Here is a 55,660-nt window from a genome sequence, read left to right as displayed (position 1 = left end):
AGGAACGTGCGGCGGGATACAGACAAGAAGATGATCCTCCCATCGGGAGCGCGGCCCGGCACGACAAGTGTCCCCTCGTCCGCAGGTGCTGACAACTGCCGCTCGAAGTCTCCTTTGTCCCGTAGCGCTGCGAGGTTAGTGCCAATATTCGCCAAAGATGAGCTATGTGGCAATTGCTCGTTTTCCGCCTTGGCGGGACCTCGCTTGACGGGGGCGAACCCCAGGTCCTCCGGGTCAAGGTGGGTGACCTCGGTCAACGCCAGCCGGTACGGCTCTCGCGGCCATGCGACCTCGCCCGCTTCCCAGCGGCGTAGGCGTTCCTCGTCGCAGGTCAGCTTGTATTTGATCCCGCTTTTGCTGAGATTGATCATTTTTGCCATTTCGGCCCGTGTCAAACGGGCCTTCTGGCGCCACTCGTGAAGGCGAACATTCATCCCCGTTCTGGGCATATCCGGCCTTCTTTCGAATGGGAGTGGCCAAAGGGGGTTACTGGGGGACCTGGAAAGGAGGTCCCCTCATTCTGCATTGCCGGTGGACTTGCCATCAATCAACAAGGTAAGTGCAGCGGACTTCCGCCGTAGGGAGTACCGGAAACGACTCGCGAGGAGATGGCGACGGTGACCCGGCCAGAGAAGAACTGCGAGACAGGCCCCTGCCCGGCGTGCCGGGGACGCGGTTACAAGCTCAAAGGCTCGTGCCGCGCCCTCCTGATCGGCACTGGCGGAGAGGGGGCGGAAGAGATCGAGGAGCGCAAGTGTCTCGACTGCCTCGGCGAAGGCCAGGCCGAAAGGAACGAGAGATGAATCCGATCATGCTGGCGGCCACGAACGGGCTCGGGCACCAGAGGGACGGGCGCGCCCTGGCCCAGTTGCGCGAGCGACTCACGAGTCTCGGCGTCGAGGCCGAGTTGCTGCCGGACAACAGTGCGCTCATCGTGCGCCGACCTGAGCCGGGGCTTCCGGTGTGGGTGTTCGTCGGGTACGGCGGTGCGTACTTCTCCTGGCAGAGCGCCGAGAGGCGGCATCCGGTCGGCGATGTGGAGGGGGCGGCAAGCGTCTTGGCGGAGTGCGCCGCCAAGTAAGAGGCCGGCGCGGCGAGGTGGCGCCAGTCCCCGTTCGGAGGGGTACGGGGCGGTCCTTCCCAGCCTCGTCGCGTCTCATCGCCCGGCAGGTGGCCGAGTCCATGCCCACGGAGGGTCGCCCCCGTTCCTCCGCGACTGCCTGCCGGGCCTTCTTCCCGCACGTCAGCGGAATGCTTGGACGGAGCGGGCTGATCCAGGTTACGCTCAAACTTGGTAAAACAACCTGTCGGGTGTTGGACGGTCAAAATGTCGCTTGAGTCCGTACCGCCGAAGTATGCGCAGCTTGTGCAGGCCCTTCAGCGGCGTATCGAGGCGGGAACGTACCCACCGGGCTCCCTCCTGCCCAGTGAACACCAACTCATCAAAGAGTTCAGTGTGTCCCGGCCTACCGTGGTCGCCGCGCTGCGGGTGCTGCGTGAGCAGGGCTGGATCGATTCCCAGCAGGGCAAGGGCCGTTTTGTACGTGGCCGTCCCGCGATGGCGTCGATGGAGTCCAACCGGCCCGGACAGGCGTACCTGACCGACCCGGAGACCGATACTCCCGGCGAGCTGGTGGAGGCGGGCGCGGTGACGCCGTCCAACCGGGTGGCGTCGCTGTTGGAGATGCCGCCCAAAGGCAGGGCGTTCCTGCGTCGGCGGCTGGTGGCCGGTGACGGTGAGCCGACTGAGCTGGTGTCGTTGTGGTTGCCCTTGGAGCTGTCGGAGGGCACCGATCTGACCAGTGGTGAGCCGTTGCGGGAGGGCGTCCGGGAGCATCTGACGTCGCGCAAGGGGGTGCGCTTCGATCACATCGTGGAGCAGATCACCGCGCGCATGCCCACCGCCCAGGAGGCCAAGCAGCTCGGCATGCCGAAGAACGTGCCGCTCCTGGCCGTGTTCGGGGCAGTGCGTGATGCGTCAGGGCACCCATTGGCCGTTGTGGAGGTGCTTCTCCCGGCCGACCGGCACGAGCTAGAAGACGCCTATCCGATCGCATAGAGCCATCTGAGCCTGGATGCGGTCTGCGGCTAGAAGCAGCGCCAATCTCCGTCCCAGTCATGAGAATCGTACGCTTCGACGATTACTTGGCGACCGCCGGCGGAGTCCTCGTCTGAAAAGTACAGAGTGATCATCGCTTCCTCCTCGGCTCCAGGGATCGACGCGCTGTCATAGTGGCGGCGGATCTCCTGCGGAGTAAGAGCAGTCTGCAACGTGATCCGAACCCGGTAGTCGCAGTAGCTTCCGCTCCCCATGGACAGGTTCTTGTCGAAGATCGCATCACCATCCATCGGGAAGAGGTTGCGGGTGCTCGGTGGGAGCGGGTAGTCGAGTACGCGCTCGTAAAAGGCATCAAGCCGAGCGTTGTCGCGCAGTTGGGGCTTCACGATCAGGAAGAACAGGCCAGCCAGCGCGGTGATCACGGCTGCGACCACACACCCCCACAAGATTCGCACCAGAACCTCCCATGATGTGGAGCCGTCGACCTGCACGCCTGTGTATCGCAACGGTGACACGGCTGTCATTCCAGCTTAGACACTTGACCTACCAAGCTACGCAGCGTTATCGTCCAACTACTTGATAGGTCGAGTGCCTGTCATCCAAGAGAGGAAAGCTGTTATGGCTCTGCAAGGTCCCATCCCCGTTACCTTCGCCATGGTCTTCCCGCACGGCTGCTACGTCGTCGGTCAGGTCGAGCCGGTCAAGGACTTCGACGCCTCGACCAACGGCCGCTTCGTGCAGTCCCGCGACAAGCAGACGAGTGAGCTGGTCTGGCAGGTCGCGGTCCTGGACGGTGACCCGGCCCTCAAGCCCGCGCAGAAGACGGTGGCGGTCAAGATCCTCGCGCCGGTCCAGCCGGTGCCGCCGTCCCCGATGCCGGGGCTTCCGTTCACGCCCGTCGAGTTCGACGGCATCTCGGTCACGCCGTACGTCAACGGCAACGGCCGCCTCGCCTACTCCATCAAGGTGCGGGAGATGCGCGCTCCCCACCAGACCACCGCCCCGGCCAAGGCCGGAAAGGACGCCGCCTGATGACCCGTCGCCGTACCCCGCGCAACAGCGTGATCCGGCTAACCACCGGCCACGCCGCCCGCACCCTCAACCACCCGTTCGCCCGCCGTGAGCCCGTCCTGGCGCTCGACTTCGGCGCCACCTCCGTCCTGGTCACCACCGGTGGCCCCGTGACGGTGGAGGACCTGGAGTTCGCCCGCCAGCTCGCCCGCGAGGCCCACCGCTTCGCCCGCTCCCTGGAGCGCAGCTTCTACGGCCTGCCCGACGGTCACGGGGTGGCGGCATGAGCGAGCACCGGCCCTACACCTACGTCACCCTGTCCATGCGCCCCGACGCCGACCCGCACGTCAGCATCTCCTTCCACACCCCGCGCCTGAAGGTCAGCGCCGGACTGCTGGTCAGCACTCCGCGCCCGTACCTGGAGTTCAGCTCCCAGGAGGCCGACGTGCACGTCTCCACCACCGGAGCCGGGCCGGTCACCGACGCGGACCTGGCCGTCGCCCGCGAGATCTTCAACGCCGCCGCTCGCTACCTGGCCGACTGCGAGTGCCTGCACGCCGAACAACCGGCCAAAGACGCCACCGACACGGCGGCCTGACGCATGAGGCGGGGCCGCTGGAAGCTGCAACTTCCGGCGGCCCCTCGGTTCTCCCACGACTCACTCCATCACGAGAGGTTCCCAGCTTATGTTCAAGCGGCTACCTGGCGACGAGGCGCGCAACCTCGTCTCCACCACGCCCGACACGGCCGTCGTCTTCCGCCCGGCCGTCGTCAAGACTCCCGCAATCCTCACCATCGTCATCCTGGCCTGGCGCATGCTCGCCGGGCTCGTCCGTACGATCTGGCGCCACCCCATCGCGGTCACCATCCCGGTCGCTCTCGGCGCTACTTGGTACGTCTATGGCTGGCCCATGGCCGCATCGCTGCTCGGCACGGTCATCCTGACCCTCGCCTCATGGGCGTACATCGACCGGGCGTCTTTCAACCGCCTGATCGGTTACCGGCTGCTGGCCTGGTGGCAGCTCACCCGGATCTACCGGCGACACTGGCAACCCGTCCTGATCGTCTCCGGTCTCGGCCGTCACATCCGGGGCCGTGACTATCTGCCCCGGCTCGGCAAGGTCACCTGCACATCCTGGGCCGACCAGGTCACCGTCCGCATGCTCAAAGGCCAACCGGTCAAGGACTGGACCGACCGCACCGACCACCTCGCCCAAGGCTTCGGCGCCGCATCCTGCCGGGTGACGCTGACCCAGGCCGGACACCTGACGCTGACCTTCCCGCGTAGCGATCCACTCTCTGAGCCCCTACCGGCCCTGCCCATCCCCATCGAACCGACCGTGGGACCGGTCGAGATCGGCACCCGAGAAGACGGGCGACCGTGGCGGCTCAAAGTGCACGGGACACACGTTCTCGTCGCGGGCGCGACCGGGGCCGGCAAGGGGTCGATCATCTGGTCCGTCATCCGCTCCCTACTTCCCGCCGCCAGTGGGGGTCTGGTCGAGTTGTGGGCGCTGGACCCGAAACTGATGGAGCTGTCCTACGGCCGCGCCCTGTTCGGCACGCGGTACGCGGCCACGCCTGAGGAGTGTGCCGACCTGTTGGACGAGGCCGTCGCCGTCATGCAGAAGCGAGCCGCCCGTTTCGCCGGGCTCCAGCGCTCCCACACGCCCACGGTCGATGATCCGTTCATCCTGGTCGTGGTCGACGAGGTGGCGTTCCTGACCGCCTATCAGTCCGATCGGCAGCTACGGCAACGCATCTCCTGCGCCCTCGCCACGCTCACCACCCAAGGCCGCGCGGTCGGCGTCGGCGTCCTGGCCGCACTCCAGGACCCGCGCAAAGAGGTCATGAACATCCGCAACCTGTTCCCCGACAAGATCGCCCTCCGCCTGGACGAGTCCGAACAGGTCGACATGGTCCTCGGCGACGGCGCACGCGACCGGGGAGCGCTGGCCGACCGCATCTCACCCGTCCCCCAACGAGGCGCGGGCGTCGGTTACGTCCGGCTGGAGGCAAGTCCCGAACCTATTCGGGTTCGCGCCGCCTACGTCTCCGACACCGACATTCACGCCATGGTCAACGCCTACACCCCGTACGGGAGCGCCGCATGAGGATCTGCGCCGACCTGGGGGTGAGTTCTGATGCGTGAGCTGCTGGAAGAGCTGCGCTGCGCCACCTGCCACACCGTGAACGCTCTCTGGCTCGACCCGGTCCGCGCCCTGGTCGAGTGCCGCGCCTGCGGCCAGATCGCGCTCATCGTCCTTGACGTCAACGAAGGGAGGTTCACATGACCCATGCGCACGACCGTGCACTTCCCCGGGCCGTCCGCCAAGCCATGCCGATGGCCCGGGACGTGCTCGAAGAGGTCGCCAAGCTCCACGGCGTCTGCATCCGGCCCATCCCGCTGCGGCGACTCGACACCGTCACCGGTACCTCCGAGATCATCGACGTGCCATGCGGTTCCACCCTGGACAGCAAGTGCCCTCCCTGCGCCAAGCGCAACCGGCAGCTCCGCATGGCCCAGTGCCGCGAGGGCTGGCACCTCGACACCGAACCGGCCATCACCCCGGACGAGGCCAGCGAGGAACAGCGCCGATTGGTCGAGTTCCGCGCCGACATGCAGGCCAAGCGTGATGCCGCCGAGCAGGCCGGCGACGGCGCCACTGACCTGGACGCCGTTCTCGCGAGCCTGGACGAGGAGATCAACGCGGCTGGGATGCGGGGCAGCGTCACCGGATCCGCGGTGCCCAAGCGCACCCGATCGACCCGGCGTCGGCAGGACGCTCCGGACCTGCCCAAGCGGAAGATGGCGGCCACCACTCTTGGACGCACCTTCACCGGCTCCGATGGCAAGGTCTATCGGCCGTCGCTGTTCGTCACGCTCACCCTGCCCAGCTATGGCAAGGTCCGTGACGGCGCACCCGTCGATCCGAACACCTATGACTACCGGCGCGCGGCTCGGGACGCGCTGCACTTCTCCAAGCTCGTCGATCGATTCGTGCAGAACCTGCGCCGGGTCGCGGGCTATGACGTGCAGTACTTCGCCGCACCACAGCGATCGGGCTGCGCTCATTTACCAGCACGCGACCAAGGACGCTGACCAGCGGATCGCGGATGCGCTCAGCGCTCGTGTGGAGGCCGAGAGAAAGAGGCTGGACCAGGATGGCTAATGGCCCGTTAATGGCCCGAACACCCCGTCACAAGATCAGTGGCGGGGTGTTCTACCTGGTGGAGCCTAGGAGATTCGAACTCCTGACTTCCTGCTTGCAAAGCAGGCGCTCTGCCAACTGAGCTAAGGCCCCTTCGAGACGAAGATAGCTTACCCGTCCTCCGCAGGCATCCGTGTCGTTCCTGTTCGCTCGCTGAGGATCAGCTCAGGGAGGTTGGCGATCGAGTCGATGATGTGGGTCGCGCCTCCCTGGAGGAGGCGCTCGCGGCTGTGCACGCCGGTCATCACCCCCGCGACGATCGCGGCGCCGGCGCTGCGGCCGCAGCGCATGTCGCTCTCGGCGTCGCCCACCACCGCCACCCGCCGGACATCGTCGATCGCGAGACGGAGCACGGCGTGCAGCACCATGTCGGGCCAGGGGCGGCCACGGCCGCCCGCGTCTTCGGGGCAGATGGCCAGGTCGATCTGGTCGTGCCAGGCGAGAACGCTGAGGACGCGGCTCAGGGTGGTGCGGCTGAAGCCGGTGATCAAGGCGAGGTGGATGCCGGAGCCGCGGAGTTTGTCGAAGACTTCGAGGACTCCGGGCATGGCTACGAGGCCCGTCCGCTCCAGCAGACCCTCGTAGGAGCGTTCGAAGGTCAGGTTGGCCGCCTGGGCCTGGGCTTCGTCCTCGGGGAAGATGCCGCGGAACACGTCGATGGTGGGGAGGCCCCGGGACCGGTGCACGTGAACCATGGCTCGTGCGTACGCTCCGGTCCCGGGAACTATGCCCTGGGTGGCGATCGCCTCGGCGAAAGCGCGCTCGACCATGGCGATGTCACCGACCGTCGTGCCTGCCAGGTCCAGGCACACCAGCTTGATGGGGACGACGTCACTCATCGCCTCGCCGGTCGGTTAGTTCTCGCTACCGGTTGCCTCGGTCCAGAGATCGAGCTCGGCGCGGTCGGCCTGTACCTTACGCCAGACCAGCAACCCCCCGAGGGCGACCAGCGCCAGAACGAGCAGCTTCTTCACGGTGTGACCCCACTTCTTCGACGGTCTCACCTGCCGGGGTGAGACCCAACGGTTGACAAGCAGCCTAGCAAGGGATGGCTGCGGTCCTGGTGTTTGCCAGAACCAGATGTACGGATTGTTCGAGAACGGGCCAACAGTCCCAGGTGGGACAGCATGTGCCCGGCCCATCTTGGATCATGCCGCATGTCGCGGCTGAGTGCGCGCGGGCGAAGGGTGTGGACATACCCCCTCCCGGTAAGTTATGTTCCCAGATGTACCCCCTAGGGGTATAAATCAGCGACGCACGACAGCGGCGGGCGAAGCAAAGGATTGATCCACACACCTCTTCCAGCCGTACAAGAAAGAGGGAGGGCGGCGTTTCCAGCCCTGGAAGAATACCCTAGGGGGGTACGGTGTTAGACTCGATAGAGCAAGAATACGGCCATCTGAAGGAGCCACCCATGAGCACCGCCACCTACACCGTCAAGGGCATGACCTGCGGCCACTGCGTGAGTTCGGTCAAGGAGGAGGTCACCGAGGTCTCGGGGGTCACGTCCGTTGAGGTGGACCTGGCGAGCGGCGCGCTGACCGTGGTGAGCGAGAGCCCTGTGGACCAGGAGCGGATCAGCGCCGCCGTGCAGGAAGCCGGCTATGAGTTGGTCGGCGTCTCATGAACACGGCCGCACGCCTCGGGCTGTACGGCGCCGGACTGGCAGTGATCTTCGCCGGGGCGCTGGGGGCCGGGAGCGCGTTGGGCCAGGTCGGACCCGCCGCGGGTCCGACCCGGCAGGCCACGGGTCCCGCTGGGCAGGCCACGGTACCGCCCGGGCAGGTCACGGCGGGCCCGAAGAGCCACGCCGACATGGCCGCGCCGGCGGACAAGGACTCCGCAACCGGCACCGCGCACGACACCACGGCCGGACACGCCGACGAGAACGGCGAGCGCGACGAGCAGGGCGAGCACGGCGGGCACGGCGGGCACGGCGAGGCGGCGCACAACGAGAGTGATACCCCCGGAGGGCTCCAGGTCTCCCAGAACGGCTACACGCTCACCCCCCTCACCAAGCCCGGCAAGGACTTCCGCTTCAACATCACCGGCCCCGACGGCAAGCCCGTCACCGAGTACGACGTGGCGCACGAGAAGAAGCTCCACTTCATCGTCGCCTCCCGCGACCTGACCAGCTTCCAGCACCTGCACCCGACGCTCGGCCAGAACGGCGTCTGGTCGGTCAAGCTGGAGCTGCCCGAGCCCGGCGCCTACCGAGCCTTCGCCGACTTCGCCCCCACGGGCGCCGACACGCTGACCCTGGGCGTGGACCTACAGGCCCCCGGCGACTACGAGCCGAAGGCGCTGCCGCAGGCCGGCCGCACCGCCAAGGTGGGCGACTACACAGTGACCCTCGACGGGGAGCTGGAGCCCGGCCACGCGAGCAAGCTCACCCTCAAGGTCACCAAGGACGGCAAGCCGGTCAAGGACCTGCAGCCCTACCTGGGCGCCTACGGCCACCTGGTGGCGCTGCGCGCGGGCGACCTGGCCTACCTGCACGTCCACCCGGACGGCGAGCCGGGCGACGGCAGGACCACGCCGGGCCCGGAGATCACGTTTTACGCCGAGGTGCCCAGTGTGGGCGACTACCGTCTGTTCCTGGACTTCCAGCACGGCGGCGACGTCCGTACGGCGAGCTTCACGGCAACGGCCGAGCAGGCACCGGCTCGCACGCACTGAAAAACCGGCCCACACCCACTGAGAACAAGCCCAGACAAACAAGTCCAGCGCGCAGGAAACGGACGAGGGAAAGGAGAGGTGATGTCTTCCCTCATCGAGGAAAAGGCCGTCGAGCTCACGATCGGTGGCATGACGTGCGCGTCCTGCGCCAACCGCATCGAGCGCAAGCTCAACAAGCTCGAAGGCGTGACCGCGACGGTCAACTACGCGACGGAGAAGGCGAAGGTCACCTTCCCCGACGACCTCGACCCACAGGAGCTGATCTCCGAGGTGGAGAAGGCCGGCTACTCGGCCACGCTGCCCGCCGACGATCCACAGCCTGTGGACAACCCCGACAACAGCCTGCGTGACCGGCTGATCACGGCGGTGGTGCTGAGCGTGCCCGTGGTCGCGATGGCGATGATCCCGGCGCTGCAGTTCACGTACTGGCAGTGGTTGTCGCTGACGCTGGCGGCGCCGGTCGTGGTGTACGCGGGCTGGCCGTTCCACAAGGCCGCCTGGACCAACCTGCGGCACGGCACGGCGACGATGGACACGCTGGTCTCGATGGGCACGCTGGCCGCGCTCGGCTGGTCGCTGTGGGCGCTCTTCTTCGGTACGGCCGGCATGCCGGGCATGACGCACCCGTTCGAGCTGACGATCCAGCGGACCGATGGCTCCGGCAACATCTATCTGGAGGCCGCGGCGGGGGTGACGGCGTTCATCCTGGCCGGGCGTTACTTCGAGTCGCGATCGAAGCGGCAGGCGGGGGCGGCGCTGCGGGCGCTGATGGAGCTGGGCGTCAAGGACGTCGAGCTGGCCGACGGCCGACGGGTCGCCGTCGACGCGCTCCAGGTGGACGACAGGTTCGTGGTACGGCCGGGCGAGAAGGTCGCCACCGACGGCGTGATCGAGGAGGGCACCTCCGCGATCGACGCCTCGATGCTCACCGGCGAGTCGATGCCGGTGGAGGTCGGGCCGGGTGAAGCCGTGGTGGGCGCGACCGTCAACGCGGGCGGACGGCTCATCGTGCGGGCCACCCGGGTCGGCGGCGACACCCAGCTCGCCCAGATGGCCAGGCTGGTGGAGGAGGCGCAGACGGGGAAGGCGGCCGTGCAGCGGCTGGCCGACCGGATCTCCGGCATCTTCGTGCCGATCGTGATCGGCCTGGCCATCGCCACGCTGGGCTTCTGGCTCGGCACCGGCAACGGCGCGGGCGCGGCCTTCACCGCCGCGGTCGCCGTGCTGATCATCGCCTGCCCGTGCGCGCTCGGCCTGGCGACGCCCACGGCGCTGCTGGTCGGCACCGGCAGGGGCGCCCAGCTCGGCATCCTGATCAAGGGACCGGAGGCGCTGGAGTCCACGCACAGGGTCGACACGATCGTGCTGGACAAGACCGGCACGGTCACCGAGGGCCGGATGACGCTCGTCGGCGTCCACCTGGCCGAGGGCGAGGACCGCGGTGAGGTGATCAGGCTGGCCGGCGCGCTGGAGCACGCCTCCGAGCACCCGATCGCCCGCGCCATCGCCAAGGCGGCCGGGTCCACGGCCACGGTCGAGGACTTCGCGAACGTCGAAGGGCTCGGCGTACAGGGCGTCGTCGACGGGCACGCGGTGCTGGTCGGCCGGCCGAAGCTGCTGCGGGAGTGGTCGCAGCACCTGCCGGCCGAGCTTGAGGACGCGTTGGCGCGGGAGCAGGCCGCCGGGCGTACCGCCGTCGCCGTGGGGTGGGACGGCAAGGCGCGCGCGGTGCTGGTCGTGGCCGACGTGGTCAAGGGCACCAGCAAGGAGGCGATCGAGCGGCTGCGCGCCCTCGGGCTCGCCCCGGTGCTGCTGACCGGCGACAACGAGGCGGTCGCCAGGACCGTGGCGGCCGAGGTCGGCATCGACGAGGTCATCGCCGAGGTGCTGCCCGCCGACAAGGTGGACGTGGTCAAGCGGCTGCAGGCCGAGGGCAGGGTGGTGGCCATGGTGGGCGACGGCGTCAACGACGCCGCCGCGCTGGCCCAGGCCGATCTGGGGCTCGCCATGGGCACCGGCACCGACGCGGCGATCCAGGCGTCCGACCTCACGCTGGTCCGTGGCGACCTGCGGGTGGCGGCCGACGCCCTGCGGCTGTCGCGCAGAACGCTGGCCACGATCAAGGGCAACCTGTTCTGGGCCTTCGCCTACAACGTGGCCGCCCTGCCGCTGGCCGCCGCGGGGCTGCTCAACCCGATGATCGCGGGCGCCGCGATGGCGTTCTCCAGCGTCTTCGTGGTGAGCAACAGCCTGCGGCTGCGCGCTTTCAAGTGACCGAGCTTCAAGTGACCGAGCTTCAAGTGACCCAGCACGGCCGGCGCGGGAAGGCGCCGGCCGTTCAGGCCTGGTAGGACTCCGGGGTCATCCTGGTCGACACGCCCATCCGGTTCCAGGCGTTGATGGTGGCCAGGGCGACCACCAGGGCGGCCAGTTCTTTCTCGGTGAAGTGCTCGGCGGCCTGCTGCCAGATCTCGTCGGTCACGTCGCCGGTGGACAGCCGGGTCGCGGCCTCGGTGAAGGCCAGGGCCGCGCGCTCCTGGGCGGTGAAGAAGGGGGCCTCCTGCCACACCGCCACGGCGTGCAGCCGCGCGTCGCTCTCCCCCGCCCGCTTGGCGTCGGAGCTGTGCGAGTCCACGCAGTAGACGCAGCCGTTGATCTGGCTGGCGCGCAGCCGTACCAGCTCCAGCAGGGGCTTGGGGAGGGTGCTCGCGCTCACGAATCGGTCGAGTCCGGCCATCGCCTTGTAGGCGTCGCCGGCGAGCTTGCCCAGGTTCATTCGTTCCGTCATGCCGCCCACGTTAGGCCGGAGCTTGTCCCGATATAAGCTCCAATTTCCGGCTAAATGATTGGGCCAAGATGGACGTACACGTGACCCTGTCGGGGCGGGGTGACCTGACGGCGCAGATCTACCGCCAGCTCCTGGAGGCGGTCCTGGACGGGCGGCTCAGGTCGGGCGAGCGGCTGCCGCCGACGCGGGAGCTGGCCCGGCGGCTGGCCGTCTCACGCAACACCGTCGCCGTCGCCTACGACCGGCTGGTCGCCGACGGCTTCCTGGTCGGCCGCGCGGGCGCGGGCACGTACGTGTCGGCCGAGCCGGTGCGCGGCAGAGCCGCCCCCAAGGGTGTCGTACGGCCCCGCGCCGTGTGGGAGTCCATCACCGGCGGCCCCTCCGGCCCGGCCCGCCCGGACGGGTCGACCATGCAGGCGTACGACTTCCGCGTCGGCGTGCCCGACGCGGAGCTGTTCCCGATGGAGAGCTGGCGGCGGCTGGTGAGCCGCGAGCTGCGGCGCGGCGTCGGGGGCTACGGCGACCCGTCGGGGCACGAGGGCCTGCGGGAGGCCATCGCCCGGCACATCGGGGTCAGCCGGTCCGTGCACGCCGGCGCCGGGGACGTGCTCATCACCAACGGCGCGCAGCAGGCGCTGGACCTGGTGGGCCGGGTGCTGATCGAGCCCGGCGCCTGCGTGGCCGTGGAGGAGCCCGGCTACCCGCCCGCGCGGCTGCTGTTCCGCTCGCTCGGCGCGCGGGTCGTGGGGGTGCCCGTGGACGGGGAGGGACTGGACGTCTCCGCCATTCCGGGTGCCGCGCGGCTGGTGTACGTCACGCCGTCGCACCAGTTCCCGCTGGGCACGCCCATGTCGCTGGCCCGCCGGGCGGCGCTGCTGGCGTGGGCCGAGCGGCGGAACGCGGTGGTGATCGAGGACGACTACGACAGCGAGTTCCGCTTCGGCGATCGCCCGCTGGAGCCGCTGCAGAGCCTGGACCGGGCCGGCCGGGTGATCTACGTGGGCTCCTTCTCCAAGACCCTGCTGCCCATGCTCCGGCTCGGCTTCCTGGTCGCGCCGGCCTCGCTCGGGCCCACGCTGACGGCCGCCAAGCGGATCTCCGACTGGCACGGCGAGCTGCCGACGCAGGCGGCGCTGGCCAGGTTCATCGACGAGGGCCTGCTGGCCAGGCACATCAGGAAGGCCACCCGGGTGTACGCCGCCCGGCACGCGCTGATCGCCGGCACCCTGTCCGGCGAGGACCGGCTGCGCCTGGTGCCCTCCGCGGCCGGCCTGCACCTGTGCGCCCGGCTCGCGCCCGGCGTCGCGGTACGGCAGCGGCCCGGCCTCGGCGTCGAGCGGCTCGACGCCTACTGCGGCGAAAGCCCGGCCCAGCGCGGCCTGGTCATCGGCTACGGCGCGATCGGGCAGAGCGCCATCCCCGGCGGCCTCGAACTGCTCAGAAAGTCACTGATAATGCCGGCGACCCCAGAACCGCCGGGCCCGCTCACCTGAGAACTGCGGGTCGTCCGGCGGCACCGGCTGGCGCACGATCACCACCGTGGCCCGCGCGTGCCGTGCGCAGTACATGGACGTCGAAGGCAGGAACAGGCGGCTGACCAGCCCACGCCGCCCCCGGCCGAGCACCAGCAGGTCGCCGTCGCGGGCCAGGTCGACCAGGTGATAGCCGGGATCGCCGACTCGCGCGACCGCGGCGGTGGTGAGGTCGTCGGGCACCCCGCCCGCCACGTCCTCGAACGCCCGCGCCACCACCTCGCCGCAGCGATCCTCCTCCCCCTGCCTGATGGCGTGCTGCACGGGCAGCGCCTCAGGGAAGGGGTGCACGGGCGCCCGGCTGACGTGCACCGCGACCAGCGCCATGCGGTGCAGCCGCGCCGCGCCGATGGCCCAGGCCAGCGCCCAGCGCGCGGCCGGGGACTCGTCCACTCCCACGATCAATCGCGCGCCACTGGGCAGGTCCTGATCCACCACACTCTCCTCGTAGAGGTACTTGACCATAGTGCGCTTCTTTGCTGCTTACCGGGAGGTGGCAATTTGCGAACTATGCCCAAGTCGTCCTCCCCTCACACCAGGCGAAGCAACCCGTCGTACAACCGCGCGCGCTCCGCCTCCGAGAGGATCCTGTACGGGCGGGCGGCGCGCTGGTTCGTCCTTGCCTCGATGCGTTCGCGTACCGGGCCGCGCTTCAGGGCGACGATGTCGGCCACCGACAGGCCCGCTTCCTGCCAGGCCGCGGCGTGCGCGTCCGCGCGGTGGTAGCGCAGGGCGGCGAGCCGGTTGAACAGCAGCACTCCCGGCGGGGCGTCCAGCGGCTCGTACGGCGGCACCACCACCGCGAACGCACCGCCCACCGCCTCCGCCGAGTGGCCGGAGGGGTGGACGGTCGTCGACAGGTCCTGCTGGGCCCGGGTGAGCACGCTGCGCGCGAGGGTGGCCAGTGCGGGGACGTCGTGGTCGGGCCAGATGCGCTCGACGGCGGCGGCGTGCAGGCCGTACAGGCTGTGGATGATCTCCAGGCCGTGAGCCGTCGCGTGCAGCAGGCCGTCGGGGTCCTCGGTCAGGGTGCCCTGCTCCAGGTGCTCCTGGATGATGCTCTCGCGTTCGTCGGCGGTGCCGTACCTGTAGACGGCGGCGAGCGCGGCGCGGGTGAGGGGGCGGAGTGGGAGGGTGAAACGGAGGTCGTTCAGGAAGCCGGGGGACGGGTCCGGGGCTCCGCTGAGCTCTCTGCCGACCGCGCGGGCGGCGGCGTGCACGTTGACGTGGACCGCACCGATGACCGGCGCGATCGCCCCCGCATATGTCGAGAGTTCCGCATATTTCGGCATTGCGTGTCATTATGCCGCCGGCCCTTGATGGCTCAGGGCCTTATGGAGCACTCCCTGGCCGACCGGCGGCAAAATGCTTCATGTGCTGGGCTTCATCGCACCGTGCAGGAACACCTCGACGAGGTCCGGCACGGGGAGGTCGCTCGGCGTGCCGCCTCGCCTCTGGGAATACTGCAGCGACAGGAAAATTGTCGCTATCTGGTCGGGAGGGAGGCGGAGCGACTCCGCGTCGGGCTCGATCAGGTCGGTCACTGCGTCCTTGATCAGCTGCATGGAGGCCTCCCGGCCGCCGGGCTGCGGGCGGTCCCGCTGCCGGCCCCGGCCGTGGCCGCCCGCGTGCAGGGCGCCTATCACGGTGCCGACCCGATCCAGGTGGGCGGAGAGTGCCTCGACGGTCTCGGCCAGCCTGCTCGCGAGTGGCTGGTCGAGGGGGATGGAGGCGATCTCCTTGACCACGTGGTCCGGCTGGATCGCCTCGGCCAGGCAGGCGTCCAACAGCTCCTCCTTGTCGTTGAACACGCGGAAGATGGTGGCCTCGCCGATGGCGGCGGCCCTGGCGATCTGGCTGGTCGTCACGGCCGTGCCGTGCTCGGCGACCAGGGGGAGGGCGGCAGCGACGATCATGGCTCGCCGCTCCTCGGGACTCATCCCCGGCGCTCTGCGCCGGGTCGGTTTGTCGCTCATACGCTCACGGTACGGAGTGAGTACTCACTCCGTCAATGGCCAGAGTGAATACTCACTCCGGTTCGTATGGGGGAAATAGCCGGGTTCGGAAGGGGGGCGGGGGTGGGGCGTGTCATGATGTCGGGATCGTGACGCCGAGCATGCCGTTTCGCCTTATTCGCACCATGGTGTTCGCCATGGTGTGCCTTGGGCTGGGTGTGGGGGCGCATGTCTTCGGCGGGGGGACGGTGTCCGGGGACGCCATGCTGGTGGCGTTCTGGCTGGCCGCCTGTGTCGCCTATCCGATGGCGGGGCGCGAGCGATCGCTGCACGCCATTCTGCCCCTGCTGGGCGGACTCCAACTCGCCCTGCACCTGCTGTTCTCGCTGTCGCACGCCGGCTCCCCCGCGCAGGCCGTCGCGCACGCCGTGCACGCCTCCGGGGGGCTGGTGCCGGGGTTCGGCATGCTGGTCGCGCACTCCTGGGCCACCGTGCTGACCGCGCTGTGGCTGGCGCGCGGCGAGGCCGTGCTCTGGACGCTGCTGCGCCGGCTGGCCGTACGGCTGCTCGCCGTGTTGCTGCCGCCGGTGCCCGAGACGCCTTTCTTCGCCGCGGCCGTGGTCGAGCCGCCAGTGCTGCGTTCGGCCGTGCTTCGGCACGTGCTCAGCAGGCGTGGACCTCCGATGGTCGTCGAAACCAGCTGATCCTTTTCGACGACCCCCGCCTGCGGCGATGCTCTGCCGTGGGCGCAGAAAGGCATGTTCATGTACATCCGTCCTGTGTGCCTGCTCGCCGCCGCCGTCGTGGCGCTGAGCGGGTGCGGCTCCACCGCCGGCACCGCCAAAACCACCGACACCGTTACCCAGAGCCGCTCGACCGTCGCCGCCGAGGCGCGGCCACCCGCCGGCGCCGCCGCCGGGCTGTCCATCACCGATCCCTGGGTGAAGACGGCCGAGAAGGGGATGACCGCCGCGTTCGGCACCCTGGTCAACAACACCGACGCCGAGGTGACGATCGTCGCCGGGGCGTCCCCGCTGTCGCCGATGATCGAGCTGCACGAGGTGGTGGACTCCGACGGCAAGATGATCATGCGGCCCAAGGAGGGCGGCTTCGTCATCCCCCCGCGCGGCACCCACGAGCTGCGGCCCGGCGGTGACCACATCATGCTGATGGGGGTCGCCGAGGAGGTGAAGCCGGGTGCGCGGATCCCGTTCACGCTGACGGTGAAGGACGGGCAGCCCTTCGAGTTCACCGCCGTGGGCAAGGACTTCGCCGGAGGCAAGGAGGACTACCAGCCTGGCATGGGACACAAGTGATGGCCGGTCGGATCAGCAGAAGAGGGCTGATCACCGGGGGCGCCGCCACCGCGGCGGGCGCGCTCGGCTCGGCTGCCGTCATCGGCGCGCTGGATACGCCCTCGGCCGTCGCCTCGGGCGAACCCGCCGGACCCGTCGTGGAGCCGTTCCACGGCGTGCATCAGGCGGGGGTGGCGACGGCTCCGCAGGCGCACGCGGTCTTCGTCGCCTTCGACCTGCTGCCGGGCACCGGGAGGGAGGCACTCGGCCGGTTGATGCCGCTGCTGACCGATGACGCGCGCCGCCTCACCCAGGGGCGGCCCGCGCTGGCCGACACCGAGCCGGAGCTGGCGACGGACCCGGCCCGGCTGACCGTGACGTTCGGCTTCGGGCCAGGGCTGTTCGCCGCGGCGAAGGTGGACTCGCCGGTCCAGGCGCTGCCCGCGTTCGAGACGGACAAGCTGCGCAGGGAGTGGAGCGGCGGGGACCTGCTGGTGCAGATCTGCGCCGACGACGCGCTCACCGTGGCGCACGCGCTGCGGATGATCGTCAAGGACGCGCGGTCCTTCGCCAAGGTGCGCTGGACCCAGCGGGGTTTCCGGCGCAGCGCGCACCTGGGTGTTCAGGGGCATACCCAGCGCAACCTGATGGGCCAGCTCGACGGCACGGTCAACCCGACCGACCTGGACCGCGCCGTCTGGATCGATCAGGGGGCCGACTGGCTGCGCGGCGGCACCACGCTGGTGTTGCGGCGCATCCGGATGGAGCTGGAGACGTGGGACGCGGCCGACCGGGTGGCCAGGGAGTTCACCATCGGGCGGCGGCTGGACACCGGCGCTCCCCTGACCGGCCGGGCCGAGCGTGACGAGCCGAATTTCGAGCGGGTCAACCGGCTCGGTTTCCCGGTCATCTCCGAGTACGCCCACATCAGGCGGGCCCGGACGGCCGATCCCGCCGCCCGGATCCTGCGGCGTCCGTACAACTATGACGAGGGCCTGTCCAAGGACGGGACCTCGGACTCGGGGCTGCTGTTCGCCTCCTATCAGGCGGACGTGGAGCGGCAGTTCGTCCCGGTTCAGCGCCGTCTGGCCGAGGGGGACCTGCTCAACGAGTGGGTGACGCCCATCGGCTCGGCGGTCTTCGCCATCCCGCCGGGCTGCACGCCCGAGGGGTGGATCGGCGACGGCCTGCTGGCCTGAGCCGGCCGTCCATGGGCCGCACCCGCGCCGTGCGGCTCATGGACGGGAACTCTCCTCGCGCTCAGAATCGAAGTCATGGCCGACGACACCTACGTAGGTTCCAGGACTCCCCGCCTCGAGGACGCCCGGCTCCTGGCCGGACGCGGACGGTACGTCGGCAACGTCCGGCTGCCCGGCATGGCGTACGCGGTCGTGGTGCGCAGCCCGATCGCGCACGGGCGGCTGGTGGCGTGCGGCGTCAAGGCGGCGCGGGCCGCCGACGGCGTGCTCGACGTCATCACCCCGGCGGACGCGGCCGGGATCCGGCTGCCCTGTGCCGGGCTGTCGCCGGGGCAGCGGCTGACGGCCTACCCGGTGCTGGAGGAGACGATCCGCTACGTGGGCCAGCCGGTCGCGGTCGTCGTGGCCGACACCCCGGAAGCCGCCGGGGACGCCGCCGAACTGGTCGACCTGGACTTCGACCAGTGGCCCGCCGTCGTCGGCGTGGCACGCGCGCTGGCGGACGACGCCTCGCTGCTCTACCCGGAGTGGGGCACCAACGTGGTCACCGACTTCCCCATGGGGGACGACTGCGAGGAGGCGATCGGGGCCGCCGAGCACGTGGTCGAGATGACGTTCACGCTCGGCCGCGTCTCGCCGTACCCGATGGAGCCGCGCGGGGTGGTCGCCTCCTACGACGGCGAGGAGCTGACGATCAGGATTTCCACGCAGGCCGCGCACAACGTGCGCGAGCACGCCGCGAACGCGCTGGGGCTCGGTCATGATCGAGTACGGGTGATCGGCGCGGACGTCGGCGGCGGGTTCGGGGCGAAGGAGCACCTGTATCCGGACGAACTGCTCGCCTGCCTGGCCGCGATGCGGCTGGGACGGCCGGTGAGCTGGACGGAGGCGCCGGGCGACCGGCTGGTGGCCACCCTGCCGTCGCGGGCCACCGTGCACCGGGGGCGGCTGGCGTTGGACGGGGACGGCCGGTTCGTGGCGGTGCACGCCGACATCGTGAGCGATCTCGGGGCACATCCCTCCAACGTGGGCGCGGGGCCGGCCGCGGTGACGGCCACGCTGCTGCCGGGGCCGTACCGGTTCGAGCAGGCGGGGGCCCGGGTGCGCGGGGTGGTCACCACGACCACGCCGACCGGCTCCTACCGCGGGTTCGGCCAGCCGGAGGCCGCGTGGACGCGGGAGCGGCTGGTCGACGAGGCGGCGCGACGGCTCGGGCTGGACCCGGTCGAGCTGCGGCTGCGCAACATGCTGCGGCCCGAGGACCTGCCCTGCGGGAACCGGATCTGGCAGACGTACGACTCGGGCGACTACCCGAGGGCGCTGCGCACGCTGCGGGAGATGGTGACGCCGCCGGGCGGGGACGACGGGCGCAGGAGGGGCGTGGGCTACTCCTGCCACGTGGAGGGCACCGGCATGGGACCCTCCATGGGCCTTAAGGCGGCCGGCATCCAGGAAGGCGGGTACGAGGCGGCGCTGCTGCGGATGAACTCCGACGGGTCGGTGGTGGTGTCCAGCGGCCTGTCCGGGATCGGGCAGGGCATCGAGACCGCGCTGGCGCAGATCGCCGCCGACCGGGTGGGGGTGCCGATGGACCGGATCCGGGTGGTGCTGGCGGACACCGCGTCGACGCCGTACTCGCCGGTCGGGTCCATCGCCAGCCGGGCCCTCGCGGTCGGCGGCCCGGCCCTCGCCGAGGCGGCCACCCGGCTGCACGACAAGATCATCGCGCTGGCGGCGCACCGGCTCGAAGCGGCTCCCGGTGACCTGGAGATCGTCGGGTCCGTCGTACAGGTCAAGGGGGATCCGCAGGCGTCGCTGCCGCTGCGGGAGATCGCCACGTCGGCGTGGCGCGGCTGGGACCTGCCGGACGGCTGCTCCCCCGGGCTGGAGGAACGGGCGACGTACGACCCGGCCGACTACACCTACGCCTACGGCGCGCACGCGGCGGCCGTCGCCGTCGACCCGGAGACCGGCGAGGTGGAGCTGGAGGGCTACTGGGTGGTCAACGACTGCGGTGTGCAGGTGAACCCGGACATCGTCGAAGGCCAGCTCCGGGGCGGGGTGGCCCAGGGCATCGGGATGGCGCTGACGGAGGAGGTCGGCTACGGCGAGGACGGGCAGCCGGTCGCCGACTACCTGCCGCCCACCGCGTACGAGGTGCCCGAGGTGCGGATCGTCTCGCTGGAGACGCCCTCGCCGATCACCCCGGGCGGCATGAAGGGCGTCGGCGAGGCCGGCACGATCAGCCCACCGGCCGCCATCGGCAACGCGGTCGCCGCCGCCCTTCCGGAGATCGCCGACCGCGTCACCGACACACCGATCACCCCGCAGACCATCTGGCGGCTGCTGTCCTCCTAAGGGGCTAGGTGGTGGCCAGGGCCTCGGTCGGGGAGAGGCGGGAGGCTCTGACGGCCGGGTAAAGGCCGGCGAGAGCGCCGATCAGGAGGGTCGCCGCCAGGCCGGCCGCCGTGGCTTCGGTGGGGATCACCGCCTGCCAGCCCTTGGCGTAGGCATAGGCGAGGGTGACGGCGGCGCCGATGAGCACGCCGCCCGCGCCGCCCATCGCCGACAGCAGCAGCGACTCGGCGAGGAACTGCGTGCGGATCTGACCCCGGGTGGCGCCGAGCGATCGGCGCAGGCCGATCTCCGAGCGCCGTTCCAGCACCGAGATGACCATGGTGTTGGCCACCCCGACGCCGCCCACGATCAGCGCGACCGCGCCGACGCCGAGCAGCAGCGCGGTGAACGCCTGGTCGGTGGCCTGCTTGGCGGCGAGCGCGTCCGAGGGGCGGGACACGTCGACCTCGTTGGGGGCCTCCGGGTTCGCGGTGCCGGGCAGCACGTCGCGGACGGCGTCCATCCGGCGCTCGTCGGCGCGGGTGAACAGGGTGGTGGGGTGGCCGTCGAAGTCCAGCAACCGCTCCGCCACCGGCCAGCCGACCATCGCCCCGGTATCGAGGTCGGTGGCCAGCGCCACCGGGGCGAGGATGCCGACGACGGTGAACCGCTCGCCGCCGATCACCACCTGGGTGTCGGGGCCCGCCGCCGGCACGCCGAGCCGTTCGGCGGCGGTCGAGCCGAGGACCACCGCCGGGTAGGTCTGGGTGGCCTCGGTCAGCCAGGTGCCGCTGCGCACGGTCGCGCCCACGGAGTCGAGCAGGTCGAGGCGGGCGGCGTAGGTGGAGATGCCGCCGGTCTGGGCCCGGGGGACCTGCTCGGAGCGGTAGACCTTGGCGTCCTTGAGGTACGCGGCGGCCGAGACGGACTCCACCGGGCCGATCCGCTCGATCATCGCCTCGGCGTCCACCGGCATCTTCGCCTCCTCGCCGGCGATCGTCTGACCGGCGGAGACGGTGAGCAGGTTGGTGCCCAGCGCGGACAGTTGCCGGTCGAGCTCGGCGCCCGAGGAGGAGGAGATGCCCACCACGCCGATCATCGCCGCGATGCCGATGGCGATGCCGAGCGCCGACAGGAAGGCGCGCATCGGGCGGGTACGCAGGCCCACGGCGCCCACCCGCAGCACGTCGCGGGCGCTCATCCGGGGCGGCGACAACCTGGGGCGGCCCTCATGGTCGACGGCCGCCATCATGCCGCCCCGGACCGGGCGCGCTCATGGGCAGAGGTCCGCCCCGACACCGCGACACCGCCGACCGCCGTGTCCGCTTTGCCGTCGACCGCCGTGTCCGCGACCTTTCCGCCCGTCGCCGTGTCCGCGACGATGCGCCCGTCGCGCATCGACACCTGCCTGGGCAGGCCGGCGGCGATCTCGCGGTCGTGCGTGATGATCAGCACGGTGGTGCCCGAGGCGTGCAGGTCGTACAGCAGCTCCATCACCCCCGCGCCCGAGACCGAGTCCAGGGCCCCGGTCGGCTCGTCGGCCAGCAGCAGCGGCGGGTCGCCGGACACCGCCCTGGCGATGGCGACGCGCTGCCGCTCGCCCCCGGACAGCTCGTGCGGCTCGTGGTCGATCCGGTGCCCGAGCCCGACCCGTTCCAGCGCGAGCCGGGCCCGGCGCCGCCGCTCGGCCAGGCCGAGGCCGGTGTACAGCAGGCCGTCGGCCACGTTGTCCAGCGCCGGGACGTTCGCGGCCAGGTGGAACTGCTGGAAGACGAACCCGATCCGGGTCCCCCGCAGCGCGGAGAGCTGGTTGTCCGACAGGGCCGAGATGTCGTAGCCGTCGATGCGCACGGTCCCCGACGTGGGGCGGTCCAGGGTGCCGATGGTGTTGAGCATCGTGGACTTGCCCGAGCCGGACGGGCCGACGATGGCGGCCAGCTCGCCCCGCGCGATCTCCAGCGTGACCGACGCCAGCGCGGTGACGCCGCCGGGGTAGGTCTTGCTCACCTGTGACAACGCGATCATGGTCATTTCACGGTCCCCACGGTCATGCCCTCGGCCAGGCCGTCGCCGCTGATCTCGACCCGGCCACCGGAGAACAGCCCGGCCTCCACCGCGACGTACCGGGTGGCGGCGCCCTCGACGACCTCGACGCCGAAGCCGCCCTCGCGCAGCGCCACGAGGGAGACGATCGGCACGGTCAGCACGTTCTCGCGCCTGGCCGCGGTGAAGGTCACGTCCACCGCGGCCTGGTCCAGGCCGGCGGTCGCCTTGCGCGCCTTGGCGCTGATGGCGACGAGCGCCTCGACCTTGGTGTCCGGCTCCTGGTCGCCCTCCCCCGGCTCGATGACCGTCGCCACTTCGGTGATCTTGCCGGTCACGTCCCTGCCGTCGGGCAGGGTGACGGACACCCGCGCCCCCGGCTTGGCCAGCCGCTGGTCCTCCGCGTCCAGCCGTACGGTGACGACCTTGGCGGTGCCGGTGTGGGAGAGCACCTTCTGGCCGGGCGCGGCGGGCTGACCGACCTGGGTGTCCAGGGTGTCCACGCGCACCTTGCCGTCGGCGAACACGACCCGGCCGAGCTCGACGACGCCGGTCTCCGGCAGCCCCCGGTCGTCCTGCCACTCCTTGACCGCCTCGGCCGTGGCCCAGGTGTACTCGTCGTCCACGGTGAAGCCGGTGTAGCCGAGCTTGCGGAGGTTGCGTTCCAGGGCGCGCACGTCCCGGCCCTCCGTGCCGGTCCTCAGGTCCCGGTACGCGGGCGTCCCGCCGTACATGAGCACCACCGGATCGTTGTCGATCTTGTAGAGCGGTTCGCCGCGGGTGATCTGGTCGCCGCTGTCCGGCAGCCAGGTGATGGTGCCGGGCTTGCGGCTGACCGCCGTGGTCGCGGGGCCGTAGCCGAGCTCTCCGTCCGCGTCCAGCGTGTCCTCCAGGGTCTCCTTGGCGATCCGCGTGGTGGCGGGGGGCAGTGCGGCGGCGGCGCTCGGCGGGGCGCCGCCCGTCAGCAGTCCCGTGTTGCCGGCCGCCACGAGTGCCGCACCGGCCACGACCACCACGGCGAGCAGCGCGACGATCCTCCCCCTGCGCTTACGGCGGCCGGAGACCTCGTCCAAGGAGGCCATCAAGACCCGCCGAGGTCGAACTGGCACTTCTTCTGGGCCGCCGGGAAGTCGGGATCGTCGGCGACCTTCTTGTCCAGGCGCATGGTGTTGCCCTCGGGGTCGGGGAACTCCGCCACGCCGTTGTCCCGCATGCACCTGGCGACGGTGCGCATCCGCTCGCCGTCGCGGGCGCCGCCAGGCCCGTCACCCCCCGACGGCTGCCACTCCTTGCACGCCTGCTGGGCCTTGTCCATGGTCGCCTCGGAGCCCGGGCCCATCGTCATCCTGATGCCCGCGCCGGCCTTCGGGTCGGGCACGTCGACGCCGTTCTCGCGCATGCACTGGGCCCACTTGAGGGTCCGCTCCTCCCTGCCTAGGCTCGGCGCGGCGGAGCTGCCGGAGGTCGGCGTCACATCGCCGGCCGACGCCACGTCGGTGCCTCCGGTCGCGCCCGAGCCGCATCCGGCCAGGGCCAGCGCCAGCAGAGCGGTCACGCCGAGGATTCGTCCTCGCATCGTCGTTCTCCTCGTCCAGCGGCCGGTTCTGCCCCGACCGTCCGGACAGATGCAAGCGAAGCGGCGGTTTCCCCGCCGTTTCCACACGTGCTAACAGCGAGCAAACAGGACGTACGCCACCATCGGCCCTAGATCAAGGAAGGGCGGGGGAATGCGGGTTCTGGTGGTCGAGGACGAGCCGGTGCTCGCCGACGCGATAGCCGAGTGGCTGCGCGAGGAGACGCACGCGGTGGACACCGCGAACGACGGCGGAGCGGCACTGGAACGGCTCTCGGTCAACGACTACGACGTGGTCATCCTGGACCGCGACCTGCCGATCGTGCACGGCGACGACGTCTGCCGGGAGCTGGTGGCGTCGGAGTCCACCGCGCGGGTGCTGATGCTCACCGCGGCCGGGGAGATCGGCGACCGGGTGACCGGGCTGTCGCTGGGCGCCGACGACTACCTCGCCAAGCCGTTCGCCTTCGCCGAGCTCGCCGCCCGCGTGCACGCCCTGGGCCGCCGCTGCCGGCCGGCCGCGCCGCCGGTGTTGCGGCGCGCCGGGCTCACGCTCGACCCGGCCCGCCGCGAGGTCTTCCGCGCAGAGCGGTACGTCCCGCTGTCGAAGAAGGAGTTCGCCGTGCTGGCCGAGCTGATGCGGGCGGAGGGGGCCGTGGTCTCCACCGAGCAACTGCTGGAGAAGGCGTGGGACGAGAACGCCGACCCCTTCACCGGCGTGGTCCGGCTCACCGTGCTCAAACTGCGCCGCAAGCTGGGCGATCCGCCGGTCGTGCTGACCGTGCCGGGGTCGGGGTACCGCATCCCATGAACGTCACCCTGCGGGCCCGGCTCACCCTGCTCTACGGCGCCCTGTTCCTCGTCGCGGGACTGGTGCTCATCGGCGTCTCCTACCTGCTCTTCAACCAGGAGCTCTCCCGGCTCTTCGACGACAAGTACGGCCCCAAACAGGTCTTCAAGCTGCACACCCAGGGCAACGTGCTCACCCTCGGCCAGGCGCAGCAGCTGATGGAGGACCAGCAGCGGCTGCTGGAGGAGCAGCAGCTGGATCTGCGCGCGGCGGCGGCCACCTCGCTGCTCGCCCAGGGGGCGGTCGCGGTGGTCGTGGTCGGCGGCGCGGCGATCGGCCTGGGCTGGATCATCTCCGGCCGGGTGCTCGCCCCCCTGCACAAGGTGACCGCCACGGCCCGGCGGATCGCCGCCGCGCCGATGGCCGAGCGCGGCCTGCACGAGCGGATCGCGCTGGCCGGGCGGCGGGACGAGGTCAAGGAGCTGGCGGACACCTTCGACACCATGGTCGAGCGGCTCGACCACTCCTTCGACGGGCAGCGCAGATTCGTCGCCAACGCCTCGCACGAACTGCGCACGCCGCTGACGCTCAACCGGGCGCTGGTCGAGCTGGCCATGCACCGGCGTACGGCCTCCCCGGACGTGAAAGAGCTCGGCGAGAGCCTGCTGGAGATCAACGCCAGGCACGAGCGGCTCATCTCCGGCCTGCTGCTCCTGGCCCGCGCCGAGCACGAGATCGCCGACCGGTCGCCGGTGGACCTGGCCGACGTGGTCTCCCATGTCGTCTCGCAGGTCGCGCCGGAGGCCGAGGCGGAGAAGGTCACCGTACGGGAGGAGGCGTTCCCCGCCCCCACCACCGGCGACGCGATGCTGCTCGAACGGCTGGTGCTGAACCTGGTCGAGAACGGCATCCGGCACAACCTCGGCGACGGCACCGGCTGGGTGCGCGTCACCTGCGGGACCGCGGGCGGGCAGGTCATGGTCACCGTCGCCAACACCGGCCCCGCCATCCCGCCGTACGACGTCCCTGAGTTGTTCAAGCCGTTCCGCCGGCTCAACGCCGACCGGCTGGTGACCGGCAGGAGCGCGGGGCTGGGGCTGTCCATCGTCCGCTCGGTGGCGCAGGCGCACGGCGGCGACGTGGTCGCCCGCCCGCGCGACGACGGCGGCCTGGAGGTGACGGCCTACCTGCCCCACGCCACGCCCTGGACCCGCTCCGATCCATGACGGGTGTCACGCGGCCGGCTGGGAGCGTTGCACCGGCCCGGCGACGGTGCGCTGTTCCTCCGGATGACCGGCGTACGACCTCAGGCCGGGAGTGCCGCCCGCACCGCCGCCAGGCAGCGCTCCACCGCCGCGCGGGGGTCCAGAGCGTAGTGGCCGTCGCCGAAGAGCTCGAAGGTCAGGTGACCGGCGTATCCCCTGCGGTCCAGCGCGGCAAGGTAGCCGGCCAACGGCAGCTCGCCGTCGCCCCAGGCCAGGTGCCCGGCGGGACGGCCGTCGATCAGATGCACGTGGCGGACGCGGTCGCCGAGCGCGTCGAAGTAGTCGTCCACGCCCTCGCCCGCCACGGCCATGCCCACGGTGTCGAGCACGGCGCCCAGGTTCGCCACGCCCACCTCGTCGATCATCGTCGCGAGCGTACGGGAGTCGTTCACCAGATTGGACTCCACGCGCTGCAGCGGTTCGAGCACGCAGGTGACGCCGAGGGTGTCCGCGTAGCCGGCGATCTCGCCGACGGCGTCCACCGAGCGGCGCCAGGCCGCCTCCACCGGCTCGCACTCGAACCCGCGGCCCGGGGTCAGCAGGAGCAGCTCCGCCCCCAGTTCCGCGCAGAGCTCGGCCGCGCGCCGGAACATGGCGATGCTGCCCGCGCGCAGCCAGGTGACGGGCGAGGCCACGTTCACCGGATACATCACCTGCTCGGGGGTGAGACAGCGCACCCGGAGGCCGCGTGACTCCATCCGGCGGCGGACGGCCCGCGCCTCGGCGTCGCTCACCTGCGGGATGTGGAAGTGCGGCGCGATGCCCCACAGCTCCACGTGTTCCCGGCCCAGGCCGGCCGCGTCGTCGAGGAAGCGCTCGAACGGAAGGTGCTGGTAGGCGAAGTTGGCGGCGGTGATCCGCTGAAGGTCCATGAGAACTCCTGTCATCCGCCGATTCCGTCGGCGGTGCTCATTTGCCGATTCCATCAGCGAGGCCCTTGACGATATAGCGCTGGCCGAAGACGAACAGCAGCACCACCGGCACGGCCGCGATCACCATCCCGGCGAAGACGACCGGGAACTCGGTGCCGTGCTTGCTCATCAGGCTCGTCAGGCCGACCGGAAGCGTCTGCACCCCGCTGCCGCTGGTGAACACCATCGCGAAGAGGTACTCGTTCCAGGTGAAGAGGATCTGCAGCAGCACCGTCGAGGTGATGATCGGCTTGCACATCGGCAGGATGATCCGCCAGAACGCCGTCCAGCGGCCGGCCCCGTCCACCTCCGCGGCCTCGTCCACCTCGCGCGGCAGGTCGATCATGTAGGCGCGGATGAGGAAGGTGGTGAACGGGATCCGGAACGCCGTATAGAGGATGAGCAGCGCCCAGAAGCTGTTGTACAGCCCCATGGCCTGGAACATCTTCACCAGCGGCACGAGCGCGACGGTGGGCGCCAGCATGAGCCCGCCGAGGATCAGCGCCGTGATCGCCTTGTTGAGCGGAATGTCCACCCTGGTGAGGCCGTAGGCGGCCCAGGCGCTGACGAACACGGTGGCCACGGTGGAGGTCGCCGTGACGAGCACACTGGTGGTGAGGTAGTCGCCGACTCCCCGGTTCCACGCCTTCCGATAGTTGTCGAAACTCCAGTCGACCGGCAGTGCGAAGGGGTCGCTGAAGAGCTCGGCGTTGGTCTTGAACCCGTTGAGCACCATCCACAGCAGTGGATAGACGACGACCACCACGAGCCCGAGGAGGAAGGCCCACATGAACACGCGCGCGATCACGCCCATGAAGCTCAGGCGACTCACCATTCCACCCTTCTCCTGCGGGTGACCCACAGCTGCGCCATGGCGACGCCGAGCGTGATCACGAACAGCACCGTCGCGATCGCGGCGGCGTAACCGAAGTCGTTGCGGACGAACCCGCTGCGGTACAGCCATGTCCCCAGCACCTGCGTGGAGTTGTTGGGCCCGCCGCCGGTCATCACCATGACCTCGTTGAACACCTGGAAAGAGCCCGAGACCGTGACGATCGCCATCAGCCCGGTCATCTCCCTCACCAGGGGGACCGTCACGTGCACGAACCGGCCGACCGGCCCGACGCCGTCGATGGCCGCCGCCCCGTAGATCTCCGAAGGGATGCGCTGGATCGCGACGGCGAACAGCAGCGTCGAGTAGCCGAAGCCCTGCCACTGGCTCATCGCGATGATCGCCGGCATCGCGGTGCCCTCCTGGCCGAGCCATGCCGCCGCGAACTGGCCGAGCCCCGCCGCTTCGAGCAGGTGGTTGATCGGGCCGAGGTTGGGCTCGTACAGGAAGTAGAACAGCAGTCCCGCGACGGTCAGCGAGATCGCCGAGGGGATGAAGTAGATCACCCGGAGGCTGCGCCGCCACCCTTCGCCACGGATGCTCTCGATCAGCGCGGCGAGCAGGAGCGCGCCGAACACTTGGAAGGCGATCGAGATCACCGCGTACAGCAGGTTGTTGCCGAGGGACGACCAGAAGACCGGGTCGTCGAGGAGCTTGGCGTAGTTGTCGAACCCGATGTACTCCTGGCTGCCGCTGTAGATGTCCCATTCGAGGGTGCTGAACCCGAAGTTCTGCACGAGCGGCAGGTAGACGAACACCCCGACGAGCGCGAGGGCGGGAACGACCCACGCGAGCCCGAGCGATCTCGCGACGATGGCGCGCACGGCTCGCCTCCTACTTGGCCGACGCGGACGCCCGGCGCACGCTTTCGAGCACCTTCTCGGGCGTCATGCCACCGGTGATGAGGGCCTCGCCGCCGGCCAGCCACGCGTCGGCGACTTCGGGCACTGTCACGGTGTCGAGCCAGATGGCCAGGTTGGAGGCCTTGTTGACGAGCTCGATGCCCTCGTACACGGCCTTGCTGGAGGTCTCGGGCGTGACGGCGCCGACGACCGTGCTGGGCTGGCCGTACGGGGGCGCGGAGAGCGTCTTGGCGTTCTCGGCGTTCGTGGCGAACTTCATGAAGTCGATGGCGAGCGCGGCCCGCGGCGACTTGGCGTTGACCAGGTAGCCCTCGGGCGATCCTTCGAGCGCCTTGGGGTCGCCGGCGGCGGCTGCGGGGACGGGCAGCGGGAAGATGCCGAAGTTCTCGGGAGTGAGCCCCTTGCCCGCGGTGGCGTTGTCGAACTCCAGGATCTCCTGGTAGTACATGGCCGCCTTGCCGCTCGAGAACGCCTCCTGCGCCGAGGTGTAGAGGACTCCGTTGGTGCCGGTGCCCGTGTCGGTGCACTCGGTGACCACGGTCTTGAACTGCTTGAGCGCGGTGAGGTATCCGGGGTCGTCGAGCTTGGCGGTCGCGGGGTCGAAGTCGGCCCGCAAGGTCGTGGCAGGCACGTTGTAGGCGAAGAGCTGCTGCAGGTAGTGCAGGGCGGGCCAGCCGTCCTTGTTGCCGAAGGCGATGGGCTCGTAGCCCGCCTCGCGCAGGGTGGGGCAGCTGCGGACGAGCTCGTCGAAGGTGGCGGGCACCTTGACGCCGGCCTTGGCGAACGCGGCCTTGTTGTAGCCCATGAACTTGCCGTTGTTGTAGAGCGGGATCCCGTAGTACTTGCCGTCGAAGGAGAAGGCGTCGAGCGATGCCTTGCCGAAGGTGCGGCCCCACTCGGTGTCCGGGCCGATCACCTTGCTGAGGTCGGCCGCGCGTCCGCCGCGGACGTAGTTCTCCGCCCAGTTGCCGGTCCAGGTGAAGTAGATGTCGGGCAGGGCGTTCGAGGCGGTCAGGGTCTTGAGCTTGTCCTTGATGCTCTGGTCGGTCTCCTGGATGAGCTCGATCCGCACCTCGGGGTGCGCCTTCCGGTATTCGGCGGCCAGGTTCTCGAAGTAGGGGTCGAGGGGCTCGCCCGCGAACTTGGTGAGGATGCTCAGCGTTCCGGAGAACTCGGGCTGGGCCGCGATGTCGGCCGCCGGGGCCGACGCCGTCCCGCCGCCGCAGCCGGCCAGGGCGAGCACCGAGGTCCCGGCGAGTGCCGCGAACGTCGTCAGTGCGCGAGAGCGCATGGGGGCTTCCTTTCTCACAGAGGAAAGGGGACCGCCGGTGCTGTGGCACCTCAGATCCGCCGTAGGGGTGTCTCTGGTGTGGGCCGACTGTACAGATGTTCTGATACCGGTACCACCCCCATGGTCAAGATCTTATTTTCTTGACCCTTCACCGGATCGGCAATCTTGCAGCTCAGAGCCGTTAGAAAGAGGTGCCGTGTTGACGCGGGCCTGCTGGCTGTGCCAGCGTGACCTCCGCGTGATACCGGTATCAGGTCGCGGAAGCGGCACCGGCCGCAAGCATTCGGTGAAAGGACGCGGACATGCTCGGATTCAACGAGCCGGAATTCCTCAAGCAGATGGCCAGCGCGGTGGCCCTGCGCCCGCAGATCGAGGAACTCGTCGATCGACTCGTGGGCGAGGGCTTCGACAACCTCCTGCTGGTGGGCGCCGGCGGCACTTACGCCCAGATGTGGCCGTACGAGCACCTCGCCCGGCGCGACTCGACCCTCGCCGTGCGGGCCGCCATCGCGGCGGAGCTGATCGCGTCGGGTGACGCGTCCCTCGGGGAGCGCACCGTGGTGGTCTTCACCTCCGTCTCGGGCACGACCGACGACAGCATCCGGGCCATCGAGTTCTGCAGGTCCAAGGGCGCCTACACGATCGGCTTCACCGGCTACCCCGACTCGCCGATCGCCCAGAAGGTCGACGTCGCACTCGTCTCCGAGCCGAAGACCTGGCCGTTCGACACGCAACTGCTGCTGTTCATGGGCAGGCTGCTGTCACGCAGGGGCGAGTGGGACGGCTACGAGGAGTTCGCCGCCGAGCTCACGGACCTCCCCCGCATCCTCGTCGAGGTGGCCGGGCAGGCCGAGCCGGTGGCCGCCGCCTTCGCAGAAGCGCACCGGGACACCGACTACCACTTCCTCATCGGCGGCGGGAACCTGTGGGGGTTCACCTACCTCTACTCGATGTGCATCCTCGAGGAGATGCAGTGGCTGCGCACCACCAGGGTGCACAGCGCCGAGTTCTTCCACGGCTCACTGGAGCTGCTCCAAGAGGACACCAGCGTGATCATCTTCCAGGGTGAGGACGAGACCCGTCCCCTCACCGACCGCGCGGAGTCCTTCGCCCGCCGCGTCTCCAAGGACGTCACCGTCTTCGACACGCGCGACTATCCCCTCGAAGGGATCAGCCCGCGCTTCCGCGGCCTGCTCGCCCCGCTCGTGCTCGACGTGGTGATGAGCCGCGTCAGCAAGCACCTGGAGAGGGTCCGCGACCACTCGCTCGACCTGCGCCGCTACTACCGCGTCATGGACTACTGACCCATCGCCCCCGCCCCCGCCCGGAGGACCGCCCCGGGCGGGCTCCCCATCTGCGCAGGAGATCGTGATGAGAGTCCTCGGCTTCGGCGACAACATCGTCGACCGGTTCGTCGACCGCGCCGTCGACTATCCGGGTGGCAACAGCGTGAACGTGGCCGTCTACGCGCGCCGCCTCGGCCTCGAAGCCGCCTACCTCGGCGTCTTCGGCGACGACGACCTGGGCGGCTTCCTGCGCGAGTCCATCGCCGCCCAGGGCGTCGCCGTCGGCCGGTGCGTCGTGCGGCCCGGCGAGAGCGGCGTCTCGCACCTGCGCGTCGACGACGGCGACCGCGTCTTCCTGGGCTGGAACGGCGGCGGTGTCACGGTACGCGAGCCGCTCGCGCTCGACGGCGAGTTGCTCGCCTACGTGTCGTCCTTCGACCTGGTGCACTCCAGCGTCTACTCCCGCAGCGAGAGCGAGCTGCCGCGGCTGGCCGGGCTCGGCCCGCTGGTGAGCTTCGACCTGTCCAGCGAGGAGGAGTTCCGCACCTCCTCCTACCTCGACCGCGTCTGCCCGCACGCCGACCTGGTGCTGATGTCCTGCTCCCATCTCACCGAGGCGGACACCCGCACCCTGCTGGCCGACGTCGTACGGCGCGGCGCGCGGCTCGCGCTGGCCACCCGCGGCGTGCACGGCGCGATCGCCCACGACGGCCGCGTCACGGTCGGCGCCGCGGCCCGCCAGGTGCGCGACCCCGTCGACACGATGGGCTGCGGCGACGCCTTCCTCGCCGGGTTCGCCGTCTCGCTGCTACGCGGTGGCTGGACCAGGGGCGGCGCTCCGGCGCGGCACCTGATCGAGCGGGCCTTGCGCGACGGCGCGGCGGCGGCCTACGAGCAGTGCCTCGTCGAAGGCGCGTTCGGCCACGGGCGGCCTGTCATGGCTAGCATGTGGCCAGCCTCCGAACGTGAGAATTGAGGGACGCCATCCATGCCAGCTGACCGGAGTCAGGCGCCGGGGCCGCCGACGATCTCCGAAGTGGCCGCCGAGGCCGGCGTCGGGCGCGCCACCGCGGCCCGCACCCTCGGTGGTTACGGCTACGTCAGTCCCGAGCTGCGCGAGCGGGTGCTCTCAGCCGCCGAGAAGCTCGGCTACCGGGCGAACGCGCTGGCCCGCAGCATGTCCACCGGAGTGAGCCACACGCTCGGAGTGATCGTCGCCGACATCGGCAACCCCTTCTTCGCCGGTGTCGTACGGGGCATCTGCGACACCTCCCGGGCCCGGGGCTTCGACACGATCGTGCTGAGCACGTACGAGAACCTCGAAGAGGAGATCGCCGCCACCAACGTGCTCATCGACAAGCGCGTCGACGGCGTCATCATCGCCTCGGCCGCCGTCGGGCGGGGCGAGGTCGCGCACATCAAGGCGGCGATGGACCGGGTGCCCGTGGTGCTCGTCGACCGCGCGGTGGCCGCGCTTGACCTCGACACGGTGGTGATCGACAACCGGGACGCCGCCCGCGAGGCGGTGGAGATGCTCATCACGGCCGGTCACCGGCGCATCGGGTTCGTCTGGGGGCCGCCGGTGGCCAAGCCGCCCGCGACCCGGCGCGAGCTGCTGGCGCAGGCCTCCCGCAACCTGTGGACGGACGGGGAGCGGCTGCGCGGCTACCTCGACGCGCTCGACGACGCGCGCATCCCCTTCGACCCCGAGCTGGTGATGGCCGGCCGCAAGACCGAGGAGCGGGCCACCGCGGAGGTGGCCCGCATGCTCGCCATCCCCGACCGGATCACCGCGGTGTTCTGCACCGAGACCGACGCGGTGACGGGAGCCCTGCGGGCCCTTCGGGCGGCGGGCCTGTCCTACCCGCGTGACATCGCGCTCATCGGGTTCGACGACAGCGCGTGGGCGGCGGTCATGGAGCCGCCCCTGACCATGATCGCCCAGCCCGTGCACGAGCTCGGCGCGAAGGCGGCGCAGGTGCTCCTCGACACGCTGGAGGGCGCGGAGCCCGGCCGCGAGACGCACACCCTGCGCTCGCGGCTCATCGTGCGCGCCTCGGTCTCCGCGCCGCCCGCCTCCTGAGCTGCTAGCCGGCGATCTCCGAGCCGAGCTCCTTGAGGAAGCCCTCGGCGGCCTGCGCCGGGGTCTGCCGCTCGAACAGCACGTCCTGCGTGTAGCGCTGCAGGATCTTCTGCGCGCCACCGCCACCGGGCGGCGGGGCGGTCGGCACCGTGCCGAGCTCGTCGGCGATGTCCTCGATGTAGGCCTGCGCGGCCTGCTCCGCGGGCGGCAGCTTGTCGGTGATCGCGGCCCGGACCTTGAGGTTGGGCTGCACGCCGCGGTCGGACAGGATGATGTCGCCGGCCTCGGTGGTGTTGGCGAGGAAGTTGACGAACTTCGCCGCCTCCGCCGGGTGCTCGCTGCGCGAGGACACCGACCAGAACATCGACCCCTTGTAGTAGTTGCCGTTCTCCGTCGACTTGCCGGTCACGCTCGGCAGGCGGAGCAGCTTCATCTCCTTGCCACTGGCCTTGCTGACCGCGTTGAGCTGGTTGCTCCACCAGTAGCCCATGGCGACCTTGTTGGTGGCCAGCATCGACTGGTCGAGCGGCGCGATCATGTCCTGCGTGGTCGCGTCGGCGCTCGGCAGCGCCTTGGCCTTCTGCAGGTCAAGCAGCTGCTGGTACCACGAGGTGACGGTGGGGGCGGTCACGCCGAGCTTGCCGTCGGGGGTGTAGAGGGCCTCGCCATGCTGCCTGGCCCACACCGACAGGCCGGCCTCGTCGTTGCCGTACGCCTGGGAGCCGAACACGCCGCCGGACGACTTCTCGGTGATCTGCGCGGCGATCTTGGCGTACTCCTCCCACGTCCACTTGGTGTCGTCGGGCATCTTCACGCCCGCGGCCTCGAACAGGGAGGGGTTGGCCAGGATCGAGTAGGCGTTGACGCCCGCGTTCAGGCCGTACAGCTTGCCGTCGACATCGCCCGCGCCCAGGGAGGCCGGCTCGAAGTCCGCCGTCTGCAGGTCCTTCTGGGTCTTCAGGTCCAGCAGGGCGCCTCGGTCGGCGTACTCACGCAGGTAGCGCTCGTCCATCTGGATGATGTCCGGGGCGTCGTTGGCCGCGACGGTGGTGGCCAGCTTGTCCCAGTAGCCGTTCCACTCGCCGTACTCGCCCTTGACGACGATGTTCGGGTTGGCCTTCTGGAAGGCCTCGATCGCCTTCTGCGTCGCCTGGTGCCGGATGTCCGACCCCCACCAGGTGAAGCGGAGCTCGACCTTGCCGTCGGCGGCGTCGCCGCCTGATCCGCCGCACGCGGCGGTGGCCGCGAGAAGCAGTCCGGCCACCGCGAGCCGGGCTAGGGTTCCTGACCGCATCTGAGCACGTCCTTTCTTGGAGCTACTTGCCGCCGGTCGTGGCGATGCCCTTGATCAGGAATCGCTGGCCGACGAGGAAGGCGAGGAAGACGGGGGCGAGTGACACCACCGACATGGCGAACAGCGACCCCCACGAGGTGCTCGACGTCGCGTCCACGAAGGACCGCAGGGCGATGGGCACCGTGTACATCTCCGGGTCAGTGAGATAGATGAGCTGACTGAAGAAGTCGTTCCATGTCCAGATAAAGGTGAAGATCGCCGTGGTGGCAAGGGCCGGGACCATCAGCGGCAGGATCACCCGCAGGAAGATCCTGGCCCGCCCGCAGCCGTCGATCCGCGCCGCCTCGTCCAGCTCGCGCGGGATGCCGCGGATGAACTGCACCATGAGGAAGACGAAGAACGCGTCGGTGGCCAGCAGCTTCGGCACCACCAGCGGCAGGAACGTGTTGACCCAGCCGACCTCGGAGAACATCACATACTGCGGCACGATCAGGACGTGAATCGGCAACATGATCGTCATCAGCATGATGGCGAACCAAAACTTCTTACCGATGAACTCCAACCGTGCGAACGCGTAGGCCGCCATCGAACAGGACACCAGGTTGCCGACGATCGCGCCGAGCACGACCAGTGCCGAGTTCATCAGATAGTGGCTGAAGGGGTGGCCCAGCGCGTTCCAGCCGAGCGTGTAGTTCTCGATCTCCAGGTCGGTGATCAGCAGGCCCGGCTCGCGGAAGATCTCGTCGCCCGGCCGCAGCGAGCTGACCACCATCCAGATCACCGGATAAAGCATGATCAGAATGGTCGCCCCGAGAGCGACGTGCTTGAGCGCGGTTCTAATCGTCATAGTGGACCCAGTACTTGGAGGCGACGAAGTTCCCGGCGGTGAAGACCGCGATGATCACCAGCAGCACCCACGCCATCGCCGAGGCGTAACCCATGTCGAACTTGCCGAAGCCGCGCTCGTACAGGTAGAGCGTGTAGAACATGGTGGAGTCCGACGGCCCGCCGGTCCCTCCCGAGACCACGAACGCCTGGGTGAACGCCTGGAAGGCGTGGATGATCTGCAGCACCAGGTTGAAGAAGATGATCGGGGTGAGCAGCGGCATGGTGATGTTGGCGAAGCGGCGCAGCGGCCCCGCCCCGTCCACCGCCGCCGCCTCGTAGTACATCCGCGGGATCTGCCGCAGCCCGGCCAGGAAGATCACCATGGGCGCGCCGAACGTCCACACGTTCAGCGTGACCAGCGTCCACAGGGCCGACTCCGGGTCGGCGATCCAGCTCCTGCCCGCGACGCCGAGCCAGCCGAGCACGTGGTTGATCAAGCCCTCGCCGCCGAACACCTGCCGCCACAGGATGGCGATGGCGACGCTGGAGCCGAGCAGCGACGGCAGGTAGAACACCGAGCGGTAGAACGCCATCCCGCGCAGGCCCCGGTCCAGCACCACGGCCAGCAGCAGCGCGAGCGCCAGTTGCAGCGGCACCGAGACCAGCACGTAGATGAAGGTGACCCGCAGCGAGTTGTGCAGCCGCTCGTCCGCGAACATCCGGGTGAAGTTCTCCACCCCGATCCAGGTCGGCGCCTCCAGCAGGTTGTAGTCGGTGAAGGCCAGGTAGAGCGAGGCCAGCATCGGCCCGACCGTGATCAGCACCAGGCCGACCAGCCAGGGGGCGAGGAAGAGGTAGGCGGCCAGGTTCTCGCGCCGGGCCGGCTCGGCCCTGGTCTTGCTGAGCGTGCTCAGCTCACTGATCGCGCTCATCCGACCGTCACCGTCAGCGTGGCCGTCGCCTGCTCGGCGATCTGGCTGCGCGCCCGCACCACCGCCGTGCCCCGCCGGACCGCCTCGACCCGGCCGTCCTGCCCGACGACGAGCACGCCCGGCTCGCTCTCCTGCTCGACGGTCCAGAGCACGTACGCCGCGTCCGCGTAATACTCCGCGAACTGCACGAACTCCACCTGGTACGTCGCCTTCTCGCCCACCGTGAGCCGGTCCTTCCCGGTCAGGGTGAGCGCGGGCGCCGGGGTGAGCAGGATCTGGTCGGTGGCCAGCGTGTACGCGGCCGAGGCGGCGTTCTTGCCGGTCACCGTGTAGCGCAGCACCACGTCCCCGGCGGGCAGGTCGGCCTCGCCGTGCCCGGCCTCGCGATAGTGGTAGGCGCCGTCGGCGGGCGGCAGATACTGGTCGAACTCCTCGCCCACCGCCGCGCCGCCGATCGTCAGCCTGCCGCGCCCCCGGTCCTTGTGCGCCTTGACCAGCGACGTGATCGTGTACCGGCCGGCGGCGGGCACCTGGACGGTGTACTCCACCCAGTCCCCCACCGCCTGGGCGCGCAGCGCGTGCCAGGCGCCGCCGACCGCCGGACCGGCCGCCGGATCGGCGGTCGCGCCCACCTCGCCCTGGGAGCCGGTGCACACCTGCTCGGCCTCGAAGGCCAGCCGGGGCAGGGTCGCGGCCGGGGTGAGCTTGATGTAGTCGACGCCGACCGCGTAACTGCCGCCGGTGCGCCCGGTCGAGGTGAAGCGGAAGGCGTGCGCCCCCTTGGCCAGCCGCACGTTGCCGTGCCGCCGCTCGCGGAACTCGATGCCCTTGTACATGTTGCGCGGCTGGAAGTGGTTCGACTCCGGCCCGAGGTCGGCGCCGTCCACCGACAGCTTGCTGCTGCCGCGCGACTCGTTCTCCTTGTAGCGCACGTCCACCTGGTAGAACCCGTCGGCGGGCACGTCCACGGTGTACTCGACGCTCTGCCCGGTGCCGGTGAAGGCGGCCAGGATCCACGCGGCGTTGCCGGCGTTCGGCTCGCCGATCTCGGTCAGCGTCGCGGTGGACGTCCGGGGCAGGAACTCCGCCTCGTTGTAGATCGGCTCGGCGAACACGCTCGGCACCGCCACCGGCGGCAGCAGGTCGGCGGCGGGCACGCTCACCGAGGCGCGGCCGTGGCCGTCCAGCCTGACCGTCCTGGGCAGCCCCCGGTCGTGCCGGGGGTCCACGACCACGACCACCGCGTCGGCGCCCGGCGTGCCGGTCAGCTCCAGCCGCAGCCGGTTCGCCGAGCCGTTCTCCCGGTACGACGCCACGTTCTCGTCGGCGTAGAGCACCTGGCAGTTCTTGCCGTCGGCGCGTTTGATCCAGAACGCCTTCCCCCGCGAGGTGTTCGCCCGCAGGTCGATCGGGAAGCTCTTCAACTGCTCACCCTGGTACGTGCCCCGATAGGCGTAGGTGTGCGAGCCGTCGTCGTCGAGGGTGATGTCGGCGACCATGTAGGTGCCGTCGTCGTCGAGCCAGCGCAGGTCGGCCACCACGGTGGCGGCGTAGCCGCCCTTGCCGGTGGCGATCACGAGCGCGGTGTCGCGGTCGTCGTCGGTCCACATCCACACGAACGGCCCGGTGCTGGAGTTCCACCGCTCGCCGTCCCAGCCGGCGCCCAGGTAGACCGGGCGGAACGGCTGCTCGGTGAGCGCGGCCACGCGCGGGTGCTTGCGCCAGCGGTTGAAGCGGGTCATCAGCTCGGCGCCCGCCTCCGGCCAGGTGCCGGGCTTGCCGGGGTCCTGGCCGAACTTCACGTTGCGGACGGCGATGTAGGAGTAGTAGTCCTCCATCCGGCCGGTGATCCGGCCGCCGTTCATGTAGGTGGAGTTCATCGGCAGGTGACCGAAGCCGGTGACGGCGGTGCGCAACGACAGGTCCTCGCCGGTGATCCCGCCGTTGGCGGTGTTCCAGCCGTTGTACGCGACGTGCATCAAGCTGTTGTTCCGGTCCCCCTGGGTGGGGTGGATGTCCAGCTCGCTGGTGACCTTAGGCAAGAAGTCCGGATATTTCTCGACAAGTTGGTTGAGCAGGCGGCGGCTCAGCACGTTCTTGCGATAGACGTTGTCGCTCGGGTGCGAATAGGCCGTCTCCGTGTCGTTCTGCCACCACTCGGTCAGGTCGACCATCTGGTGCGACATCCGATACCGCGTGATCAGCGTCTCGATCTGCGCCCGCTTCTCCGCGATCTGGGCCGGGTCGGCCAGGTCCCGGCCCTTGCCGTGGCCGTCGCCGCTGAGGCTGAACCACAGACCTAACCGCATCCCGTTGCCGGTGACCGTGCCGGAGAACTCCTCCAGGCTGCGGATCGACTTCAGCATCGCGGCGCTCGGCACGATGGTGTCGCGGGTGGTGTTCCACAGGTCGTCCAGCATCACCATGTCGAAGCCGGCCTGCTTCGCCTTGGGGATGATGACGTCGTAGTAGTAGTTGTCGGGCAAGGTGCTGCCCGGACCACCGCGGTAGTCCCAGTCGTTGGTGTTGAAGAGCGTGCTGACGTTGTTGTAGCGGAACCGTCTGCGGAAGTGCTCTTCCTCGGCCATCTTCGCGTCGATCACGTCGCCGCGGAAGACCGTGAGGTTCACCGACAGATACTCGAACTCCTCGCCCTCGAACAGCACCAGCCGCAGGGCCTCCGGGTTCGTGACCACTTTGACGTGGTCGGCCTCGTGCCAGGCGTTGAGCGCGGCGAACGGCGGCAGCATGTAGTCGGCTTGGTCGCCGTCGCCGCGCATGGTCTTCCAGTTGGTCTCCGGGCTGAGGCTCCACCCGTGACCCTCGTCGTACACGCTGATGACCTTCTTGGGCAGCTCGGCGCGCTTGGCCGCGGACGAGGTGTCCTCCGGCAGCGGCGCGAGCGCGCCCGTGGTGCTCTTCCAGCGCATGTTCGGCGGGTAGTGCAGGGTGTGCGGCCGGTCGGGGAAGGCCAGGGCCAGCACGGTCGAGTTGGTGATCGTGGTGCGCCGGTCGGTGGCGTCGTTGCGTACCAGCGTGTGGAAGCGCAACCCCGAGCGTCCGTCGTAGATCTCGAACACCGCTGTCACGGTCACCGCGACCGGGCTGGTGCGCCGCAGCGGGATGCGCAGCTCGCGGCCCACCCTGACCCGGCCGCGCGGCGTGTGCATCCACAGGTCGCCGGTGCTCGGCTGCAGCACCGTCCAGCCGCTGTCGGCGCCGACCATGTCCTTGCCGTCGAACTCGTACGTGAACAGCTGCCGGCCGCCGGGCGCGACCTGGTATTCCTGCGCTGCCTGCCTGTTGTAGACACTGCTGATCGCGATGCCGGAGCGACTCTGCTTGAGCTTGACGCGCAGCACGTCGTTCTCCAGGCGCCAGATGTCGCCGCTGCGCTTGACGGTCGCGCCCTGTGCCGTGTCCCGCTCGGCGAGCGCCGGCAGGGTGGCGCCGTCGAGCACGATCGCGCCGGCGAACGCGGCGCCCGTGACACCCAGGAACCGGCGGCGATTCAACGGATCCAACACGATCTCTCCTCGGGGTTGGAAAGGCCGAACCAGGCTTCCCTCCGGAAAGCGCTTGCCTGGCCCGCAAAACTAGTTCACTCCACCGGATCACACAAGAGGGAACATAATTGAACAGATCGGAGGTCGCGGCACGCTCAGGCCGGGCATCCAGGACGGCCGGAACCCGGCTCGCCACGATCTCGCGGGGGAACACGACTCAACAGGTGAGTTATCGGCCGACCGTCTTCAGGCGGCTCAGCCAGGGAAACACGTTCTCGCCACCTTGAGGCGTTGTCAAGAACTAATACGAATTACCACGATCACGATCCAGCAATGCCGGGCCTTGCAAGACTCAACATAGATCAACATAAATCCACCCGGGAACCGCCCGTGCCAGCGCTCCCGCAGGGCACGACCCTCTGAGCGGCTACGGTCCGATCGCCATCCTTGTACGACGCCGCCCGGATTTACCGCAATATGCCGCATTTGTGATGACTAAACCTGGCGAACAATACGGACGAGAAGCCGTAGTGACATTTTTTCACCCGCTCTTTCCTCTTACCAGGAATTGCGGGACGGCGTGGCGTTGTGGCGTGACTCACGACAACTGTAAGCATCGTACCGGTCACGTTGGCTCGCTCGGCGGGCGGACACAGCCGCATTCGGCCTGCGGGTCAGTCGCGACCAGGAGTCGCAATCCGAAAGGAACGGTACATGTTCACGCCTATTCCCCGGACAGCAGCCACAGCCACGCCCGCCCCGTCCGAGGCGCGTCACACGACGAGGCGAATGCTCGCCATGGCCGGCACCCTTTCGTTGGCACTGGTCGCCGTCCTGTCCCCGCCGGTGAGTGCGGATGACGACCACGACAAGCACCACCACAGGCACGACGACGACCTCGCCGGGCGCTGCAATCCGCACGCCTTCTTCAAGGTAAACAGGATCTCGCCGCGGAACTTCTTCGTCCCCCGCACCAGGTTCATCGACGGCCCCGGCGGCTCGATGACGGTTTCGGTCACGCGGGAACACGAGGTGCTCGCCTTCATCGAGACCGAGAAGGAAAGGCAGCGGGAAAGGGGGAAGCAGCGGACCAACACCCATACTGACACCCGTAGTGACACCAACACAGACGCCGCTGGTGACACCCATACTGAAACCCGCGAGGACGCCCATACTGACACTCGTACATTGATCCGCCGCTTCCGCAGAATGGGTCTCCCCCACCTCGAAGAGCGGCACATGGTCTTCACCGGGCACGAGTACACACAGGAGATCAGCAAGGGAATGTACGGCAATATGTGGTATCGCGTTCTCGGTTACCGCATTGGCTGGTCGTCCTGGCGAGTGCTCGGCACATGCCGCCACGTGGAGATCGACAGGGGAATCGCCAACGTGCCCGCCAGAGTGGAGGGCTGGCGGTATTGGGAAACCAAGCACCCGAAATTCAAGGGCCGCCTGATCTCCGAAAAATAACGCGACAGCCCATGGCTCCCGGTCCGAGTGGGATCCCGGAATTCATGGGCTTTCACGCATTCGTTCGCGGGTGGGACTTCGGGAAGCCCACACCGTCTGATGTGGGGCCGACGCCTGCCCTTCTCCTGGCCCCGCACGAGGCCGTTGCCCTACCCACGTCCATCCCACCGCAAACCGGCTGATCCATCTTTCCCGACGGTCGCGCCGCGCCGTGGAAGCAGGCGCGCGACCGGGCACTGACAGCGAAATATCACTCTTTGTCATGTAATGTCGAGATTGGACTGCGCTGCGCTTCGGTCGAGATGCGTCGGGGGTACCCAGGTGACACACATCCGGGTGGGGGAAGGGCCCGCCGAGGAGGTCTTCGAGCGGTTCCTGAACGGTGAGCCGGTGCGCCAGAGCGTGCGTCCGGTCATCCTGCGGTCCTGGCGGCGCTGCCAGGAGCTCGCCCCACCGGCCAAGCTCGGGTTCCCGGACCCGGTGGAGCCGGACCTGAACTCCTTCCTGATCCGGATGGCCCGGCCGGTCCTCGACCGCGTGCAGCCCATCGTCGACCACGCGGACGCGGCCGTCCTCCTCGTGGACGGCCAGGCGACCTTGGTGCTGCGCTACCTCGCCGACCCCCAGATGACGAAATTCTTCGACAAAGTAGGCGCGGTAGTCGGCACGAACTACTCCGAATCCGCCATCGGCACCAACGGCACCGGCACCGCGCTGGCCGAGCGGCGACTGACCCGCGTCGCGGCCTTTGAGCATCCCGCCACCTGCGTGCAGCCGTTCACCGGCACCGGTGTGCCGATCCTGGACCCGCTCACCGGCCGCGCCCTCGGCGCCGTCAGCGTCGTCTGCCCCAACAAGCGCGAAGACGTGGCGATGGCCGTCCTGGCGCAGCAAGTGGCCGCGGGCATCGAACGACGGGTCCTGGAGCAGAGCAGCGAGCGCGAGCACGCCCTGTTCGAGGCGTACCTGCGGGCCGAAGACCTGCCCACCCTGCGGTCGCGCCCCTCCCTGCGCGATCTGCCGCGTGCGGACCGCTTCCTGCTGGAGGAGAAGGCCACCGAGCTGATCGCGCTAGGGCAGCGGGCGGCCGTCGAGGTCCCTCTCTCCCGTGCGCGCATCGCCACGCTGCGGGCTGTGCCCACGACCGAGCCCGCGGGGTTGGTCGGCGTCGTGGCGCAGGTGCGGATCCAGGACGGCCCGTGGGAGCCCGTCACCGAAGCCCCCGCCGCCGAGATCCCCGACCTCGGACCCGTCCCTCAGGCGAAGCCGGCGACCGCCCACCCGCCCAGGGAGTCGCCCACCGATCCGTGGCTGATCCTGTTCGGCGAGCCGGGTGTCGGCAAGCTCGCCATCGCGGCCCGCAGACGCATCAGACTCCTGTACGAGGCGGCGACGATCATCGGCAAGACGCTCGACGTGCGGGTGACAGCCGAAGAACTCGCCGAAGTGGCCGTTCCGCGACTCGCCGACCATGTCACGATCGATCTGCATGAGAACGTCCTGCGCGGGGAGGAGCCCGGCGATCCGGCCACGGGCCTGCGCCGCGTCGTGTCCCGGGCCGTAGGGGAGAATCTTCCTCTCCACGACGCGGGAAAGCCGGTCCACTACCTCCCGACCTCCCCGCAGGCGGACTGTCTCCTTGGTCAGGAGGCCGTGATGTGGCCGGATCCGCGCACCACCGCTCCCGCATCCGGGTACGGAGTCAACTCGCTCATCGCCGTCCCGCTGCTCTCCCATGGCCGCATCCTGGGCGTGGCGACCTTCGTGCGCCTGGAAGGCTCCGCGTCCTTCGAGGACGACGACGTCTCCCTCGCGGAGGAAATGGCCCGGCACACGGCGGTATGCGTGGACAACGCCCGCCGGTTCATCCGGGAGCGGGCCATGGCCGTGGCTCTGCAGCGCAGCATGATGCCCAGCAGCCTGCCTGAGCAGAGCGCGCTCGAAGTGGCACACCGCTTCCTGCCTGCGCAGGGGGCGGCCGGCTACGACTGGTTCGACGTCATCTGCCTGTCGGGGGCCCGTGTCGCCCTGGTCGTGGGCGACGTCGCGGACCGCGGCCTGCGCGGTGCGGCCAGCATGGGCCGTCTGCGCACCGCCGTCGACAACTTCGCCTCGCTCGACATGCCGCCCGAGGAGATCCTGACCCATCTGGACGAGCTGGTCCGCCGCCTCAGTCAGGAGGAGACCGACCTGGGTGACAGCGTGCTGGGGGATTTCGCCGCCCCGGACGTCGGCATCACGGGGACGACCTGCGCGTACGCGGTCTACGACCCCACCTCCCAGCGCTGCGCCCTGGCCTGCGCCGGCCATCCGCCACCCGCTGTCATCTACCCGGACGGCGCGATGGAGTTTCTGCAGGTGCCCCCGGGGCAGCCGCTCGGCCTCGGCGGCTCCCCCTTCGAGACAACCGAGGTGGAACTGCCCGAGGGCAGCAGGCTCATCCTGTACAGCAACGGACTACTCGTCAACGATCATGAGTATGACGCCCGGACCAGAGCCGAGCGCGTGCGCGGAGCCCTTGGCCAAGCCGGCGGCTCGGCCGAACAGACCGCCTCCGCCATACTGGACGCCGTCCCGCGCGACGACCGCACCGACGACGTCACCCTGCTGGTCGCCCGCACCCGGGCGCTGCCGCAGGACCACATCGCCTCCTGGGACCTGGCGTCCGACCCCGCCGTGGTCTCCCACATGCGCAGCGAGGTCGCCAAGCGGCTCGCCGCCTGGAACCTGGAGCACCTCGCCTTCAACGCCGAACTGATCTTCAGCGAGCTGGTGACCAACGCCATCCGCTATGGCAGCGAGCCCATCCGGGCGCGGATGATCCTGGACCGGGCGCTGATCTGCGAGGTGTCCGACGCGAGCGAGAGCTCCCCGCGCCCACGCCGCGCGGTCGCCACCGACGAGGGCGGGCGCGGACTGTTCCTGGTCGCGCACATCGCCGAGCGCTGGGGCACCCGCCACACGCACCGCGGCAAGGTCATCTGGGCCGAGCAACCGCTGACCGACGGCGAGGCTGAGCCGCCCGATCCGGCGACGGCCTTGTCCCTCTTCGCCGACGACCTGTGAGCGTCAGCCCTTGTCGGGGTTGTGCCAGGTCTCGAACCGCGGCGCGGACGATTCCAGGAGCTGTGTCGCCCTGCCCACGCAGTCCGGGCAGATGGGCTCGGCGACCGCCCTGGCCAACGCTTCCGGCGTCGGCTCACGGAAGGTGCCCAGCACCGTCATGCCGGGTGGCAGACCGGTCTCAGGGTCGATCGTGACCACCGTGACGCTATCCGGAACGAAACTGAAGGTGCGCTTGCATACGTAGCATCCGCCGATCGTCGTCATACGCCCTCCTCTCCAGCACCGTACATCGCGTCCCCGCGCACCGGCTCACCAAGGGTCGCCGTACGGGTTCGGTCACGGCTGTTCCGGGGAGGACTCGACGCGGGGGACCGGATGCTCGGCGACGAACTTGCGCAGGAACTCGATCGCGGACACGTCGTACACGTCCTCGATGGCGTTGGCCGCCAGGTAGCACAGCAGGCAGCGTTCGCGCGGCAGAAGGCCCATCCGGGTCAGAAACATGTACGTGTAGTTCAGCACCACGCGATAGCGCTGGAACACGGGGTTGCCGAATCCCCTTCTGATGTACTCGGCGTTGCTCAGGGCCAGGCGGCGGTATTCGCTGAGGTGTGGCCCCTCGGAAACGGCGGCGGCGGTGGGAAGCACGCTCAGCACGCTGCTCTCGATGATCGGGTCGGCGCGTTCGGCGTGGCGGGTGACCAGTTCGGCCCACTCTCGGACGAACGGGACAGGCTCGGCGGGGATGCCGTCGGGAGCGTCGCCGTCCAGGGTGCGGGCCACGGTGCGCATCCGGTCCACGACCAGGTCACGATGGTCCCGGTACTTCTCCCCGAACGCCGACCGCCAGATGTCGGGCCGGTCGCACGCGTCGAAGAACCGTTCGGAGTGCGCGCGGAAGGACCCGACGTTGCGCCGCAGCCCGCCCATCGCGTGGGCGGTGGTGAAGGTCAGGGTCAGCATGAGCAGGTCCAGACGGTCCCGCCCTTCCCTGATATGGCGCGACATATCCAGATAGAGCCCGTTGCTCTCGACGGAGAAGTCCGTGATCAGATCCGCCACCTTCTGGTCACCCCCCACCGCATGCCGCCGGGACTGGAACGGCGCGAAGCGCACCGTGTTGTCGGGATACCACGGGGTGAGCGGCCCTAACTCCATCTCCATCTCGGCAAGGAGCCGGTGCTGCGGGAGCAGCGACCCCTCATCGAGCCGGGTCGTGGACGGATGGTCGCGCAGATACGCCCCGATCGTCTCCTCGATCGCCGGGCGGATCACCTCGGACCAGTCGTGGTCGCGGGCACGGATGTTGATTCGGAGGTGCGGCCCCTGCCGCCAGTGCGGGACGACGAAGACCGCCTCCGTCACCCCGGCCACCCGGTCGAGCAGGGGTGCCACGGCGTCGATCAACAGCCCGGACTTGTCCTTCTCGTGGTAGTGGACGTGCGCGCTGTGCCACGCGGAATCCGTGGAGAGCCGCGTCGTTCGAGGAGTCATTTCCCATCGCCTTCCTTCGTGATGAATCAACGGCGACCGCGGTCAGGCGCGGTCCCGTTCACCGCCGTCCGCCACGGACGCCTCCGTGTCCGCTGTCGGCTCCGCTGTCGGCTCCGCTGTCGGTTCCGCTGTCGGTTCCGCTGTCGATTCCATGGCCGCCAGATCGAAGATGTACTCCGTGACGCGAGACCCGTGCTCGCCGTACCGGGGCAGGTCCGGCATCGCCGGAACCGCCTCCTCCAGCACCATCAGACGATCCGGATCGTCGAGCACGCGAACGAAATCCTGGATGAGAAACCAGTTGGTCACATCGACGTACACAGGCTTTCTGCTCTTGCCGAGCACACCGTCGCCGCCGCTGTCGTTCACCTTCAGCACCCGGGCGAAGAACTCGCGCGGTATCCCGTGCCCGTCGAGCCACAGCGCCAGCCGGAGCAGGTAAGCGCCCGGATCCTCGCCCTTGCCCGGGGCCGGGAACTCCCCCGCGCGCATGCGCCAGCGCGCCCGCACCAGCACCACGGCGCCGATCGTGAGCCGCGGCGCGTGCTCCACGGCGCGGGACGGCGGGGGTTTCATCCCCCCTCGCAACACCCAGCCGGCCATCATCACGGTCGGGTTGGGCCCGAAGGCGCGAATCAGGAACGACTGCGCGGGCGGGAGGAACACCTCGAAGGTCAGCCCCAGGTGGGCCGGACGGATCGCCCTGCCGTCGGGTCCGCGCAAGACCAGCAGCTCGTGGTCGGGGTCGTACTCGACACGCAGGCCGGTCGGCGAGATCGTCTCCTCGGCGTCGTCCCCGCCCGCGCGGGGGTAGTCGATGACCGGCAACGCTCGCGGATGGATGTCGAGATTGTTGCCGTGGTCGACGCGGAACTCCGCGAGCGTCGTGTCCTCGCACACCCGTTTCCGGTCGGCGAGCGTCGCGTCCTCGCACACCGGTTTCCGGTCTGCGAGATCAGGAACCCGATCGCCCGCGGTCGCCAGAAGATGCTGGATCCTCCCCACGCCCCTGCGCGGCCCCGCCCCCACGTAGTTGACGACCAGCCGCGGCCCTTCGGGCGTCGTCATCAACTGCCCGTACACCGATATCGACGCGGTCGGGCGGATGAAGCGCGGCCAGGAGGCCATCAACTCCTCCAGCGACTCGGGCGGCACCGGATTCCCCTCACCGGCCTTCTCCTGGGCCGCGTGCAGGAAGTCCCATGCCGTACGGCGAAGCTCACCCAGCCGCGCCATCCGCGAGCCGTACCCGGCCAAGTCGCCTGCCTGGCCGGTGCGGCGCGGCCGCTGACTCAGGAATCTCCGGACCGCGACCCCCGTGACGCTGTCGGCCAGCGACCCCATGTCGTGAACGCGCCGGTAGAAGGTGAGAAAGGGCACCGAGCCATCGGGCCCGTACGCCAAGAGGAAGTAGTCGGCGAGGGCGATTTTCAACGGAAGGCTCAGATCGAACACCGCGAGGAGCCGGCGGACGCGGTTCATGTCGTCGTGCACCCGCCGCAGGCTCGCGCTCGGCCAGCTCACGACCGTGCCCGCGAGCACGTAGCTCTCATGCACGAGGTGCCGGGAGGGAAGCTCCGGCCCGGGCGGTCGCGCGTCGGGCGCCATCCGTTCGGCGATCCGCTCGACACCCTCCCGCCAGCGGCGTTTCCCGCCATCCGGTTGGCGCGCGTACGCGTCCACGGCCTCGGCGATCGCCCGGAGCGGCTCCAGCGCACGCGGTTCATCACCCCCCGTTCCGGAGGCCGCCCGCTCCAGCCAGCCGATCAGCCGGGGCAGGGCGTCCCCGGCCTGCTCGGAGAAGGGCGGGCGCTGCTCCACCAACCCACTGGCGATCAGCACGTCGAGCAGGTGGCCGACCCGCTCGACGTCGTCGAGGGAGGTCAGCTTCCCGGCCACCGCCCCGCGCGTGGTGCCGGGGACGGACCGGATGAGATCGAGGACCGCGCGCAAGAACGCGCTCGCCGGGACCGAGTTGATGGGTTCGGCGGGGCGGTGACCGAGGAACCAGACGCGGCCGTCCTCCTCGACGGCGGTCGGGTTGACCCGCAGGACGACGCTGTCCCGCAGCCCCGGCTGCCCCGCCGACCACTGCCAGAAGGCGTGCACGAGCACCCGGTCGGCTTCGGCGACCCCCAGCGACGGCAGGTCGTCAGCGAACACGGCGGAGCCGTCCCCGGCGCTCCATCCGCCCAGGCCGCTGGCGGTGAATGTCACGTACGGGCTGGTCTTCATGGCGGCCCGCGCGAGGTACTTGGCGAGCCGGAGCAGCGTCTGCCGGGCGGGCGCGGCATCGCCCGGCGCGTCCAGCCATGCCTCCAGGCGCCGTGACAGGTCCGAGCTGCTCTGCGCCAGGCCTTGCCGGAACTCGAAGAGCCGGGTGGCATCGCGCAGCACGGCCGTCTTCTCGGCCAGCTCCCGATCCAGCAGGCCGGACATCTCCGCCCGCGCCCCCGTCAGCCGATCGAGATCTTCAAGCCAGCGGGACATCCGCCCGGCCACCGGCCGGGGCAGGAACTCGATGATCACCGGGGTCCAGACGCGGTCCCGAGGCCTGCGCCCGGCGAAAAGATCACGTCGAAGGGCGACGAGAGCCGGCTTGAGCTCCGGCCGCCGTCCCGCCCCGATCAGCTCGTACAGGATGTCCGCGAGGCGCGCGCCCTCGGCCGCCACCTGCCCGTCCAGCCGTACCACCTCGTCCACCAGCGACCACGTACGGCTGAAGCGGAGGGCGGCCACGCGCTCCGCCGGGATGCCGGCGACACGCACCCCGAACACCGCGCCCGCCGCGTATCCCTCGCCCCGCGGCGCCGGCGCTCCCGAACCGGGCCTCAGGACGACCCGTCCCTGACCGATCTCACCCATCGTTCACTCCCGTGGTTCGCGGCATCCGGGCCACGCCGTTGGAGGCCCGGACGCCACCCGCCATCACCTGGTGATCGGCAGTTGTCAGGGACTAGAGAACCTCGTCCTCAATGAAGCTCGGCGCGCTGTTACACGTGGCGCAGGTGCCACAGAAACAGTTGCTCGCGCTGAGCTCGGTCATGCCGTGGCCTTCGGCGGTGCCTTCGATCACGCTGATCGAGTCGACCGCCAAAGTCGACAAATCGAACAGGGAACCGTCCTGCATGATGACCTCCTGATCGTTGTGACCTGTCGAGAAGGGTGGTGCCGAGGTCGTCCTCGGCGGCGAAAGCCCGGGTGCCGCGGGCCGATGCGGGCGAACGCGATGCTCACCTGATGGGACACGGCACCGGGGCGGCCGGCGGAGCTCGTGGCATTGGCTGTCCTCTCGGTCGATGGCTCCCGCGCCGGTCGACGCGGGAAGATGTCAGTCGGGCCGGTACCGGTCAGCGACCGGCCACGGGTCCCATCGGACGGGGGTGCGGCGCGGAGATCTGCCCACGAGCAGGGCGCTGAGGCTTCGACGGCCCTGCCCGCGCGGTCCAAGCCGCTCGCCGCCGCGCTCGGGCTCGCGGCCCCGTCCACGCAGTCCGAACCGCTCGCCGCCGCGCTCGGGCTCGCCGCCCTGTCCGCGCAGTCCGAGCGCCGTGTCCGTCGCCCCGTGGCAGACGTCGGAGTGGATCCGGGCCGCGAGCCCGAGCGCGGCGGCGGCGAGGGCGGCGCGGTGGACGCTGATCCCGGACTCGGTCAGCTGGAGGCGGCACCACAGGTCGCCGAACCTCGCGACACCGTCGAAGGGGTCGCCGACCGAAAGGATCACCGCCGCCGCCTCGCGGAGGGCGAGCGCGGTGAGCGGCTGCACCCCCGCGGCGATCTCGTCGAGACCCCGCCACGGTACGGCGGCGCCGCCAAGGCAGCCCTCCCGGTCGTACCGGTAGCCGCCCGGCGGCACGCCGTCCACCCGCAGCGCCAACGCGTACACCCCGCAGGTGGCCGGCCCTTCGGGCGTGCCCTCCAGTTCCCCCGGGTAGCCGCCCGCCGCGGCCGCCAGGATGCTCGCGAACGCCGCCGCGGGGATGGGCGCCGGCGCGAATCCGGCCGGGGCCGACCTGCGGTGGCCGATGCCCGCGCGCAACGGGACGGGCACCGGTTCCGGCAGCCGCACGGCGGGCTCGTCGCCACGCGGCGACCCTTTTCCGGCAGGCCAGGCGGGTCGTCCCGGTCCCGCGCTCCCGCCCGTCCCCGCCCGGCCGCTCGGCATCGTGGCGGCGGCGTGCAGGGCGGCGAGATGCGGCAGCGAGTCGCTCACCGAAGGAGGCGGGTCCACCGCCTCAGCAGCCCGCCGGCCAATAAGCTCCCGCGCCCCCAGCCCCACCCCACCCGCCTCCGAGCCCAGCGCCCCCGCCCCGGCTCCCGCTCCGGCTCCCGCTCCCGCTCCCGCTCCCGCTCCCGCTCCCGCTCCCGCTCCCGCTCCCGTCAGGCACAGTACGGCGAGCGCGCCTTCGGCTTCTTTCGGCAGGTCGAGCAGGGTGTCGAGCAAGGCGCCGTCGAAGTCCAGGTACGGCCGGACGGAGAGATCGAGATCCTCGGTCAGGGCCAGCGCCTGCGCCAGAAGCGCGCCCGTCTCCTGACACTGAAGCTTGTACGCGAAATCCCCATATTTGATACCCGTTCGCCAGAACACCGCCGTGAGAACGATCACCAGATCGGGCGGCGTGGCCGGTGGCACGGTCAGCGCTTCGAGCAGCGCCGTACGATGATCGCCCGCGCGTACGCGTCGCAACGCGTGATGGGCGCGATCGTAATGGTGCAACCCCGCCGGCAACCCAGGAGGCCCGCCGGCGACGTACGCCTCGATCGGATACAGCGCGCCGCCGGACGGAACCGGCCGGTGCACCCCGACGGTCACCGGGCCGGGCCACACCCCCGGCCGGTTCAGGTCATAGGTCCAGTCGCAAGGGCCGATCCCGAGAAGGTGCCGCAGCAGGTGACCGACGAACGCCGGCCCCGACCCGGGCGGCACGTCCCCCCGGCCATCGGGCAGGCTCAGGTGCTCGGCGTCCGCGTACCGCTTGAACGCGCCCGTCGCCTTCGCGGCCCCCGTACTGGGGGCGGCGGGCGGCCCGCCCACCGCCGCGAGGAAGCGGCGGGTCGCCTCACCGACGGGCAACGTCGCCGGTTCCCGTGGATCGGGGGCGGCCCGCGCGGTCTGAATGATCATCTCGGCCCCTCCAGTCGGTGGTGACGCTACGGAAACGGGTGAGGATGCGGGTTGATCTCTTCGGGGCGCAGGTCGCGGTCCCGGTAGCCGAGCAGCCGGGGCACGGTCAGCAGCCGCGGCAGACCCTCGGTCCTGCGGGAGGCGTGGCCGAAGGTCATCGGCAGCGCCCCGGGGACGATGACCTTGGCGGAGGCGAATCGGCCGGCGGCCTGCTCGGTGGAGGTGGTGTCGACGGCGATGACGTCCAGGCCGGCGGCGAGCCACCGTCCGACGAGTTCGTCCAGGTCGTCCGTGAGGTCCGCGTGGCGCGGCCACCCGGCTCGGGCGGTGACGGCGCTCAGCGGCAGCCGCGGCCCGTCGCCGTCCAGGAAGTCCGCCCGTGGGCGCGTCGCCGGATGCGCGTAGAGGGCCGGGTGGTCGTCCATGTCACGAACCAGCAGGGGATAGGCCAGCATCGGCTCGACGGCGGCGTGGTCACGCCCGGCGCTCAGCGCCCTCAGCAGCGGCGCGACCTCCCGCAGCGCCGACCGCACGGCCCGCTCGGGGTCGAGGTGCGCCGCCGCCCCGAACGCCATCGCCCACCGGGCCTCCGCCGTCCGGTTCACCGCGAGGGTCAGGAACGTCGGCACCCGCTGCTCCAGCATCGTGGAGAAGATCATGATCTCGCACCCGAAGCGCCGGGCGAGCATCTCCTCCATCAGCGGGATCCGCCGGTCGGCCGCCGAATCCAGGTCGACCCGCGGTACGGCGAGGCGGGCGTACCAGGTCATCAGGAACGCGTCCCGCTCGGCCACCTCCAGCAGGCCGTACAGGATCGCCTCTTCCAGGCAGGACCCGGCGGCGCAGCCGTTGGACGTCTCGAACACCCAGCGTGGTTCGTTCTCCGGACGCCTGCCGTAGTAGGCGATGGACTCCGGCACCAGCACAGGAGCGGACCGCGCGAACGAGTATCCCCAGACCCAGCTCGTCTTCTGCTCGGGCGCGAACGGCACGTACGGGTAGCCGGGCAGCCGGTACAGCTCCTGCGGGGGCGTGCCGAGGGTGCGGGGGTCGATCGCGTCGTCGGCGAGCTCCTCGTACGACCCGCGCACGGTCGTCCTGCGGCCCCCCGGCCGCTCGCCCGAACTGCGTTCCAGCGCTTCCGCCAGCGCGGTGAGCCTGGCGGAGCGATAGTCCCCGGCCCGGCCGAAGCCGTGCTGGGAGTCGTGGTGGATCCTGGCCGGCGCCAGGCGGGCCACTGCGCTGGGTATCCCCCCGCGCGATCCGACGTCCACGGAGGCGATCAGACCGGTCTCCGCGTCCACGTAGCGGTCCGCGACCCCACTGTGCAGATCGTGCAGCCGGAACTCGCCGGGGTCCGCCTTGATCAGCGGCCGGCGGGGGAGCGCCATCCCCAGCCTGGTATCCGACGGCAGGTCGGAGCAGCGTGGGCAGAGCGGGTCGGAAAGGAACCGATGTCTGCGCACCGACGCGTCCAGTAAGGACAGCCGCAGGATGGCGCCGTCGGTCCGGGCCACGTCCGCACGGGCGAGCACCGTCCTCACCTCGTCCCGCACCAACCGAGCCACGGCCGTGACCAGCATCGGCGGGACCATCGCGGCACCGGTCTCCCGCGACGCGGATCGCGGCTGGTCGCGCAGCAGACGCCGGGCCGCCGAGTCGGTCCGGTTACGGCTCTGCCTGCGCCGTACGCACAGCGGGCAGCCTGGTCGCGGCGGGCGCACCAGCGGGCCGACGGTGATCCACCCGGCGTCGAGGTGAACGGGCAGCCAGGGCGTCCCCCGAACCGACGCGTACTCCTGGACTTCCTGCTCTCCGGCACGCACCAAGCCCTCCGAGACGACGACGAGCGCCGCGCACCCGCTCTCCACGGCGACACCCGCCGGCAGGTCCTGCTCCCCCGCGACGCCCGCCGGCAGGTCGTGCACCGAATCGGCGGCGAGGTAGGCGAGCCGGCCCTCGCCCTGGGCCGTGACGGCCCGGGCGACCCGCCCGGCGCCGATGACGGCGACGTCGAAAGGCCGAGGTTCCACCCGCGCTCCGGATGGGTCCTCCCGTACCTCAGTCATCGCACAGCACCACCTGGACCACGAAGGGAAGCAACGAGCTCACGGCGTCGTCGCGGACGAGCGGTACGACCACAGGGGTGCGACCGGTGAGGCGCAGCAGTTTCGCGGCGAGGAAGGCCGCCTCCCGCGGCGACCCGCCCGCGGCCCATCGCCGCGCCGGCGGGGCGGCCTCCGACCGCCCTTCGACCCGGGTCTGCCAGTGCAGCAGGGCACGCTCCGCCGCGTGCCGCAGGGCCGGCCCGGGAGCCAGGGCCACCGACCGTGCCACCACCCCGCCTGCGGCGGTCACCGTGTACGCGGGCAGCCCCAGCGCGGCGCTGTGGTCCCAGAACTCGACCACCTCACCGGTACGCTCAAGCAGACGTATCGTCTCGAGCACCCCGTCGTCGTCTCCCGACCCCCGTACGGGATCGACGATCGGCGCGTCTGCCCCGTCCCACAGGACCGCCGGCAGCGCTTCGAAGTGCGCCAGCAGACCGGCCTCCACCGCCTCGTCCCAGCACAGCCCGGCCGCGGCAGGAGGCGCCGCGTACGCCCGCCGCACCACTGCCGGGCCCCCGCCCGGGAACGGCACTCGGCGGACGGCCCCGGTCAGCAGGTCCATCCCCCAGGTGGTGGCCCGGTCGCCGGCCTGCCGGGATGCGTGCTCGGCCACCAGGGACCCGTAGGCGGCCAGCGCGGCCAGCACCGCCCGAGCGCGTGCGGTCTCACGATCGGGCCCCCATCCGACGACCGGCTCCACCTCCGGAGGTGGACGACTACCGTACGGATCGGTCACCATGGCCTGGCACAGGGCCAGCGGCACCTGCGGCAGATCCTCCTCGTCAAGCGAACGCAGTGGTCCCAGGTAGGGGTCCTCGAACGCACGGGCACGAGCAAGCAGATCCACCTGCGGCACCCGTTCCGCAGCCCGCAGAGAAGCGATCACGTCCTGAGCCGCCGTCCCCGCAGCACCCGCCGCGCGCCCCGCACCCGCCGCACCCGCAGCACCGGCCGCTCCCGTCGCACCCGCCGCGCCCGTCGCATTCGCTGTGCCGTTGGCGGGGTGACGGTGGAACCGGTGCACGGTCGTGTCGAGGCTCTCCAGGTCCGTGCGCGTCATCGTCCCGTCGATCCGGGATCCGGAGCGCGTGCCCGGACGCTCGGGGCGCATCCCCGCCAGGTGGCGGAAGCAGGCGAGGACGACTCTGGTGGCGATCAGCGAAGGCACCGGCCCGGTCAGCCACGAGACGCCGGTCAAGCCCTGTCGGCCCGCCGGCGCCCCATCGCCGACGCCGCTCTCCCACCGTCCGGCCGCACCGGCCTCCCACTGTCCGGCTGCACCGGCCTCCCATCGTCCGGCTGCACCGGCCTCCCACCGTCCGGCTGCACCGCTCTCTCGGCGTTCGGTCGCACCGGCCGCCGACAGCCAGCGCCACCCCGACTCCGCGAGCACGTGCTCCCGCCCGTAGACCGGTGTCGCCCACACGTCCACATCGCGTACCAGCACCTGCGCCAGCGCGACCCCGGCGTCGGCGCACATCCGGGCGGTCGTGACCAGCGCGTCGGTGTCATCGCCGGACGCGACGTGAATCACAAAATCGGCGTCGGTGATGCGGTCGCGCACCAGCGGGTCGCCGGCCGGGTCCAGCCCGGCCGTCTCGACGAGGACCTGCTGCCCCTCGTCCCGCCGGGCCCGTTCGGCCACCTCTCGCAGAGAGGCGCCGCCCGCGCCGGTGAGGACGCTCAACCGCCGCCAGCCCGACCGCAGCCCGTCCTCCACGACCGCGGCGAGGACCAGCCCTTGGCCGTAGAGCAGGATCCGCGCGTTCCGCACCTGCTGGAAGCGCCATTCCGCCGAGTCGTACCCGTAGCGGATGAACGAGATCTCGGATGCGTACTCCGTCAGTTCCTGCTCGGAGAGGCCGTGTGCCCTGTCGTCGCGCGCGTCGACGACGAAGCGCCGCTCGGCCAGCGTCCGGACTAGGTCTTCCACCATCTTCCGGTGTGCGTCGGGCAGACCCTGGGTGATCTCCTCCAGCGACCGGTCGCCGGACAGCCGCGGAGCGAGCCCATTGATCCACTGGTAAACATGCCGGCCCTCGAGAATGCAGGAGTCCAGCCCGCTTTGTATGTACACACCCTCCTGGCATTCGACGTAGCGAACATCATCCATGAGGCGTGGGCGCATGACCTGTCCTTTCGCACGCCAGTGCCGGTGCATGCCGCAGAGCACGCACCAGGCACGGCGCTTGAGAGAAATGCCCTGTCGAGGCGGACAGCCGGCTTCGGGGAGACCGTTCGTCCGAAAAGAAGTCCCGGCTCTACCGGGAAGACGATGAAGGACCGAAGAAACCACTCACCATCGACTCGGGATCGAGCCGTGACCGGTGAGGAATCCAGGTGCGATCAGAGCGAGTCGCTCTGATAAGAATCATTTCTTGCAGTTCCGGTGCCGGACGCATGGCCGCCGCCACCGAGATCCCTGAGCTCCGCGATCGCGCGGCCCAGGTGGACGTACCACGTTCCTGTACGGCTCCCCCACCCGCACTGCCGGTCAGGCGCGCCGCTGGAGAGGCGAAGTTCCGTGGCGGAGGGACACAGGGAAATGATGGTTGCCTGCGCTCCCACCGGACGCTTGGTGGGCATGGTTTTCGAGGACAAAGACCCTTTTTAGCTGCCTTATATAAGGCACCTTATACCAGCGCCCTCGCGATATTCAACACGGAGTTGTCAAATGGCCGCCGAAGATGTGGACAAAGTAGGGCCCACCCGGCCCGACTCCGCCCGCGAAGGCGGAGACGCGACCGCTCACGGACCGGGACGAGGG

General features: G+C 70.1%; 50 protein-coding genes and 1 tRNA gene (1 of these 51 running past the window's edge). 23 read left to right on the top strand and 28 right to left on the bottom strand.

Going from position 1 to position 55,660, the window contains the following annotated elements:
• Nucleotides 1-449: the beginning of a helix-turn-helix domain-containing protein gene (locus IEY87_RS06700; RefSeq protein WP_225277136.1), read on the bottom strand. It extends 985 nt beyond the left edge of the window; the window shows 449 of its 1,434 coding nt (coding positions 1-449); its start codon is at nt 447-449; the stop codon falls past the left edge of the window.
• 350 nt (nt 450-799) lie between these two features.
• Here IEY87_RS06700 and IEY87_RS06695 point away from each other — a divergent pair, with 350 nt between their 5' ends.
• Both IEY87_RS06695 and IEY87_RS06690 read left to right on the top strand, forming a co-directional pair.
• On the top strand, nt 800-1,081 hold the full coding sequence (locus IEY87_RS06695) for a hypothetical protein (protein ID WP_189137603.1): 282 nt from the start codon (nt 800-802) through the stop codon (nt 1,079-1,081).
• Nucleotides 1,082-1,327: 246 nt separating this feature from the next.
• Nucleotides 1,328-2,059, top strand: a complete 732-nt coding sequence (locus IEY87_RS06690) for a GntR family transcriptional regulator (protein WP_189137602.1) — start codon at nt 1,328-1,330, stop codon at nt 2,057-2,059.
• Nucleotides 2,060-2,088: 29 nt separating this feature from the next.
• Here IEY87_RS06690 and IEY87_RS06685 read toward each other — a convergent pair whose 3' ends face one another.
• Nucleotides 2,089-2,481 (bottom strand): hypothetical protein, encoded by a 393-nt coding sequence (locus IEY87_RS06685; protein ID WP_189137601.1) that lies wholly within the window; start codon nt 2,479-2,481, stop codon nt 2,089-2,091.
• A gap of 196 nt (nt 2,482-2,677) precedes the next feature.
• Between IEY87_RS06685 and IEY87_RS06680 the strand changes: the two genes are divergently transcribed.
• From IEY87_RS06680 to IEY87_RS06655, 6 genes are all read left to right on the top strand, one after another.
• Complete coding sequence (locus IEY87_RS06680; protein ID WP_189137600.1) at nt 2,678-3,091, top strand: plasmid replication, integration and excision activator; 414 nt, start codon at nt 2,678-2,680, stop codon at nt 3,089-3,091.
• Nucleotides 3,091-3,357, top strand: coding sequence for a hypothetical protein (locus IEY87_RS06675; RefSeq protein WP_189137599.1), 267 nt, complete (start codon nt 3,091-3,093; stop codon nt 3,355-3,357). Before IEY87_RS06680 ends, IEY87_RS06675 begins: the two co-directional genes overlap by 1 nt.
• A complete protein-coding gene (locus IEY87_RS06670) occupies nt 3,354-3,668 on the top strand; it encodes a hypothetical protein (protein WP_189137598.1) in 315 nt (104 codons plus the stop codon). The genes IEY87_RS06675 and IEY87_RS06670 overlap by 4 nt, the downstream gene beginning before the upstream one ends.
• Before the next feature lie 88 nt (nt 3,669-3,756).
• The gene (locus IEY87_RS06665; RefSeq protein ID WP_189137597.1) at nt 3,757-5,184 is read left to right on the top strand and encodes an FtsK/SpoIIIE domain-containing protein; all 1,428 of its coding nucleotides are present in this window, start codon (nt 3,757-3,759) and stop codon (nt 5,182-5,184) included.
• Nucleotides 5,185-5,214: 30 nt separating this feature from the next.
• A complete protein-coding gene (locus IEY87_RS06660) occupies nt 5,215-5,364 on the top strand; it encodes a hypothetical protein (RefSeq protein ID WP_189137596.1) in 150 nt (49 codons plus the stop codon).
• Entirely contained in the window at nt 5,361-6,173 is an 813-nt protein-coding gene (locus tag IEY87_RS06655) for a replication initiator (RefSeq protein WP_308112938.1), read from the top strand. Before IEY87_RS06660 ends, IEY87_RS06655 begins: the two co-directional genes overlap by 4 nt.
• Nucleotides 6,174-6,299: 126 nt before the next feature.
• Here the strand turns inward: IEY87_RS06655 and IEY87_RS06650 are convergent.
• From IEY87_RS06650 to IEY87_RS45540, 3 genes are all read right to left on the bottom strand, one after another.
• Nucleotides 6,300-6,375: transfer RNA gene (locus tag IEY87_RS06650), tRNA-Ala, on the bottom strand.
• 17 nt (nt 6,376-6,392) lie between these two features.
• A complete protein-coding gene (locus tag IEY87_RS06645; RefSeq protein ID WP_189137595.1) occupies nt 6,393-7,121 on the bottom strand; it encodes an HAD family hydrolase in 729 nt (242 codons plus the stop codon).
• 15 nt (nt 7,122-7,136) lie between these two features.
• Complete coding sequence (locus IEY87_RS45540; RefSeq protein WP_211264163.1) at nt 7,137-7,256, bottom strand: DLW-39 family protein; 120 nt, start codon at nt 7,254-7,256, stop codon at nt 7,137-7,139.
• A gap of 440 nt (nt 7,257-7,696) precedes the next feature.
• Here IEY87_RS45540 and IEY87_RS06640 point away from each other — a divergent pair, with 440 nt between their 5' ends.
• From IEY87_RS06640 to IEY87_RS06630, 3 genes are all read left to right on the top strand, one after another.
• Complete coding sequence (locus IEY87_RS06640; RefSeq protein WP_189137594.1) at nt 7,697-7,909, top strand: heavy-metal-associated domain-containing protein; 213 nt, start codon at nt 7,697-7,699, stop codon at nt 7,907-7,909.
• Entirely contained in the window at nt 7,906-8,961 is a 1,056-nt protein-coding gene (locus tag IEY87_RS06635) for a DUF8832 domain-containing protein (protein WP_189137593.1), read from the top strand. Before IEY87_RS06640 ends, IEY87_RS06635 begins: the two co-directional genes overlap by 4 nt.
• An 81-nt stretch (nt 8,962-9,042) precedes the next feature.
• Nucleotides 9,043-11,235: a heavy metal translocating P-type ATPase gene (locus IEY87_RS06630; protein WP_189137592.1), complete on the top strand. Its 2,193-nt coding sequence runs from the start codon at nt 9,043-9,045 to the stop codon at nt 11,233-11,235.
• A gap of 64 nt (nt 11,236-11,299) precedes the next feature.
• Here the strand turns inward: IEY87_RS06630 and IEY87_RS06625 are convergent, their stop codons facing one another.
• Nucleotides 11,300-11,749, bottom strand: coding sequence for a carboxymuconolactone decarboxylase family protein (locus tag IEY87_RS06625; protein ID WP_189137591.1), 450 nt, complete (start codon nt 11,747-11,749; stop codon nt 11,300-11,302).
• A 68-nt stretch (nt 11,750-11,817) separates the two neighbouring features.
• On the opposite strand from IEY87_RS06625, the gene pdxR reads away from it, so the two are divergent.
• Nucleotides 11,818-13,242, top strand: a complete 1,425-nt coding sequence (pdxR, locus tag IEY87_RS06620; protein ID WP_189137590.1) for a MocR-like pyridoxine biosynthesis transcription factor PdxR — start codon at nt 11,818-11,820, stop codon at nt 13,240-13,242.
• Here the strand turns inward: pdxR and IEY87_RS06615 are convergent.
• The 3 genes from IEY87_RS06615 to IEY87_RS06605 form a co-directional block, all read right to left on the bottom strand.
• Nucleotides 13,195-13,746: a universal stress protein gene (locus IEY87_RS06615; protein WP_189137589.1), complete on the bottom strand. Its 552-nt coding sequence runs from the start codon at nt 13,744-13,746 to the stop codon at nt 13,195-13,197. The genes pdxR and IEY87_RS06615 overlap by 48 nt on opposite strands.
• A gap of 65 nt (nt 13,747-13,811) precedes the next feature.
• A complete protein-coding gene (locus IEY87_RS06610; protein WP_189137588.1) occupies nt 13,812-14,573 on the bottom strand; it encodes a hypothetical protein in 762 nt (253 codons plus the stop codon).
• Nucleotides 14,574-14,651: 78 nt separating this feature from the next.
• Nucleotides 14,652-15,257, bottom strand: a complete 606-nt coding sequence (locus IEY87_RS06605) for a TetR/AcrR family transcriptional regulator (protein ID WP_225277137.1) — start codon at nt 15,255-15,257, stop codon at nt 14,652-14,654.
• Between the two features lie 140 nt (nt 15,258-15,397).
• On the opposite strand from IEY87_RS06605, the gene IEY87_RS06600 reads away from it, so the two are divergent.
• The 4 genes from IEY87_RS06600 to IEY87_RS06585 all read left to right on the top strand — a co-directional run bounded on the left by IEY87_RS06600 (nt 15,398) and on the right by IEY87_RS06585 (nt 20,088).
• Complete coding sequence (locus IEY87_RS06600; protein WP_189137587.1) at nt 15,398-15,940, top strand: MFS transporter; 543 nt, start codon at nt 15,398-15,400, stop codon at nt 15,938-15,940.
• Nucleotides 15,941-16,000: 60 nt separating this feature from the next.
• The gene (locus IEY87_RS46605; RefSeq protein ID WP_189137586.1) at nt 16,001-16,552 is read left to right on the top strand and encodes a copper chaperone PCu(A)C; all 552 of its coding nucleotides are present in this window, start codon (nt 16,001-16,003) and stop codon (nt 16,550-16,552) included.
• Nucleotides 16,552-17,730: a Dyp-type peroxidase gene (locus tag IEY87_RS06590; protein ID WP_189137585.1), complete on the top strand. Its 1,179-nt coding sequence runs from the start codon at nt 16,552-16,554 to the stop codon at nt 17,728-17,730. Before IEY87_RS46605 ends, IEY87_RS06590 begins: the two co-directional genes overlap by 1 nt.
• Nucleotides 17,731-17,805: 75 nt before the next feature.
• Nucleotides 17,806-20,088 carry a xanthine dehydrogenase family protein molybdopterin-binding subunit gene (locus tag IEY87_RS06585; protein ID WP_189137584.1) on the top strand — a complete coding sequence of 761 codons (2,283 nt, stop codon included), beginning with the start codon at nt 17,806-17,808 and terminating at the stop codon, nt 20,086-20,088.
• Nucleotides 20,089-20,092: 4 nt separating this feature from the next.
• Here IEY87_RS06585 and IEY87_RS06580 read toward each other — a convergent pair whose 3' ends face one another.
• The 4 genes from IEY87_RS06580 to IEY87_RS06565 are packed head-to-tail and all read right to left on the bottom strand — an operon-like array spanning nt 20,093 to nt 23,686.
• A complete protein-coding gene (locus IEY87_RS06580; RefSeq protein WP_372462246.1) occupies nt 20,093-21,319 on the bottom strand; it encodes an ABC transporter permease in 1,227 nt (408 codons plus the stop codon).
• On the bottom strand, nt 21,316-22,098 hold the full coding sequence (locus IEY87_RS06575; protein WP_308112939.1) for an ABC transporter ATP-binding protein: 783 nt from the start codon (nt 22,096-22,098) through the stop codon (nt 21,316-21,318). The genes IEY87_RS06580 and IEY87_RS06575 overlap by 4 nt, the downstream gene beginning before the upstream one ends.
• Nucleotides 22,095-23,192 (bottom strand): peptidoglycan-binding protein, encoded by a 1,098-nt coding sequence (locus IEY87_RS06570; RefSeq protein WP_189137583.1) that lies wholly within the window; start codon nt 23,190-23,192, stop codon nt 22,095-22,097. The genes IEY87_RS06575 and IEY87_RS06570 overlap by 4 nt, the downstream gene beginning before the upstream one ends.
• Complete coding sequence (locus tag IEY87_RS06565) at nt 23,192-23,686, bottom strand: hypothetical protein (RefSeq protein WP_189137582.1); 495 nt, start codon at nt 23,684-23,686, stop codon at nt 23,192-23,194. The genes IEY87_RS06570 and IEY87_RS06565 overlap by 1 nt, the downstream gene beginning before the upstream one ends.
• Before the next feature lie 151 nt (nt 23,687-23,837).
• Here IEY87_RS06565 and IEY87_RS06560 point away from each other — a divergent pair, with 151 nt between their 5' ends.
• Both IEY87_RS06560 and IEY87_RS06555 read left to right on the top strand, forming a co-directional pair.
• Entirely contained in the window at nt 23,838-24,494 is a 657-nt protein-coding gene (locus tag IEY87_RS06560) for a response regulator transcription factor (RefSeq protein WP_189137581.1), read from the top strand.
• Nucleotides 24,491-25,699 carry a sensor histidine kinase gene (locus tag IEY87_RS06555; protein ID WP_189137580.1) on the top strand — a complete coding sequence of 403 codons (1,209 nt, stop codon included), beginning with the start codon at nt 24,491-24,493 and terminating at the stop codon, nt 25,697-25,699. Before IEY87_RS06560 ends, IEY87_RS06555 begins: the two co-directional genes overlap by 4 nt.
• Nucleotides 25,700-25,779: 80 nt before the next feature.
• On the opposite strand, the gene IEY87_RS06550 is transcribed toward IEY87_RS06555, so the two are convergent.
• The 4 genes from IEY87_RS06550 to IEY87_RS06535 are packed head-to-tail and all read right to left on the bottom strand — an operon-like array spanning nt 25,780 to nt 29,695.
• Nucleotides 25,780-26,610 (bottom strand): sugar phosphate isomerase/epimerase family protein, encoded by an 831-nt coding sequence (locus IEY87_RS06550; RefSeq protein ID WP_225277138.1) that lies wholly within the window; start codon nt 26,608-26,610, stop codon nt 25,780-25,782.
• 37 nt (nt 26,611-26,647) lie between these two features.
• Complete coding sequence (locus IEY87_RS06545; protein WP_189137578.1) at nt 26,648-27,484, bottom strand: carbohydrate ABC transporter permease; 837 nt, start codon at nt 27,482-27,484, stop codon at nt 26,648-26,650.
• Nucleotides 27,478-28,365, bottom strand: coding sequence for a carbohydrate ABC transporter permease (locus IEY87_RS06540; protein WP_189137577.1), 888 nt, complete (start codon nt 28,363-28,365; stop codon nt 27,478-27,480). The genes IEY87_RS06545 and IEY87_RS06540 overlap by 7 nt, the downstream gene beginning before the upstream one ends.
• 10 nt (nt 28,366-28,375) lie before the next feature.
• Nucleotides 28,376-29,695: an ABC transporter substrate-binding protein gene (locus tag IEY87_RS06535; RefSeq protein ID WP_189137576.1), complete on the bottom strand. Its 1,320-nt coding sequence runs from the start codon at nt 29,693-29,695 to the stop codon at nt 28,376-28,378.
• A 302-nt stretch (nt 29,696-29,997) separates the two neighbouring features.
• Between IEY87_RS06535 and IEY87_RS06530 the strand changes: the two genes are divergently transcribed.
• From IEY87_RS06530 to IEY87_RS06520, 3 genes are all read left to right on the top strand, one after another.
• Nucleotides 29,998-30,999, top strand: coding sequence for an SIS domain-containing protein (locus tag IEY87_RS06530; protein WP_189137575.1), 1,002 nt, complete (start codon nt 29,998-30,000; stop codon nt 30,997-30,999).
• A 67-nt stretch (nt 31,000-31,066) separates the two neighbouring features.
• Entirely contained in the window at nt 31,067-31,957 is an 891-nt protein-coding gene (locus IEY87_RS06525) for a PfkB family carbohydrate kinase (RefSeq protein ID WP_189137574.1), read from the top strand.
• A 12-nt stretch (nt 31,958-31,969) separates the two neighbouring features.
• Nucleotides 31,970-33,064: a LacI family DNA-binding transcriptional regulator gene (locus IEY87_RS06520; protein ID WP_189137573.1), complete on the top strand. Its 1,095-nt coding sequence runs from the start codon at nt 31,970-31,972 to the stop codon at nt 33,062-33,064.
• Nucleotides 33,065-33,068: 4 nt separating this feature from the next.
• Here the strand turns inward: IEY87_RS06520 and IEY87_RS06515 are convergent, their stop codons facing one another.
• Genes IEY87_RS06515 through IEY87_RS06500 form a run of 4 tightly spaced genes read right to left on the bottom strand, consistent with a single transcriptional unit; the run spans nt 33,069 to nt 39,645 of the window.
• On the bottom strand, nt 33,069-34,358 hold the full coding sequence (locus tag IEY87_RS06515; RefSeq protein ID WP_189137572.1) for an ABC transporter substrate-binding protein: 1,290 nt from the start codon (nt 34,356-34,358) through the stop codon (nt 33,069-33,071).
• A gap of 22 nt (nt 34,359-34,380) precedes the next feature.
• A complete protein-coding gene (locus tag IEY87_RS06510) occupies nt 34,381-35,205 on the bottom strand; it encodes a carbohydrate ABC transporter permease (protein ID WP_189137571.1) in 825 nt (274 codons plus the stop codon).
• Nucleotides 35,195-36,118, bottom strand: coding sequence for a carbohydrate ABC transporter permease (locus tag IEY87_RS06505; RefSeq protein WP_189137570.1), 924 nt, complete (start codon nt 36,116-36,118; stop codon nt 35,195-35,197). The genes IEY87_RS06510 and IEY87_RS06505 overlap by 11 nt, the downstream gene beginning before the upstream one ends.
• Nucleotides 36,115-39,645 carry a carbohydrate-binding protein gene (locus IEY87_RS06500; RefSeq protein WP_189137569.1) on the bottom strand — a complete coding sequence of 1,177 codons (3,531 nt, stop codon included), beginning with the start codon at nt 39,643-39,645 and terminating at the stop codon, nt 36,115-36,117. The genes IEY87_RS06505 and IEY87_RS06500 overlap by 4 nt, the downstream gene beginning before the upstream one ends.
• A gap of 693 nt (nt 39,646-40,338) precedes the next feature.
• On the opposite strand from IEY87_RS06500, the gene IEY87_RS06495 reads away from it, so the two are divergent.
• On the top strand, nt 40,339-41,097 hold the full coding sequence (locus tag IEY87_RS06495; RefSeq protein ID WP_189137568.1) for a hypothetical protein: 759 nt from the start codon (nt 40,339-40,341) through the stop codon (nt 41,095-41,097).
• A gap of 321 nt (nt 41,098-41,418) precedes the next feature.
• A complete protein-coding gene (locus tag IEY87_RS06490; RefSeq protein ID WP_225277139.1) occupies nt 41,419-44,163 on the top strand; it encodes a SpoIIE family protein phosphatase in 2,745 nt (914 codons plus the stop codon).
• Nucleotides 44,164-44,166: 3 nt separating this feature from the next.
• Here the strand turns inward: IEY87_RS06490 and IEY87_RS06485 are convergent, their stop codons facing one another.
• The 7 genes from IEY87_RS06485 to IEY87_RS06455 all read right to left on the bottom strand — a co-directional run bounded on the left by IEY87_RS06485 (nt 44,167) and on the right by IEY87_RS06455 (nt 55,021).
• Nucleotides 44,167-44,427 (bottom strand): hypothetical protein, encoded by a 261-nt coding sequence (locus IEY87_RS06485; protein WP_189137566.1) that lies wholly within the window; start codon nt 44,425-44,427, stop codon nt 44,167-44,169.
• Between the two features lie 72 nt (nt 44,428-44,499).
• Entirely contained in the window at nt 44,500-45,657 is a 1,158-nt protein-coding gene (locus tag IEY87_RS06480) for a thiopeptide maturation pyridine synthase (RefSeq protein WP_189137565.1), read from the bottom strand.
• A 42-nt stretch (nt 45,658-45,699) separates the two neighbouring features.
• Nucleotides 45,700-48,522 carry a lantibiotic dehydratase gene (locus tag IEY87_RS06475; RefSeq protein ID WP_189137564.1) on the bottom strand — a complete coding sequence of 941 codons (2,823 nt, stop codon included), beginning with the start codon at nt 48,520-48,522 and terminating at the stop codon, nt 45,700-45,702.
• A gap of 91 nt (nt 48,523-48,613) precedes the next feature.
• Complete coding sequence (locus tag IEY87_RS06470) at nt 48,614-48,787, bottom strand: hypothetical protein (protein ID WP_189137563.1); 174 nt, start codon at nt 48,785-48,787, stop codon at nt 48,614-48,616.
• Between the two features lie 201 nt (nt 48,788-48,988).
• The gene (locus tag IEY87_RS06465; protein ID WP_189137562.1) at nt 48,989-50,782 is read right to left on the bottom strand and encodes a SagB/ThcOx family dehydrogenase; all 1,794 of its coding nucleotides are present in this window, start codon (nt 50,780-50,782) and stop codon (nt 48,989-48,991) included.
• A 26-nt stretch (nt 50,783-50,808) separates the two neighbouring features.
• Entirely contained in the window at nt 50,809-52,815 is a 2,007-nt protein-coding gene (locus IEY87_RS06460; RefSeq protein ID WP_189137561.1) for a TOMM precursor leader peptide-binding protein, read from the bottom strand.
• 28 nt (nt 52,816-52,843) lie between these two features.
• A complete protein-coding gene (locus IEY87_RS06455; RefSeq protein WP_189137560.1) occupies nt 52,844-55,021 on the bottom strand; it encodes a hypothetical protein in 2,178 nt (725 codons plus the stop codon).
• Nucleotides 55,022-55,660: the final 639 nt, after the last annotated feature.

The sequence above is a fragment of the Nonomuraea glycinis genome, from assembly GCF_014646515.1.
Classification (GTDB): Bacteria; Actinomycetota; Actinomycetes; order Streptosporangiales; family Streptosporangiaceae; genus Nonomuraea; species Nonomuraea glycinis.
The sequence above is the reverse complement of the archived record's forward strand: the minus strand, read 5'-3'. Positions and strand labels throughout refer to the sequence as shown.

Coding starts and splice junctions, on each gene's coding strand:
- IEY87_RS06655 (WP_308112938.1), top strand. CDS start 5,361: ATGACCCATGCGCACGACCGTGCACTTCCCCGGGCCGTCCGCCAAGCC.
- IEY87_RS06520 (WP_189137573.1), top strand. CDS start 31,970: ATGCCAGCTGACCGGAGTCAGGCGCCGGGGCCGCCGACGATCTCCGAA.
- IEY87_RS06645 (WP_189137595.1), bottom strand. CDS start 7,121: ATGAGTGACGTCGTCCCCATCAAGCTGGTGTGCCTGGACCTGGCAGGC.
- IEY87_RS06695 (WP_189137603.1), top strand. CDS start 800: ATGAATCCGATCATGCTGGCGGCCACGAACGGGCTCGGGCACCAGAGG.
- IEY87_RS06600 (WP_189137587.1), top strand. CDS start 15,398: ATGCCGTTTCGCCTTATTCGCACCATGGTGTTCGCCATGGTGTGCCTT.
- IEY87_RS06550 (WP_225277138.1), bottom strand. CDS start 26,610: ATGGACCTTCAGCGGATCACCGCCGCCAACTTCGCCTACCAGCACCTT.
- IEY87_RS06690 (WP_189137602.1), top strand. CDS start 1,328: ATGTCGCTTGAGTCCGTACCGCCGAAGTATGCGCAGCTTGTGCAGGCC.
- IEY87_RS06630 (WP_189137592.1), top strand. CDS start 9,043: ATGTCTTCCCTCATCGAGGAAAAGGCCGTCGAGCTCACGATCGGTGGC.
- IEY87_RS06610 (WP_189137588.1), bottom strand. CDS start 14,573: ATGCCGAAATATGCGGAACTCTCGACATATGCGGGGGCGATCGCGCCG.
- IEY87_RS06495 (WP_189137568.1), top strand. CDS start 40,339: ATGTTCACGCCTATTCCCCGGACAGCAGCCACAGCCACGCCCGCCCCG.
- IEY87_RS06625 (WP_189137591.1), bottom strand. CDS start 11,749: ATGACGGAACGAATGAACCTGGGCAAGCTCGCCGGCGACGCCTACAAG.
- IEY87_RS06560 (WP_189137581.1), top strand. CDS start 23,838: ATGCGGGTTCTGGTGGTCGAGGACGAGCCGGTGCTCGCCGACGCGATA.
- IEY87_RS46605 (WP_189137586.1), top strand. CDS start 16,001: ATGTACATCCGTCCTGTGTGCCTGCTCGCCGCCGCCGTCGTGGCGCTG.
- IEY87_RS06580 (WP_372462246.1), bottom strand. CDS start 21,319: ATGATGGCGGCCGTCGACCATGAGGGCCGCCCCAGGTTGTCGCCGCCC.
- IEY87_RS06665 (WP_189137597.1), top strand. CDS start 3,757: ATGTTCAAGCGGCTACCTGGCGACGAGGCGCGCAACCTCGTCTCCACC.
- IEY87_RS06590 (WP_189137585.1), top strand. CDS start 16,552: ATGGCCGGTCGGATCAGCAGAAGAGGGCTGATCACCGGGGGCGCCGCC.
- IEY87_RS06470 (WP_189137563.1), bottom strand. CDS start 48,787: ATGCAGGACGGTTCCCTGTTCGATTTGTCGACTTTGGCGGTCGACTCG.
- IEY87_RS06585 (WP_189137584.1), top strand. CDS start 17,806: ATGGCCGACGACACCTACGTAGGTTCCAGGACTCCCCGCCTCGAGGAC.
- IEY87_RS06660 (WP_189137596.1), top strand. CDS start 5,215: ATGCGTGAGCTGCTGGAAGAGCTGCGCTGCGCCACCTGCCACACCGTG.
- IEY87_RS06605 (WP_225277137.1), bottom strand. CDS start 15,257: ATGAGCGACAAACCGACCCGGCGCAGAGCGCCGGGGATGAGTCCCGAG.
- IEY87_RS06455 (WP_189137560.1), bottom strand. CDS start 55,021: ATGCGCCCACGCCTCATGGATGATGTTCGCTACGTCGAATGCCAGGAG.
- IEY87_RS06670 (WP_189137598.1), top strand. CDS start 3,354: ATGAGCGAGCACCGGCCCTACACCTACGTCACCCTGTCCATGCGCCCC.
- IEY87_RS06680 (WP_189137600.1), top strand. CDS start 2,678: ATGGCTCTGCAAGGTCCCATCCCCGTTACCTTCGCCATGGTCTTCCCG.
- IEY87_RS06675 (WP_189137599.1), top strand. CDS start 3,091: ATGACCCGTCGCCGTACCCCGCGCAACAGCGTGATCCGGCTAACCACC.
- IEY87_RS06565 (WP_189137582.1), bottom strand. CDS start 23,686: ATGCGAGGACGAATCCTCGGCGTGACCGCTCTGCTGGCGCTGGCCCTG.
- IEY87_RS06575 (WP_308112939.1), bottom strand. CDS start 22,098: ATGACCATGATCGCGTTGTCACAGGTGAGCAAGACCTACCCCGGCGGC.
- IEY87_RS06535 (WP_189137576.1), bottom strand. CDS start 29,695: ATGCGCTCTCGCGCACTGACGACGTTCGCGGCACTCGCCGGGACCTCG.
- IEY87_RS06465 (WP_189137562.1), bottom strand. CDS start 50,782: ATGATCATTCAGACCGCGCGGGCCGCCCCCGATCCACGGGAACCGGCG.
- pdxR (WP_189137590.1), top strand. CDS start 11,818: ATGGACGTACACGTGACCCTGTCGGGGCGGGGTGACCTGACGGCGCAG.
- IEY87_RS06555 (WP_189137580.1), top strand. CDS start 24,491: ATGAACGTCACCCTGCGGGCCCGGCTCACCCTGCTCTACGGCGCCCTG.
- IEY87_RS06505 (WP_189137570.1), bottom strand. CDS start 36,118: ATGAGCGCGATCAGTGAGCTGAGCACGCTCAGCAAGACCAGGGCCGAG.
- IEY87_RS06545 (WP_189137578.1), bottom strand. CDS start 27,484: ATGGTGAGTCGCCTGAGCTTCATGGGCGTGATCGCGCGCGTGTTCATG.
- IEY87_RS06515 (WP_189137572.1), bottom strand. CDS start 34,358: ATGCGGTCAGGAACCCTAGCCCGGCTCGCGGTGGCCGGACTGCTTCTC.
- IEY87_RS06570 (WP_189137583.1), bottom strand. CDS start 23,192: ATGGCCTCCTTGGACGAGGTCTCCGGCCGCCGTAAGCGCAGGGGGAGG.
- IEY87_RS06510 (WP_189137571.1), bottom strand. CDS start 35,205: ATGACGATTAGAACCGCGCTCAAGCACGTCGCTCTCGGGGCGACCATT.
- IEY87_RS06640 (WP_189137594.1), top strand. CDS start 7,697: ATGAGCACCGCCACCTACACCGTCAAGGGCATGACCTGCGGCCACTGC.
- IEY87_RS06525 (WP_189137574.1), top strand. CDS start 31,067: ATGAGAGTCCTCGGCTTCGGCGACAACATCGTCGACCGGTTCGTCGAC.
- IEY87_RS06635 (WP_189137593.1), top strand. CDS start 7,906: ATGAACACGGCCGCACGCCTCGGGCTGTACGGCGCCGGACTGGCAGTG.
- IEY87_RS06615 (WP_189137589.1), bottom strand. CDS start 13,746: ATGGTCAAGTACCTCTACGAGGAGAGTGTGGTGGATCAGGACCTGCCC.
- IEY87_RS06485 (WP_189137566.1), bottom strand. CDS start 44,427: ATGACGACGATCGGCGGATGCTACGTATGCAAGCGCACCTTCAGTTTC.
- IEY87_RS06475 (WP_189137564.1), bottom strand. CDS start 48,522: ATGGGTGAGATCGGTCAGGGACGGGTCGTCCTGAGGCCCGGTTCGGGA.
- IEY87_RS06480 (WP_189137565.1), bottom strand. CDS start 45,657: ATGACTCCTCGAACGACGCGGCTCTCCACGGATTCCGCGTGGCACAGC.
- IEY87_RS06530 (WP_189137575.1), top strand. CDS start 29,998: ATGCTCGGATTCAACGAGCCGGAATTCCTCAAGCAGATGGCCAGCGCG.